At 63.2% G+C, this 43590-nt stretch carries 46 protein-coding genes (1 of these 46 running past the window's edge); 17 read left to right on the forward strand and 29 right to left on the reverse strand.

Annotated elements, in window-relative coordinates; all coding sequences use genetic code 11:
- Nucleotides 1-1147: the 3' portion of a bifunctional alpha,alpha-trehalose-phosphate synthase (UDP-forming)/trehalose-phosphatase gene (locus BRA49_RS04685; RefSeq protein ID WP_292383949.1), read on the forward strand. The gene continues 1112 nt to the left of window position 1, outside the view; the window shows 1147 of its 2259 coding nt (coding positions 1113-2259); its start codon lies beyond the left edge, outside the window; it ends in the stop codon at nt 1145-1147.
- Here the strand turns inward: BRA49_RS04685 and sepS are convergent.
- The 8 genes from sepS to BRA49_RS04725 all read right to left on the reverse strand — a co-directional run bounded on the left by sepS (nt 1125) and on the right by BRA49_RS04725 (nt 8820).
- A complete protein-coding gene (gene sepS / locus BRA49_RS04690; protein ID WP_292383951.1) occupies nt 1125-2717 on the reverse strand; it encodes an O-phosphoserine--tRNA ligase in 1593 nt (530 codons plus the stop codon). The genes BRA49_RS04685 and sepS overlap by 23 nt on opposite strands.
- Nucleotides 2714-3607: a 4-demethylwyosine synthase TYW1 gene (twy1, locus tag BRA49_RS04695; protein ID WP_292383952.1), complete on the reverse strand. Its 894-nt coding sequence runs from the start codon at nt 3605-3607 to the stop codon at nt 2714-2716. The genes sepS and twy1 overlap by 4 nt, the downstream gene beginning before the upstream one ends.
- On the reverse strand, nt 3588-5252 hold the full coding sequence (gene argS, locus BRA49_RS04700) for an arginine--tRNA ligase (RefSeq protein ID WP_292383954.1): 1665 nt from the start codon (nt 5250-5252) through the stop codon (nt 3588-3590). The genes twy1 and argS overlap by 20 nt, the downstream gene beginning before the upstream one ends.
- Nucleotides 5252-6529: a peptide chain release factor aRF-1 gene (prf1, locus tag BRA49_RS04705; RefSeq protein WP_292383955.1), complete on the reverse strand. Its 1278-nt coding sequence runs from the start codon at nt 6527-6529 to the stop codon at nt 5252-5254. Before prf1 ends, argS begins: the two co-directional genes overlap by 1 nt.
- 120 nt (nt 6530-6649) lie before the next feature.
- Nucleotides 6650-7144: an NUDIX hydrolase gene (locus tag BRA49_RS04710; protein ID WP_292383957.1), complete on the reverse strand. Its 495-nt coding sequence runs from the start codon at nt 7142-7144 to the stop codon at nt 6650-6652.
- Between the two features lie 2 nt (nt 7145-7146).
- Nucleotides 7147-7812 carry a 7-cyano-7-deazaguanine synthase QueC gene (queC, locus tag BRA49_RS04715; protein ID WP_292383959.1) on the reverse strand — a complete coding sequence of 222 codons (666 nt, stop codon included), beginning with the start codon at nt 7810-7812 and terminating at the stop codon, nt 7147-7149.
- The gene (locus BRA49_RS04720) at nt 7812-8420 is read right to left on the reverse strand and encodes a 7-carboxy-7-deazaguanine synthase QueE (protein ID WP_292383961.1); all 609 of its coding nucleotides are present in this window, start codon (nt 8418-8420) and stop codon (nt 7812-7814) included. Before BRA49_RS04720 ends, queC begins: the two co-directional genes overlap by 1 nt.
- Complete coding sequence (locus BRA49_RS04725; RefSeq protein WP_292383963.1) at nt 8407-8820, reverse strand: 6-pyruvoyl trahydropterin synthase family protein; 414 nt, start codon at nt 8818-8820, stop codon at nt 8407-8409. Before BRA49_RS04725 ends, BRA49_RS04720 begins: the two co-directional genes overlap by 14 nt.
- A 173-nt stretch (nt 8821-8993) precedes the next feature.
- Between BRA49_RS04725 and BRA49_RS04730 the strand changes: the two genes are divergently transcribed.
- From BRA49_RS04730 to BRA49_RS04740, 3 genes are read left to right on the forward strand one after another with little or no spacing between them, the layout of a single operon-like run.
- Nucleotides 8994-9422, forward strand: a complete 429-nt coding sequence (locus BRA49_RS04730) for a 30S ribosomal protein S12 (protein WP_292383964.1) — start codon at nt 8994-8996, stop codon at nt 9420-9422.
- A 5-nt stretch (nt 9423-9427) separates the two neighbouring features.
- Nucleotides 9428-10036, forward strand: coding sequence for a 30S ribosomal protein S7 (locus BRA49_RS04735; RefSeq protein ID WP_292383966.1), 609 nt, complete (start codon nt 9428-9430; stop codon nt 10034-10036).
- A 29-nt stretch (nt 10037-10065) separates the two neighbouring features.
- On the forward strand, nt 10066-12258 hold the full coding sequence (locus BRA49_RS04740; RefSeq protein ID WP_292383967.1) for an elongation factor EF-2: 2193 nt from the start codon (nt 10066-10068) through the stop codon (nt 12256-12258).
- Between the two features lie 335 nt (nt 12259-12593).
- Here BRA49_RS04740 and BRA49_RS04745 read toward each other — a convergent pair whose 3' ends face one another.
- A complete protein-coding gene (locus BRA49_RS04745) occupies nt 12594-13490 on the reverse strand; it encodes a TolB family protein (RefSeq protein WP_292383968.1) in 897 nt (298 codons plus the stop codon).
- A 349-nt stretch (nt 13491-13839) separates the two neighbouring features.
- Complete coding sequence (locus BRA49_RS04750; RefSeq protein WP_292383970.1) at nt 13840-14331, reverse strand: protease inhibitor I42 family protein; 492 nt, start codon at nt 14329-14331, stop codon at nt 13840-13842.
- A gap of 215 nt (nt 14332-14546) precedes the next feature.
- Here BRA49_RS04750 and BRA49_RS04755 point away from each other — a divergent pair, with 215 nt between their 5' ends.
- Nucleotides 14547-15179, forward strand: a complete 633-nt coding sequence (locus tag BRA49_RS04755; RefSeq protein ID WP_292383972.1) for a hypothetical protein — start codon at nt 14547-14549, stop codon at nt 15177-15179.
- Between the two features lie 25 nt (nt 15180-15204).
- Here BRA49_RS04755 and BRA49_RS04760 read toward each other — a convergent pair whose 3' ends face one another.
- From BRA49_RS04760 to BRA49_RS04780, 5 genes are all read right to left on the reverse strand, one after another.
- Nucleotides 15205-15774, reverse strand: a complete 570-nt coding sequence (locus BRA49_RS04760) for a class I SAM-dependent methyltransferase (protein ID WP_292383974.1) — start codon at nt 15772-15774, stop codon at nt 15205-15207.
- A 124-nt stretch (nt 15775-15898) separates the two neighbouring features.
- Nucleotides 15899-16075 (reverse strand): DUF1059 domain-containing protein, encoded by a 177-nt coding sequence (locus BRA49_RS04765; protein ID WP_292383976.1) that lies wholly within the window; start codon nt 16073-16075, stop codon nt 15899-15901.
- Nucleotides 16076-16281: 206 nt separating this feature from the next.
- Complete coding sequence (locus BRA49_RS04770; RefSeq protein WP_292383977.1) at nt 16282-16968, reverse strand: ABC transporter ATP-binding protein; 687 nt, start codon at nt 16966-16968, stop codon at nt 16282-16284.
- 4 nt (nt 16969-16972) lie between these two features.
- Entirely contained in the window at nt 16973-18181 is a 1209-nt protein-coding gene (locus tag BRA49_RS04775; protein ID WP_292383978.1) for an ABC transporter permease, read from the reverse strand.
- A gap of 1 nt (nt 18182) precedes the next feature.
- Nucleotides 18183-19424, reverse strand: a complete 1242-nt coding sequence (locus tag BRA49_RS04780; protein ID WP_292383980.1) for a COG1361 S-layer family protein — start codon at nt 19422-19424, stop codon at nt 18183-18185.
- A 494-nt stretch (nt 19425-19918) separates the two neighbouring features.
- Here BRA49_RS04780 and BRA49_RS04785 point away from each other — a divergent pair, with 494 nt between their 5' ends.
- Both BRA49_RS04785 and BRA49_RS04790 read left to right on the forward strand, forming a co-directional pair.
- Nucleotides 19919-20119 (forward strand): hypothetical protein, encoded by a 201-nt coding sequence (locus BRA49_RS04785; protein ID WP_292383981.1) that lies wholly within the window; start codon nt 19919-19921, stop codon nt 20117-20119.
- Nucleotides 20120-20213: 94 nt separating this feature from the next.
- Entirely contained in the window at nt 20214-20888 is a 675-nt protein-coding gene (locus tag BRA49_RS04790) for a hypothetical protein (RefSeq protein ID WP_292383983.1), read from the forward strand.
- Here BRA49_RS04790 and BRA49_RS04795 read toward each other — a convergent pair.
- Nucleotides 20885-21274, reverse strand: coding sequence for a hypothetical protein (locus BRA49_RS04795; RefSeq protein ID WP_292383985.1), 390 nt, complete (start codon nt 21272-21274; stop codon nt 20885-20887). The genes BRA49_RS04790 and BRA49_RS04795 overlap by 4 nt on opposite strands.
- Before the next feature lie 138 nt (nt 21275-21412).
- Between BRA49_RS04795 and BRA49_RS04800 the strand changes: the two genes are divergently transcribed.
- Together BRA49_RS04800 and BRA49_RS04805 are read left to right on the forward strand one after the other, a co-directional pair.
- Nucleotides 21413-21901 (forward strand): SRPBCC domain-containing protein, encoded by a 489-nt coding sequence (locus BRA49_RS04800; RefSeq protein WP_292383987.1) that lies wholly within the window; start codon nt 21413-21415, stop codon nt 21899-21901.
- A 74-nt stretch (nt 21902-21975) separates the two neighbouring features.
- Entirely contained in the window at nt 21976-22815 is an 840-nt protein-coding gene (locus BRA49_RS04805; RefSeq protein WP_292383988.1) for an MBL fold metallo-hydrolase, read from the forward strand.
- A gap of 1 nt (nt 22816) precedes the next feature.
- Here the strand turns inward: BRA49_RS04805 and BRA49_RS04810 are convergent, their stop codons facing one another.
- The 3 genes from BRA49_RS04810 to BRA49_RS04820 all read right to left on the reverse strand — a co-directional run bounded on the left by BRA49_RS04810 (nt 22817) and on the right by BRA49_RS04820 (nt 26667).
- Nucleotides 22817-25675, reverse strand: a complete 2859-nt coding sequence (locus BRA49_RS04810) for a M1 family metallopeptidase (RefSeq protein WP_292383990.1) — start codon at nt 25673-25675, stop codon at nt 22817-22819.
- Nucleotides 25672-26202 carry a HEAT repeat domain-containing protein gene (locus tag BRA49_RS04815; protein ID WP_292383991.1) on the reverse strand — a complete coding sequence of 177 codons (531 nt, stop codon included), beginning with the start codon at nt 26200-26202 and terminating at the stop codon, nt 25672-25674. The genes BRA49_RS04810 and BRA49_RS04815 overlap by 4 nt, the downstream gene beginning before the upstream one ends.
- 111 nt (nt 26203-26313) lie before the next feature.
- Nucleotides 26314-26667 carry a hypothetical protein gene (locus BRA49_RS04820; RefSeq protein WP_292383992.1) on the reverse strand — a complete coding sequence of 118 codons (354 nt, stop codon included), beginning with the start codon at nt 26665-26667 and terminating at the stop codon, nt 26314-26316.
- Between the two features lie 314 nt (nt 26668-26981).
- Between BRA49_RS04820 and BRA49_RS04825 the strand changes: the two genes are divergently transcribed.
- Both BRA49_RS04825 and BRA49_RS04830 read left to right on the forward strand, forming a co-directional pair.
- Complete coding sequence (locus tag BRA49_RS04825) at nt 26982-27467, forward strand: GTP-binding protein (protein ID WP_292383994.1); 486 nt, start codon at nt 26982-26984, stop codon at nt 27465-27467.
- A 42-nt stretch (nt 27468-27509) separates the two neighbouring features.
- Nucleotides 27510-28334: a hypothetical protein gene (locus tag BRA49_RS04830; RefSeq protein WP_292383996.1), complete on the forward strand. Its 825-nt coding sequence runs from the start codon at nt 27510-27512 to the stop codon at nt 28332-28334.
- 84 nt (nt 28335-28418) lie between these two features.
- Here the strand turns inward: BRA49_RS04830 and BRA49_RS04835 are convergent, their stop codons facing one another.
- Both BRA49_RS04835 and BRA49_RS04840 read right to left on the reverse strand, forming a co-directional pair.
- Nucleotides 28419-29081 carry an HAD family hydrolase gene (locus BRA49_RS04835; RefSeq protein WP_292383997.1) on the reverse strand — a complete coding sequence of 221 codons (663 nt, stop codon included), beginning with the start codon at nt 29079-29081 and terminating at the stop codon, nt 28419-28421.
- Nucleotides 29057-29992: a phosphotransferase gene (locus BRA49_RS04840; protein ID WP_292383998.1), complete on the reverse strand. Its 936-nt coding sequence runs from the start codon at nt 29990-29992 to the stop codon at nt 29057-29059. The genes BRA49_RS04835 and BRA49_RS04840 overlap by 25 nt, the downstream gene beginning before the upstream one ends.
- A gap of 150 nt (nt 29993-30142) precedes the next feature.
- Between BRA49_RS04840 and BRA49_RS04845 the strand changes: the two genes are divergently transcribed.
- The 3 genes from BRA49_RS04845 (at nt 30143) to BRA49_RS04855 (ending at nt 31696) form a co-directional block, all read left to right on the forward strand.
- Nucleotides 30143-31111 (forward strand): polyprenyl synthetase family protein, encoded by a 969-nt coding sequence (locus tag BRA49_RS04845; RefSeq protein ID WP_292384000.1) that lies wholly within the window; start codon nt 30143-30145, stop codon nt 31109-31111.
- A gap of 8 nt (nt 31112-31119) precedes the next feature.
- Nucleotides 31120-31284 carry a tautomerase family protein gene (locus BRA49_RS04850; protein WP_292384002.1) on the forward strand — a complete coding sequence of 55 codons (165 nt, stop codon included), beginning with the start codon at nt 31120-31122 and terminating at the stop codon, nt 31282-31284.
- A 64-nt stretch (nt 31285-31348) separates the two neighbouring features.
- Nucleotides 31349-31696, forward strand: a complete 348-nt coding sequence (locus tag BRA49_RS04855) for a hypothetical protein (RefSeq protein ID WP_292384003.1) — start codon at nt 31349-31351, stop codon at nt 31694-31696.
- Here BRA49_RS04855 and BRA49_RS04860 read toward each other — a convergent pair.
- The 6 genes from BRA49_RS04860 to BRA49_RS04885 form a co-directional block, all read right to left on the reverse strand.
- Complete coding sequence (locus BRA49_RS04860; RefSeq protein WP_292384005.1) at nt 31669-32289, reverse strand: flavin reductase family protein; 621 nt, start codon at nt 32287-32289, stop codon at nt 31669-31671. The genes BRA49_RS04855 and BRA49_RS04860 overlap by 28 nt on opposite strands.
- A complete protein-coding gene (locus tag BRA49_RS04865; protein ID WP_292384007.1) occupies nt 32286-33059 on the reverse strand; it encodes an ATP-binding protein in 774 nt (257 codons plus the stop codon). Before BRA49_RS04865 ends, BRA49_RS04860 begins: the two co-directional genes overlap by 4 nt.
- A gap of 106 nt (nt 33060-33165) precedes the next feature.
- The gene (locus tag BRA49_RS04870; RefSeq protein WP_292384009.1) at nt 33166-34416 is read right to left on the reverse strand and encodes an ABC transporter substrate-binding protein; all 1251 of its coding nucleotides are present in this window, start codon (nt 34414-34416) and stop codon (nt 33166-33168) included.
- Nucleotides 34407-35252, reverse strand: a complete 846-nt coding sequence (locus tag BRA49_RS04875; protein WP_292384011.1) for a class I SAM-dependent methyltransferase — start codon at nt 35250-35252, stop codon at nt 34407-34409. The genes BRA49_RS04870 and BRA49_RS04875 overlap by 10 nt, the downstream gene beginning before the upstream one ends.
- 14 nt (nt 35253-35266) lie before the next feature.
- Entirely contained in the window at nt 35267-36118 is an 852-nt protein-coding gene (locus BRA49_RS04880; protein WP_292384013.1) for an ABC transporter ATP-binding protein, read from the reverse strand.
- A 5-nt stretch (nt 36119-36123) separates the two neighbouring features.
- A complete protein-coding gene (locus tag BRA49_RS04885; protein ID WP_292384014.1) occupies nt 36124-37203 on the reverse strand; it encodes a FecCD family ABC transporter permease in 1080 nt (359 codons plus the stop codon).
- Nucleotides 37204-37353: 150 nt separating this feature from the next.
- On the opposite strand from BRA49_RS04885, the gene BRA49_RS04890 reads away from it, so the two are divergent.
- Both BRA49_RS04890 and BRA49_RS04895 read left to right on the forward strand, forming a co-directional pair.
- On the forward strand, nt 37354-38586 hold the full coding sequence (locus tag BRA49_RS04890; protein WP_292384015.1) for an ABC transporter substrate-binding protein: 1233 nt from the start codon (nt 37354-37356) through the stop codon (nt 38584-38586).
- A 50-nt stretch (nt 38587-38636) separates the two neighbouring features.
- Complete coding sequence (locus tag BRA49_RS04895; RefSeq protein ID WP_292384016.1) at nt 38637-39119, forward strand: DUF2124 domain-containing protein; 483 nt, start codon at nt 38637-38639, stop codon at nt 39117-39119.
- Here BRA49_RS04895 and BRA49_RS04900 read toward each other — a convergent pair.
- Nucleotides 39103-40542, reverse strand: coding sequence for a sensor histidine kinase (locus tag BRA49_RS04900; RefSeq protein ID WP_292384017.1), 1440 nt, complete (start codon nt 40540-40542; stop codon nt 39103-39105). The genes BRA49_RS04895 and BRA49_RS04900 overlap by 17 nt on opposite strands.
- 435 nt (nt 40543-40977) lie before the next feature.
- On the opposite strand from BRA49_RS04900, the gene BRA49_RS04905 reads away from it, so the two are divergent.
- Nucleotides 40978-43290 carry an ATP-binding protein gene (locus BRA49_RS04905; RefSeq protein ID WP_292384019.1) on the forward strand — a complete coding sequence of 771 codons (2313 nt, stop codon included), beginning with the start codon at nt 40978-40980 and terminating at the stop codon, nt 43288-43290.
- 12 nt (nt 43291-43302) lie between these two features.
- Here BRA49_RS04905 and BRA49_RS04910 read toward each other — a convergent pair.
- Nucleotides 43303-43590: transposase (locus BRA49_RS04910; RefSeq protein WP_292384022.1), on the reverse strand; the 288-nt coding region annotated here is incomplete at its 5' end.

Consider the following 43590-nt stretch of genomic DNA (forward strand, 5'->3'; position numbering starts at 1 on the left):
CCGGGACGGCATGAACCTGATGGCGAAGGAGTACGTCGCGAGCAGGACCGACGGCACCGGGGTGCTCATCCTCTCCGAGATGGCGGGGGCCGCCGAGGAACTCGGCGAAGCGATCATCGTCAACCCCAACGACCAGGACGCGGTGATCGAGGCGATCGAGACGGCGCTCGCCATGCCGGAGAAGGAGCAGATCGAGCGGAACCGGATCATGCAGAGGAGACTGATGCGCTACGACATCGAGCGCTGGGTCGGCGACTTCCTCACCCGTCTCGGCGACGCCCGGACCGTCCAGGTCGAGCGGTCCGAGCAGATTGTCACCCCTGCCATCAGGGAACAGCTGGTCGCCGACTATCGGGCCGGCAAGGGCCGTCTCCTCCTCCTCGACTACGACGGCACCCTGGTGCCTTTTGCCGCAAAACCGCAGAAGGCGGTTCCGGGCGAGGCCACACGGGAGGTCCTCCAGAGTCTGATTCAGACGCCGGAAAACGAGGTGGTGGTGATCAGCGGCAGGGACCGGCATACGCTGGAGAACTGGTTTGGGGAGATGGATATCGGGCTCATCGCCGAGCACGGCGTCTGGGTGAAAGAGCGATCCGGGGAGTGGCGGATGCCCGAGGCACTCTCGGACGAGTGGAAAGCGGAGATCCAGCCGCTTCTTGAACTCTATACGGACCGCACGCCCGGCTCCTTCATCGAGGAGAAGGACTACTCCCTCGTCTGGCACTACCGCCGGACTGAACCGGTGCTCGGTGCGCAGAGGGCGAAGGAGCTCAAGGACGATCTCCTGTACCTGACCTCCAACCTCGACGTCGGTGTGCTGGACGGGAACAAGGTGATCGAGATCAAGAACAATGTCGTCAACAAAGGGCGGGCGGCGCTGAACTGGATCACGGGACGGGCCTGGGACTTCGTCCTTGCCATCGGCGACGACCGGACCGACGAGGACCTCTTTGCGGCGATGTCCCCCGAAGCCTACTCGGTCAAGGTCGGGCTCGCGCCGAGCCGGGCCCGGTTCAACCTGGTCTCGCAGCGGGACGTGCTGCCGCTGCTTCGGAGATGTCTCGAATCGGACAGGGACAAAACCGCCGGAAAAAAAGAGAGGCCGGGGCGGGAGAAAGGCTTTGTTAAGTCTGCTGCTCCGGGATGACGGAGCGGACCGTCAGGAAGACCGGGCCCCGGAGGTCCACCTTTTTGTTGTGGTCGGTGACGTAGCGCATCGCGTACTCTTCGATCCGCAGGTTGACGTCGGAGGGGAGCTTCGACATCTTCACCTGGACAGTGGTCCCCTCCCCGCACCGTGCTGCCTCCTCGATCCGGGCGGCGGCGAGGCTTGCCACGGCGTCGAGGTAGGTGATGCCGGTCGAGACCCCGTCACGCCGGACTTCCGCCCACTTCTCGGTGTCGGGGACGCCGAGCACCGCGCCGTTGTGGACATAGACCTCGTTCGCGCAGGCCGGTCCGCAGAGCTTCGTGTTGGACTCGGGCTCCTCGACGATCACCTCGACCCCTCTCCCGGCAATCTCGCCGGTCCACGCGGTGAAGGCGCAGGGTCCGGGGGCGGCGGCGTGCTCGGCGGCCGTGGTGCGGATCGCATCCGCCATCCGCTTCCCGACCGCCGATGCGGGTTCGACACGCAGGTGGACCGCACCCGCGATCTCGCGGTCGGAGAGGTCCTGCGGGAAGAACTGCGGGTAGGTGAGTTCGCGGACGTCGTTCGAACGGTAGGCGATCATCGCGAGCCGCTCCACGCCGAGGCCGAGGTTCATCACCGGGACGCCGATCCCGTACTCCGCGAGCGCCGAGGGGGAGTAGATCCCGAAGGTCGCGACCTCCACCCAGCCGAGGACCGGGTGGCGGGCGTAGACCTCCGTCTGGGTGTCGGGCATGTAGTACTTCGACCGCTTCTCGTCGGGCTGGAACCGGAATTCCTCAAAGCCGAAGGCCGAGAGGAGGGCCTCGCTGACGGCTTTCCCCTCTTCGAGGGTGACGTCCTCCCCGGCAACGACGCAGGAGGCCGAGTGGTAGGTCATCAGCCGGGTGGGCCCCTCTTCCTGCTCGCGCCGGAAGCACCGGTCGACCGAGAAGAGCCGTATCGGGAGATGGCGCTTCTCCCAGATGGAGGAGAGCGTCATGAACCAGCCGCTCGTCATGTGGCTCCGGAGGGTGTTCCGCGACGACTCGGGGGCGAGCGCCCGGAACTCCGGGAAGACCGCATCCAGGATGTGGACCACGGTCGCGTCGTCGGCCTCGAGCACGGCCGCGAGTTCGTGCGTCAGTTCGTCGCCGTCGATCGTCCCCTTCTTGTAGCCGTGAAGGGTCTCGCGGAGCTTCTCCTCGATCTGGGGCGTCAGCGCACGGCCGAGGATCCCCTCGATCCCCTCAAGCTGCTTCTTCGCGATCCCGACGTTCGGGCGGGGCAGGCCGCCGAGGTAGAAGACCCGGTCGAGGACGGCCATTGCTTCAGGGCCGAACTGCCGGTAGATGTCCGATTCCTCGACGATCAGGGGGTTGATCGCCTCGTCAAACCCCATCGCAAGGTAGGTCTCGCGGAGCCGCTGCACGATCTCGAAGATCGGGTGCGGGGTCGCCCGGGTGTACTTCAGCCGGGGGTACCGGCCTGCAACCCCTGCCGGGGTCAGGACCGACGGCCCTTCGTGCCATGCGTGCTCGAAGTCCTCTCTCGCCTTCTGCTTGAACGTTTCAACATCGAATCTCATATCTTCCGCTCCAGACAGACGACCCGGCTTGCCGGGCTCTCGTCTCTGATAACATAATCGCAATGCTGCGCAATTTTCTCCGCAAACTCCCTGACATCCTCGTGTTCAGGCATCTGGTCCTTCTGCAGCCGGTTCCTACTGTACCCCAGATACATATAACCCTTTACCTCCACGAACCGGGCCCCGGAATCCTGGTAAAGCGCCGCGTAGCCTTCGGGGCAGAAGTCGTTGTAGCCCCGGACCACGGTGGTGCGGATGGCGGACCGCCGATCGGCAAGCCCGGCAAGGCTCTCGCGGATCCGGTCCCAGTAGTCCTCCTGCGGCCGGCAGAGCCGGAGGTAGGTCTCGCGGTCGGGGGCGTCGAGGGATACGTAGACCTGGTAGGGCCGGCAGCGGGAAAGGACTTCGGGCCGGGTGCCGTTCGAGACGAGGAACGTCGTGTAGCCGTCGGCGTTGAGGCCGTCGATCAGGTCAGCAAGCCGCGAGTAGCAGGTGGGCTCCCCGGAGAGGGAGACTGCGACCATCGTGGGGGCGAGGGCTTCGGCGAACCGTTCCGGCGCGACGTAGGGCGAGACCTTGTAGCCCGAGAGTGCCCTCTTCTGGAGGCGGCGAAGGTTTGCGATGATCGCCTCCGGCGGGCACTCCTCCTCTTCCACGACCTCGTGCTCGAACGACCGCCAGCAGAAGAGGCACTGCTGGTTGCATTTGAGGGTCGGGGTCATCTGGACGCAGCGGTGGCTCTCGATGCCGTAGAACTGCGCCTTGTAGCACATCTCCCCGCCCCTGAGCGCCCGCTTGTTCCACATGCAGGGCTTGACGGCCGCCGAGGAGGCGGGGCTGACGAACTGGTAGCCCTGCTTCCGCAGAGCCTTACATGCTTCTGAGCGCATCGATACCAAGGGTCGCGAGGGACTCCTGCAGGGTGTTCCTGACCGCGTCCACAAGCGTGAGCCGGCTGTTTCGGGTCTCGCCCTCGCTCTTCAAGACCGGATCGTAGTGGTAGAAGGCGTTGAAGAGGTCGGCGAGCTCGCGGGCGTAGGCGGCGACGAGATGCGGGCGGAGTTCCTCCACGGTCTGCTCGATGACGGCCGGGAACCGGGCAAGGTGCCGGGCGAGCGCGACCTCGTGCTCGGTCTCAAGCGTGTATGTCCGCGTAAACTCCCCGGCCTTATCGAGGATGCTGCAGGCCCGGGCGTGGGCGTACTGGATGTAGGGGCCGCTCTGTCGCTCGAAGTCGAGAGCCTCCTTCCAGTCAAAGACCGTGCTCTTTTCGGGGGAGACCTTCACGATGTCGTAGCGGATGGCGGCGATGGCGACCGACTTTGCGATGGCGCACCGCTCCTCAAAGGAGAGTTCCGGCCGGCGCGTGGTCACCTCGTCATACGCCTTCGCGGCAACCTCCTCGATGAGTTCGTCTGCCGAGACGAATTTGCCCGCTCGGGTACTCATCGAGCCTTCGGGGAGGGAGACGAACTCGAAGAAGACAATCTCGGGCGGCTGCTCGCCGAGGAGTGTGAGGGTGGCCCGGAGCTGGGCGCCGATCAGTTTGTGGTCCGCGCCGAGCACGTCGATCATCCTGTCGTAGTTGCGTCCCTTCCAGGTGTGGTAGGCGAGGTCACGGGTGCTGTAGACCGACGTGCCGTCGCTCCGCCGGAGGATGTACTTCTTCTCGAAGCCCTGCTCGGTGAGGTTGACCCAGAGGGTCTCGTCCTCGTGGGCCTGCGGCAGGCGCCGGACCCGCTCGATGATCCGGTCGACGTCGCCGATCCGGACGAAGTCGCTCTCCCAGACGAACCGGTCGTGGTGAACGTTTAAGGCCGCGAGGGTCGCCTTGATCCCCTCCGCGCAGAGGGAGACGGCTGTGCGGAACTTTTTCACGGTCTCCGCGTCGCCGCGCTCCACGAGCTGCATGAGGTGGTCGATCTCTTTTGTGATCTCCGGATTCTTCTCGATCTCCCGGTTCGCCGCGATGTAGACCCTGGCGACGTAATGGTCCGGCTTCTCGCCCTCCTTGCGGGGGATATCGAGGTGGTCGAATCCCCAGGAGACGATGGCGATCTGGCGCCCCATATCATTGAGATAATACTGCACCTCGAGCGCGTGTCCGGCCTTCCGGAAGGCCCGGGCGAGGGAGTCGCCGATGACGGTGTTTCTGATGTGCCCGACGTGGAGCGGGCCGTTCGGGTTCGCGCTCGTGTGTTCGAGCACGACCCGGCCCGTTCGGCGCTGGAGGGCCCCGTAGCCTGGATCAAGGGCTTCCCTGACGGCGTCGGCGAGGAGTGTGGGGCCGAACCGGAAGTTGACGTAGGGGCCGGTCGCCTCGACCCTGATATCGCCGAGCGAGGGGTCCGCGGAGAGTTTCTCCGCGATATCGGCGGCGATCTTTGCGGGAGCCCGCTTCTCAACTTTCGCACGTTTGAACGCTATCGTTGAGGCGAGATCGGCGTGATCCCCGCCTGTCGTGAGGAGGGCGTCCTCCTCACCGGTGCATGCGCGGAGCATGCGCTCAATCTGTTGGTACTTCTCCTGGAACATCAGTATCCGGTCCTGTAGCGCAGGATCGCTGCGATCCCGCCGAATGCGTTATAAAGCATCGAGCCTTCTTCGAAGTCATCCGATATGATCCGAACCGTCGCGCTGCTCTGGTCCGCGAGGGTCGTCAGTTCGTCGATGATGTCGGCCTCTTCTGCCACGTAGAGCGGGGAGCCGTCGCTCGGGCAGGTGCCGAAGTCGAGGTCCTTGATGTGCTTGCCCGGCTCGAGGCTGACCGTCCGCTCCTCGGTGTAGTCACTGTTTTGGCAGGCAAGTTTCAGTCGGGCTCGCCTGAGTTTGTCTGAGAGGAGGAGGGTGTCGACGGCACCAAGCTCCAGGTTCTTCCGGACGCTCTCCTCACCGTAGGAAGATGCTCCATCGTCCTTTACCAGCTCCTGGAGGAACCGGTTCATCACGTTCTTCTCCTTGATGATATCAAGGCCCTTCAAGGCATCCGATGCATTCTCGACGAGTTCGGCAAGCCCGCTCTCATTCGTGTAGGAGACGTCGAAGAGCCCGATAATCCTTTTTTGCAGCTCGTGGTGGAGGTAGCCGCCCGCTTCGAACTCCTCCTTCGTCGGGGTCGGGCCGCCGATCAGCACGCCCTTGAACCGCTCGAAGAAGTCCTTCTCGGCAAGGAAGATATCGCTCGCCCGGTCACCGATCTTCTTGTAGAATTCGTTGATGGCGATCAGCCGCAGTCGCTGGAAACGGACGCTCGATTGACCCCCTTTTCGCTGCTTGCCGGGGACCGTCGAGGTGACTCCGTGGACCGGCTCGATACGGTTGCCCCGCAAAAAGCCGATGTAGGCCTCCCGCCGGTCGAGGACGATCAGGCCGTAGATCTCCTTCTCCCCGAGCATCTGCTGCAGCGGTTCGAGTTCGAACGAAGAACTGCACCGGTACATGTAGGTGTTGATCGGTTCGGGCGGCTCGATGATCTCGCAGTCGAGGTCGGTGCGGTCGCCGCCGATGTTGATCGTGCCGCAGAAGACCGCCATGCCGTTCTCCGGCGGGCGCTTGTAGTACTTCAGTCGGGAGAGGATTGAGGATATGGCACTCTGGACGTTCGTCCGGGTCTGTTTGCTCTTGATGTTTGCGCACTGTCCGAACTCATCGCGGAGCTGCGCGGTCACGTCGTATATCTGCTTATCCGGAGGTATATAGAGGGTGATCAGCTCGGTACCGCTCCCTTCCTTCTCCGCAAGCCGTTCAAGCATCTTCTTGAATTCGTAGCGCTTTCGCGGCGTATCCATCTCTTGTGTTTGTGTTTCTTCCATTGGGGATTCACCCGGCTTGCCAAAGGTTGTTCATATATCGAAGCTACTATGTGTTTCTCCGGGGAAGGCATAAATATGCGCACATTCGCCGCGTCCCCTCCGGGCACGCTCCATGCGCCGTCATTGCACGCAGCGGCAGGCGAGGCAGATCGTCTTTGCATCGACGATCCGGCCGTCTGCAATCATCACCGCAAGATCTCTGACCGGAACGCGGACGACCTCGATCACCTCGTCGTCGTCCATTGAGTAGTCGGAGCAGGGGGAGAGGCCTTCTGCGAGGTAGAGCCAGATCCGCTCGTCGGTGTAGCCGGGGGAGGGGTAGATCCAGCCTTTCGGGACGAATGTCTCGGCCTTCATCCCGGTCTCCTCGATCAGTTCGCGATACGCGGTCTCCTGCGGCTCCTCGCCCTCGTCGATGGTCCCGGCCGGCGCCTCGAATATGTAGTCGTCGATAGCAAACCGGTACTGCCGGATCAGGTAGCAGTCGTCCCCGATGACCGGAAGGATGGCGACTGCTCCGCCGGGGTGGACGACCACCCGCTCCGTTCTCTTCCCGTTCGGGAGGGTGATCTCCTTCTTCTCGATGGTAAGCCGCTTTCCGTGGTAAATCTCCATAGTTACCTCTCGTAGGTGATCGGGTCCTCGATGCCGAGTTCCCGGAACGCCTCTCTCCGGTAGTGGCAGGATGAGCAGATCCCGCATGCTTTATCGTTGTTCTGGTAGCAGGACCAGGTCTCCTGGTAGGGGACGCCGAGCGAGAGGCCCTTTTTGATGATATCCACCTTTGACATCCGGACGAAGGGCGTCATCAGGGTGATCCGGGGCTCCGCCGCCGTGCCGAGGTCGACCACCCGCTGGAACGCCTCGATGAATTCCGGCCGGCAGTCGGGGTAGCCCGGGTAGTCCCCGGTCTGGACGCCGATGAAGACCGCTCCCGCCCGCCGGGCCTCGGCGAGGCTCGTCGCGATGGCGAGGAGGTTGCCGTTCCGGAAGGGGACGTAGGTGCTTGGTATCCCCTCCTCCTCGCCGGCATACGCCTCGACCGGGATCGCGGTGTCGGTCAGGCTCGACGCCCCGATCTTCGTGAAATGTTCGAGGCTGATCTCGACGAACTCCTGTGCATCGAGCAGGGTCGCGATTCTTTGAGCACACGCGCGCTCCTTTGCCGCCGTCCGCTGCCCGTAGGTGAAGTGGAGCGCGATGATATCGTAGCCCATATCCTTTGCGACGTAGGCGAGCGTGGTGGAGTCCATGCCGCCCGAGAGAAGACAGACTGCCTTCATCATTTTACCCCCAGGATTTTGTGGAGTTGCACCTGGAACCTCACCGGGAGGTTCTCCTCGACGATATAGTCCGCGATGGCGTGGTAGTCGCATCCTTCCACCGGTGAGATGAAGACCTCGCCCCGGATCTCGCGACCGGCCATCACCGCCCGGGCGTAGAAGAGGTCGTCCTCGTCCGCCACCACGAACTTGACGCAGTCGCGCCGGCTGATGAAGGGGAGGAGCCGGATGTCGCTTCTCTCGCCTGAAGAGGGGCACTTGACGTCCATACAGATGGACGCATAGGTCTGCATCTCGCGGAAGTCCCGGGTGCCGTTCGTCTCGATCTCGACGTTATACCCATGAATGCTGAACTTCTTGAGGAGTTCGAGAACCTCCTCCCGCTGCAGGAGCGGCTCCCCGCCGGTGATGCAGATATGTTTCCCGTTCAGGAGCCAGACCTGGTCGAGGACCTCGGTCACGCTCATCTCCTCGCCTCCTTCCCGGGCGTAGGGGGTATCGCACCAGGCGCACTGGAGGTTGCACCCGGCGAGCCTGATGAAGGTGCAGGGCCGCCCCTGGTTCAATCCCTCCCCCTGGAGACTCCGGAAGATCTCACTGACGATCATAGGTGCGCTCTGCGTAACAGGACGTCGATTCCCAGACCCGGATCTTTGCCACGCGGGCGTCGCGGCCCTGGCGTGCGGCTTCGGCGTCGATCATCTCCGCGATCAGCCCTGCAAGGAGTTCGCTCGTCGGGTCGCCCTCGGTGGTGACGACCGGGTGGAACGTCTCGATGCACGCCGCCATGGGGTCATCCGCGTTCAGGATCACCTGGTGGTCGAACCGCCCGACGACCTCTTTGATGCAGTTATAGTCAAGGACGATCCCGGTGCGCTCATCGGCAGTACCCTCGATCCAGACCTCTACCCGCCACTGGTGACCGTGCAGCCGGAAACACTTCCCCTGATAGTGAATCAGGCGATGGGTTGCCTCGAAAAAAACCTCCTTGTATATCCGGGTTCTCATCCATGAAGGTTGCTCGTCAGGATATAATATTATATCATCTCCCGATCAAATAGTTAAGGCGAAAGATCGGCGCGCAGCCGGGTTCCACAATATATAAATCCGCGACGCGCGTTGTTTTATAGCACACCAGGAGTTGCTCCTATCTACAAATTCAACCGATACGAGGGTATTCGATGGGAAATGGTAAATTTGCAGCCCGAAAACTGAAGCGCGACGCAAAGTTCAACAGATGGCACGACACCGTCTACGTGCGGCGCCAGCTCGGGCTCGATGTGAAATCCGACCCCCTTGAGGGAGCACCGCAGGGCCGCGGGATCGTTCTCGAGAAGGTGGGTGTGGAGGCAAAGCAGCCGAACTCTGCTATCCGCAAGTGCGTCCGCGTGCAGTTGATCAAGAACGGTCGTCAGGTGACCGCATTCGCCGTCGGCGACGGTGCCATCAACTTCATCGACGAGCACGATGAGGTCGAGATCGAGGGGATCGGCGGCAGGCTGGGCCGGTCGATGGGTGATATCCCCGGTGTCCGGTTCGTCGTGACCAAGGTGAACAACGTCAGCCTGAGTGAAATGGTTATCGGGCGCAAGGAGAAGCCGCGGAGGTAAGTGGTATGGTGGAAGCAGAAGCAGGAACCACGCAGCCGGCGGAAGCAGGAACGCCTCAACTCCTCTTTAATCGCTGGGACATGAGCGAGGTCGAGATCCAGGATCCGAGCCTTGCCCGTTACGTAAACCTGCACACGATGATCGTGCCGCACTCCTGCGGCAAGCTCGTCGGCCAGCAGTTCAACAAGAGCAACATGCTGATCGTCGAACGCCTGATCAACAAGTTGATGCAGAGCGAGAAGAACACCGGCAAGAAAGAACTCACCATCCGCATCGTCCGCGAGGCCTTCGAGATCGTCAACAAGAAGACGAAGAAGAACCCGGTCCAGGTGCTGGTGGATGCAGTCGCGAACACCGGGCCCCGTGAGGAGACCGTCCGGCTGAAGTACGGTGGCATCAACGTCCCGAAGTCGGTCGATACCGCACCCCAGCGCCGTGTTGATACTGCGCTCCGGTTCATCACTGCCGGTGTCCTCCAGGCGAGCCACAAGAAGAAGAAGACCGTGAGCGAGGCGCTTGCCGAAGAGCTGATCTCTGCCGCGAACGGTGATACCCGCTCCTATGCAGTCTCGAAGAAAGAAGAGAGAGAACGTATCGCAAAAGCTGCCCGCTAAACCCCCCTATTATTTTTTCGGTGTAATTCATGACCAGACGAAAGAAGATGGTAGAGCGGGTGACGGATCTGATGGACAAACCGGAGCACATCCGGAACATCGGTATCGTCGCCCACATCGATCACGGAAAGACAACACTCTCGGATAACCTGCTTGCAGGAGCAGGGATGATCAGCGAGGAGCTTGCCGGCAGGCAGCTCTTCATGGACTCCGACGAGGAGGAACAGGCACGCGGCATCACCATCGATGCGAGCAACGTCTCGATGGTTCACGAGTACGGCGGCGAGGAGTACCTGATCAACATGATCGATACCCCCGGCCACGTGGACTTCGGCGGCGACGTGACCCGCGCCATGCGTGCGGTGGACGGCGCCGTTGTCGTGGTCGACGCCGTCGAGGGGACCATGCCACAGACGGAGACGGTGCTGCGGCAGGCCTTAAAGGAGGGTGTCCGCCCGGTTCTCTTCATCAACAAGGTCGACCGGCTGATCAACGAGCTGAAGGTGGACGAGCAGGAGATGCAGATCCGCCTCGCGAAGGTGATCGACAAGGTCAACAAGTTGATCAAGGGCATGAACGAGAAGATGTACAACGACGGCTGGAAGCTGGATGCCGCCAAGGGCACCGTCGCCTTCGGTTCCGCGCTCTACAACTGGGCCGTCTCGGTCCCCTTCATGAAGAGCAGCGGGGTCTCGTTCAAGGACGTCTATGAGAAGTGCAACACCGGCGACATGAAGTGGCTGGCGAAGAACAGTCCGCTGCACGCCGTCCTCCTCGACATGGTGGTCAAGCACCTCCCCAACCCCCTCCAGGCCCAGGATCGGCGTATCCACATCATCTGGCACGGTGATTACAATACTTCCGAGGGGAAGGCCATGGTCGCGTGCGACCCGAACGGACCCGTCTGTATGATGGTCACCGATATCTCGTTTGACCCGCATGCAGGCGAGGTCGCCACCGGCCGTCTCTTCTCGGGAACGCTCCGCCGGGGCACCGAGTGCTACATCATAGGTGCGGCAAAGCGCGCGAACCGCCTCGCTCAGGTCGGCATCTTCATGGGTGCCGAGCGGATTGAGGTGGATGCGCTCCCGGCCGGGAACATCGCTGCCGTCACGGGCTTGAAGGACGCCATCGTCGGTTCGACCGTCACGTCGCTCATCGAGATGACTCCGTTCGAGTCGCTGAAGCACTACTCCGAGCCGGTCATGACCGTCGCCGTCGAGGCGAAGAGCATGAAGGACCTCCCGAAACTCGTCGAGGTTCTCCGCCAGGTGGCCAAGGAAGACCCGACGGTCCAGGTCTCGATCAACGAGGAGACCGGCGAGCACCTGATCAGCGGCATGGGCGAACTCCACCTTGAGATCATCACCGGCCGTATCAAGCGCGACAAGGGCGTCGATATCCTCACCTCCCCCCCGATCGTCGTCTACCGTGAGACGATCACGGGCAGGGCCGGCCCGGTCGAAGGAAAGTCGCCGAACCGTCACAACCGGTTCTACCTTGAACTCGAACCGATGGACCCGGCGATCGTGAAGATGATCCTGGACGGCGAGGTCTCGATGAACCAGCAGGCGATCGAGCGGCGTGATATTCTCGCTGCTGCCGGTATGGACAAGGACGAGGCCAAGAACATCAAGGCGATCGAGGGCACCAACATGTTCATCGACATGACGAAGGGTATCCAGTACCTGAACGAGACGATGGAACTGGTCCTCGACGGCTGGCGTGAAGCCCTCCGCGGCGGCCCGCTCGCCGATGAACTGGTCCAGAACCTGAAGATCCGGCTGGTGGACGTGAAGCTCCACGAGGATGCCATCCACCGCGGTCCCGCTCAGGTCATCCCGGCGGTCAGAAGCGCCGTCAAGGCAGGCCTGCTGCTGGGCGGCGATTCGCTCCTTGAGCCTATCCAGAAGATCCAGATCACGGTTCCGAGCGAGCAGATGGGCGCGGCGACCTCACAGATCCAGGGTCGGCGCGGCCAGGTCTTCGATATGCTGAGCGAAGGCGATACCATGACGATCGTCGGCCGGGCACCGGTCGCCGAGCTCTTCGGGTTTGCCGGTGATGTCCGGTCGGCCACCGAAGGACGCGCGATGTGGAGCACCGAGTTCGCCGGGTTCGAACTGGTCCCCGCCGGTATCGTGAACGACGTGGTCAAGAGCATACGCAAGCGCAAGGGCTTAAAAGAACAGATCCCACGCCCGGATGACTACCTGGCGTAACGAGTGTCGATATACCCTCTCGTCTCCTTTTTTTCCGGCGGACAGATGCGTTTTCCGGTCTCCGTGTGCCGCATCGCGATCCATACGCCGTTCACATGATGTTTGTGCGGTTGCTGACGACCCGTCTCGCGTCTGCACAGTCCCACCGACCGACCCGAACAGTCCCGGCCCCCGGACCCCTGTGCGCGTGATACGCCGAATGCCAACCCTCGATCTCCCGGAATGAGGGGTATCGAGGTGACCCGGCTCATTCAGGGGCCTTCGGGAGAGTCACGCGGTATGAGCCGCGAATCCGGTGGTTATACCGGGTGTCTCAACGCCGGTCCCGGATCCGGTCATAGGATGACCGGTGGCTGGGTCGGTACCACGGTTACGAATGTCAACGGTGGCAGGGTTGTCGGCGGCACGGTCACAAACGTCAACGGTGGCAGTGTTTGCAGGGTTGTCGGCGGCACGGTTGTCGGCGTTGTGGTCGGCGGGAGTGTCTCTTCCGGTGTCGTTGCGTTTGGCGAGGGTGACACGGTCGGCGGAGTGGTTGCACCGGGTGTCACGGGTGTTCCGGGCAGGGTGGGCGTTCGATCCGGCCCCGGGGCAGTCGGAGCAGGTGTCCCGGCCGGTCCCGGTGCGGACGGCGCGGCTTCATCGGGGAGCCAGATGTAGATGTCCCAGTTTCCGTTCCGGACATCGTTCCAGACGACCATGCTCTCGGTGACGGCGGGGGTCATCTGCACGCTCTCGTTCTCGGTGATCCGGGTCTCCTCCCCCGTGGCGATGTTGTAGAGGTAAATATCCCAGTTCCCGTTCCGGTTATCCTGCCAGACAATCCAGTCTCCGGCAATAGCGGGGCTGATCTCATGGCCGGTCCCGTTTGTTATCCGTGTCTCCTGCCCGGTAGAGATCTCGTAAAGGTAGATATCTCGGTTCCCGCTCCGGTTGTCCTCCCAGACGATCCGGTCTCCGTTCATCGCCATCCCGGCCGGGAGCGCCGTGGCGAATTGATCCCCTTCCGGCGGGGTGACTGCTTCTTCACTATCGGTGGTCGCGTTGTAGAGGTACACATCATAATCTCCGGTTCTATTGTCGGACCAGAGGATGCGGTCGTCGACGACCGTCGAATAAACCTGATCCACCGAAGCGTTGGTAACCTGGTGCTCGGCGGCCGATACGATACCGGTGAGGAGCGCGATGGCAATCAGCGCCAGCACCGGAGCATAGAAGTTGCGTTCGTTCATCCTTTGAGCCTCCTGGAAGCTTCCCCGGTCCCCTCCCCTCCGGAGTGCCGGCCCGGAAAACCCCCTGTGTTCGAGGAGAAGGGTTCCCGACGGCTCTTCAGAACCCTGAGGCCACAGGCTCTCTATGGTGTGGACGCCAAGCGGTTATCGCAGATTGCAGGGAGCATAGAGGAGCAGGCCGCACGGGTGATCCTTCCTCGGCAGGGGAATATGCGTGAGTGTATATAATAGCAGCCCGCCTGAGCCGGGATCCGGGAATGGCCTGCAACAGCCTGATGGGGCGTGCCGGATGCGTAAAAAAGAAGATGGGTGCCTACCCCGCGAGCCTGGCGGGGGGCACACTCGAGGATCACTCGATGGTGAACGCCATCGAGAATGCGGTCTCGTTCCCGGTCACGTTCTCCCAGGGCCGCATGTAGACTGCAGAGAACTCGCCGGCGCCTTCCTCGGCAGCGATGTACTCCCAGACATGCACCCCGCCGGCGCCCACAAGTTCGGTCTGGGGCGCGTCGTGCGTCTCGTTCACGAGCTGGAGCCCCTCATATGAGGTGACGTTCCACTCGTAGCCGGTCGTCGGGTTCTCGGCGAGGCGGATCGTGATCTCGCTCCCGACCGGGAGGGTGACCGTCTCGTTGTAGTTCGTCTCGTTGAAGACGTACTCCTCCGCCGGGGCGGGGGTGGCTGTCGCGTTCGTCTCCGGAGCGGCCGTGGTCGCCTCCGGGGTGGGGGTCGCGGTCACGTTTTGCTGTTCCGCCGGCTGCGACGTGCAACCGGCTCCGAGCAGGCACAGTGCGAGGAGTCCTGCAACCAGGGCACCATAGATACTCTTTCTCTGAACCATGCGGTAAGGTTGCTCAGATATGGTAAATACTTTTCTTAAACCCTTTATAATGGTTCCCCCCGATCCATCTTGTTTCAGCCGTTTTCCGTTCAGCCGTCGCGAATGAGGTTGGTGAACGCTTCAAAACGCACCCGGTTCGAGCATACCGCGCCGTATCGCTAAATGACAATTTATAAATATTATTCTATCAATCTGGTCTCACTGAGGGCATCATTATGAGAACACTCTCTTCAAACACGATCTTCCCGGCGCTTCTTGTCATGCTCGGGATCTGCCTGCTTGCCGCAGGCTGTACATCGGCGCCGTCGGACACCACCACACCGCAGACAACCACCTACGGGACCTCCGTAACCGGCACCGCCGTGGCCACGACCACTCCCGCCGCCGGCACCACCGTCTCCGGTGCCGCAGCGGGGAGCGTATCCGCGGTTCCGTTTGCGACCCTGATCCCGTTCCTGCCCGGTGCGCCTGCCGGCTGGACTGCGGAAGAACCATCCGGGGCCTCCCTGGTGGTCGAGGACGGCCAGTGGACCTTTGCGTCCCGTGAGTACACAAAGGGTGACGCCGTGGCGGCGGTCCTGATCCAGGACTCGGCCTACTACGACGTGGGCTACTGGGAGTCGTGGGACTCGTTCGTCTCGTTCGAGACGACCGAGGGCTACTACAGGTCGGGCACGGTCGGCGGCCACCCCTCCTGGGAGTTCTTCTCCAAACCCGCCACCTACGGCACCTGGATCGGCGTGAACGAGCGGTTCATGGTCTACGTCAGCGTCGAGGACGGTTCCAAGCAGGATCTCGATGCATTCGTGAACGCCGTCGATTACGGCCGTCTCGCGAACCTGAAGTGACCCCGAAACCCTTCTATTTTTGTCATCAGGACAACGCCGTGATGATGTAGTGGTACGGCCCCGCCTCCGCGACCCCTGTCACCCGGAGCCCCGCCTCCGCCATCAGGGACGCCGCATGCTCCGTACTGAACTTCTTTGCGGTCGGCGGGCCGAGGGGGAGAGGTTCTTTCTTCCAGTCCACGTCGACGATCCTGCCTTCCGGGGCTGCCATCACCTTCGCGTTGACAAGCACCCTGACCGGGTCGGCAAAGTCGTGGAGGGCGATCCCGATGAAGACCACGTCCGCGCATCGGTCGCAGAGAACGATCTCCTCCGCTGCCCCGTGGTGGAGGACGACGTTGTCGAGCCTCTCGCGGAACGCCTTCTCCTGCAGGAGATCGAGAGCCTCTGCGTCGACGTCGATCCCGCAGACGCGGCCGTGCGGCCCGACCCGCCGCGCCGCCGGGAGCGCGAAGAACCCGTCCCCGCACCCGACATCGATGAACGTATCGCCCGTGGTAAGCCCGATCCCCTCCAGGGTGAACTCGGGGTGCTGCCAGCGCCTGCGGGCTGCCTCGTCTTCCGGTGTGTGCCGAAAGCCTGTATGGTGTGCCATGCCCGTCCCGGTAGTCCTCATCAGAAAAGAACCTGCTGCTCCCTTCGTTGAGGCCCCATACCGGGGGAGCCCTCCAGCTATCGTGCGAACGACCGTCAGAAAAAAAAGTTCGGGGGCGTTCCCCTCACTTCATCGCCTTGCGGATCTTCTCCTGCGTCTCCGGGTGCTCCGGGTTCATCTGGTGGGCGGTCTGGACGTGCCCCTCGACCCGCTTCATCAGCTCCTTCTCGTTCTCCGCCTTCTCCTCAAACTCGCACGCAAGGCCGAGATCCTTGCACCTGAACGTCTTCTGTTCCTGCATGCCTCTCACCGGCCGGGGTTGTATATAGAGTGTGATATAAAATTGTATTGCCGCTCATTTTCTGTGTGTCCTCATGGTCGGGCGCAACCGGTCCCGGGGCCCCGCCGCCGTTCGCCCCCACACGGCGCGAGGCCGCAAAGGAGACCAGCCCTTTGGGCCGGTGCTTGATCACCGGTAGGTTGCAGAGGGTGAGGAGCACATCCCCATCACGCTTTCCTGCACTCCGTCACATCCTCGATCAGACCGTCCCGCAGGGTGACGACCCGGCAGAAGTACTCTTTGTGCCAGTCCTCGTGCGAGACCATCAGGATCGTCTGGCCCAGATCCTCGTTTAACCGTGCAAAAAGGTCGAGGATGCTCTTTGACGTCTGGCTATCAAGGTTCGCGCAGGGCTCGTCGGCAAGCAGGATGCTCGGACTGTTCACGAGCGCCCGGGCGATCGCCACGCGCTGCTGCTCTCCGCCCGAGAGTTCGCTCTGCCGGTGGTCCATCCGATCGCCGAGGCCGACCCGGGAGAGGATCTCGGCGCTCTTTTTGAGATAACCCTCCTTTGGATCTCCGCGAACGAGCGACGTCAGGTAGACGTTCTCGAGTGCCGTGAGTTCCCCGATGAGCGCATAGTCCTGGAAGACGTAGCCGAGCCGGTTCAGCCGGAAGAGGGTCCGCCGGTGGTCGGAGAGGGCGAGGACGTCGGTCCCGTCGATCGTGACCCTGCCGGAGTCGGGGCGGTCGAGGAGCCCGAGGATATGGAGGAGCGTCGATTTCCCGCTGCCGCTCGCCCCCATGATCCCGACGAACTCTCCCCTGGCAACGGAGAGGGAGACGCCCTCGAGGGCCCGGACCTCCACCCTGCCCATTGTGTAGACCCGGGTGAGGTTCTCTGCGACGATCATTCGTTCACCCCCTGATTGCGGAGAGGATATCCTCGCGGGCGATCCGCCACGCCGGGATGTAGCCCGCCACCACCGAGACCGCAAAGAGGCTGGCGATGCTCCGGAGGATCGCCGACGCCTCCACGAGCGGGTAGACCGGGCCGCCGGGGAAGACGAGCGGGTAGGCAGTCAGGTAGGTCGTCACGCCGGCATTCAACGCTATCCCGGCCAGTGCCCCGACGGCGGTGATGAAGAGCACCTGGAGGACGTAGGAGTTGATGATGATACGCTGGTCAATCCCGATCGCCTTCAAGATCCCGATCTGCCTCCGCCGGTTCACGGTGTTGATGAAGATCACGATGAAGACCACCACGACGGCGATGATGAGGCTGACCATGGTCGAGATCGCGTTGATGATGTTGAAACTCTGTATCGCCTGGTCGACGAACCCTCCCGCCTTCTCCTGGTATGTCCGGACCTCCTCCTGGATGCCGTAGGAGAGCAATTCTCTCTGGTACTCCTCCTCCCTGCCGTTCACCTCGGTCTTCACCAGGATCACGGACGCCTGGTCCTGGAGGCCGAGTACCCCGCTCATCTCGCGATTGGTGATGAAAGCCGACGTATCGACACCGAAGGACTGGGTCTCGTAGATCCCCTTCACCCGGTAGGTCCTTGTTGCGCCGTTCGGATAGGCCACCTCTACCGGGTCGCCGACCATGACCCCCTCGAGTGTGGGGAGGCCGCCCCCCTCCTCCCCCTCCCTCCCCGCGAGGGTCGCACCCATGATGATCGCATCGGTATCACCGTTTGAGAGGAACTCCCCTTCGGTCAGGTAGTCGGCGATCTTCGTCACCGATCGCTCGTCCTCCGGGGTTATGCCGTAGAGGGTGCTTGCGGCGTTTCTGCCCTTGTAGAAGTAGGTCACCCCGGCGGCCGTCCTCGGTGACGTGCCGGTGATTCCCGGCACCCGTTGGACCTTCTTCTGGAGACCGGTCGCGTCATCGATGTACTGGCTGCCCTCCCGTGGCTCAATGACCAGGTTTCCGAAGTCGAAGTCGATCGACTGGGTATTAAAGGTCTCGACGACCCCGGAGATGATGGAGGGGAGGAAGACTAAGTTCACAAAAATGAGGGCGATGATCATGATGGTGAGGGCGAGCGTCCCCTTGCTCCCGCGCTGGATGGCCTTCCATGCCAGAAATGCGGAGACCCTGAGGCCGGCAAATACAGGCACGTCACTCCTCCTTTCGTCTCCGGTACCAGAAGACCGCGGCTACGACAGCGACGATGAGGATGGCGGCCACGGCGGCAAAGAACGGGAGCGCGTCCGACTCGGCAACGGTCATGCTCAAGGCCTGCTCTGTTGTGTGCGCCCCGTAATCGTCGGTATACTGTATGGTGAGGGTGTAGGGGAACTCTCCCTCCCGGTCGGCCTGCAGGGCGAAGACGGCCGGACCGTCGTTGCCGGGTTCTATCGTCCCGAGAAACGCTTCTTTCGAACCCGGGAGCGAGAGGTCTTCGATGGTTGCCCGGACCGACCCTGCGTCCGCCGTCCCGGTGTTCTCTATCCGAACCGTCAGGTCCACCTGGTCCCCGGCGGTGATCCGGGAGGGCTCGGTCCTGATGGAGGCGATGCCCATCTCGGCGCGGCCGATAATGGGGATACCGACCGTCGCCACCTGCTGGAAGGCTGTCCGGTCGGCATTCCGGTAGTCGACGGTGACGAGGACCGGTGTAAGTCCGAGCGGCGCGTTGGTGTCGGTCTCGAAGGTCAGGTTCAGCACCGACTCCCCTCCCGGTCGGAGCTCGGCGATGTAGTAGTTCTCCGAGTTCTTCGGGGTGATCCCGCCGGAGGTCGCGTTGACGCTGACGAAGACGTCGCTTGCGCTCGCCTGGCCCTCGTTGTAGATGGTGAGCGTGACGTTGAAGGGATCGCCCGGATCGACGGATGCCGGGACGGTCCTCTCCACCCGGAGCGCGGGTTTCTTGATCAAGGCGTATGCCGAGTTGACGTTCACCGGTATCGGGTACCGCACGTCTGCTCCATCGCGCACCCGGACCCAGACCTCCGGGAAGTAGAGCCCCTCCTCTCCGGGGGCGCGTATCTGGAAGGTGAGCGGGAAGGACTGGCCGGGGCCGATCTCACCGATCTCCTGGAAACTCCCGGTCAGGACCTTGACTCCTTCGCCGTTTAAGAGCACATTCTCGATGTAAGCGTTCTCCGGGGTCTCTGCCGAAGTGTTCGTCCCTCCGGTGCCGCCATCCAGCCGGATCTCGAGCGGGGACCCCGTGGCCGGGGAAGCAGTGCTCGCGAGCACCACCGTGATCGTCCCTTCGTCCCCGGGCATCAGGACGGCGGGGGTTACGGTGTAGTTGGAGACGATTACCGTCGGGGCCTGTGCGGTTGCTGTTGCCGGCATGAGCACCAGAAGTACGATGAGCACGCCCGGTACCCAGCCGATTGTGCGCCTCTCCATGCCCCTCCCGGGGGCAGTCGCGGACTCCGGGACCATCTCTAGTATCTCCGGGTATGGTTCTTTGAGCTCCCGGATCGCTGATGTTCATATATATCCGTTGTGCATGACTCCTGCCGGCTCAGGACTCTGCGTGATAGGTCTATGTACTCGAAAATACTTTTATAATCATAATGGTATATTACGATCGGGATACGGAGAGGAGAGTGCAGGACGGGTCGACCCGGTGGGTAACCGAAAACGACGTGTGCTTCCAATCACGTTCTATACCTCCTATGCGTCATCATAACCCCGGTATGCCCATGCCCCCGCGCTGTCTCTCCGTTCTCATGCACCGATCCTCCCTCACCACGCTTGCCCGGTCCTATCTGCCGCTTGCAGGGGAACCGGCACGGGAGAATGACGTTGCCCGGGGGGCCGGCGAAGAGTTCTCCCGACCGTGAGCTGCTTTTATCTCCCTCCGGCGGTATACACCGCCAACATCTGGAGGGGAAGAGATGGAGACGATCCAGTGGCTGGTGACGCTGACGTTCCGGGTGACGGTGAACGGCGTCAAATCGAAGGATGATTCGGTGGCTGCAGGCCTGGAACAACTCAAGATGGGGCTCTGCAGCGGAGAGAATTTTCCCGTCGAGGCGAGTGTCCGGAGGATCACCAACATTGTCGAGGAGGAGCCGGTCTTCGGCGTGAGGTGGTGAGCGGCGCCCGGTACGGGCTGGAAGCGTTGTGGTCGGGAACCGTGATCCTCCATTGGGGAAAACCCTTTTCTCTCCTCACCACCTGATCGGCCCCATGCACGAACTTCCCGATACGGTTGCCGTCGATATCGTCCTCCTGCCGCCCGGGCCGATCATGGATATGGCGATCAGCGCGAACCGGACACTGCTTGCCGGCAACCCGGACGGAGGGATACGCCTCGACAGGGAGAACTGCCTCCCGCACATCTCTGTTGCGATGCTCCCGGTGCGGCGTGAGGATGTTCCGGAGATCGTCACGAAGGTGGGCCGGATTGCCGGACAGTGCTCCCCCATGGCGATGACCGTCGATGCCATCGCGAAACGCCGGGGAGGCACGGGAGAGACCGTCTCCGTCCTGCATATCCTCCGGCCGGAGATCCTCCAGCTCTTTCACAAGACCGTGATGAACGCGGTAGCGCCCTACTCGGCACCCCCGGCCGTGCCAGAGAACTTTCTCGGAGAGGTGAGTGGACCGTCCGCCGACTGCCTCCGCAGGTTCCAGAAGATCTCCGCGTATGAGCGCTACTCACCGCATATCACGCTCGGGTTCGGCGACCTCCCGGAACTGATCCCCGGGCTCGACTTCCCGCTCCGGTTCGAGGTGACGGGGGGCGCCGTCTGCCACCTGGGGGCTCATTGCACCTGCCGGCGAGTCCTCGCCGGATTCGAGCTCGGGACCCGGGCCCCAACCGCCCGCGGCAGGCCGACCCGCCGCCAGGGCGGCGGTTAGAGCAGGAGCGCCTTCACGTACTGCGCTGTGCAACAGACGCACCCGACGTAGCGGTCGATCGTCCCGGTCTCCAGGACCTCGGCGAGCGGGGGCTCTTCCCGCATCCGGCGGGTGAGTTCGGGGTCCCGCTCCGCCATCACCTGCAGGAAGACCACGAGCGGCATGAACGGCCGGGCATGCACGGGGACGATCCGGAAATCCGTAACGTCCGCAGTAAGTGTCGAGTTCCGGGCAAGGTCTTCATCGAAGTAGAGGATGACCTCTAACCCGTGATCTTCCTGCAGGTCCTTCAGGCGGCCGATCGGGAGGCGCGCGCCCACCGCGAGGCCGAGCGGTTCCAGTTCCTCCGGTTCCCCGGGGGAGAAGACTGCATCCGATGCTTCCATACTGCATCACTCCAAAGAAGTGGTTTCGCGTGGTACGACTTCTTTCCTCCGGCCGCCGCGAAGAGGCGACGCCGGGTATTCCCGGAAAAGAAAGCCTTTTCTCCCTTACGGTCCATCCGGTGCGATCGTGATGAGCGTATGACCGCACCCTTGCCGGAACCCCACAGGGTCCTGGTCCGGGAAGTCCGGGCCGAGACTGTCATCGACGCCTCGCCCGAGATCATCTGGGGGGTGCTGACCGACTTTACCTCCTACCCCGAATGGAACCCGTTCATCCGGTCTATCGAGGGAAAGCTCTGGGTGGGAACCCGCCTTCTGGTCGAGATCCGGCCCCCCGGGCGACGGAGCATGTGGTTTCGGCCGAGGGTGCTGCGGGTCGCAAAAGACCGCGAGTTCCGGTGGATCGGCCGGGTCCTGATCGCAGGGCTCTTCGACGGCGAACACCGGTTTACCATCATCCCCGAGGGTGACGGCTCCCGGTTCGTCCAGGCTGAGATCTTCACCGGTCTACTGGTGCCCGTCGTCGACCTCACCGACACCCTCCGGGCAACCCACCTCGGGTTCCTGCTCATGAACCGGGCGCTCAAAGAACGGGCGCAGTGGATCGCCCCCGGGAAACCTTCTTAACTGCAACGTTCCCAGTATCTGCATGGATTCGTTCACGGCCGGAAAGCGTTCGAGGGGCCCCGGGAGCGCTGCATATGAGACTGACAGTCCTCGTTGATAACGCCACCCTCACCGACCGCTACTTCCTCGCGGAGCCCGGGCTCTCGATCTACATCGAAGACGGCGGAACCCGCGTCCTCTTTGATACCGGCTACTCGGGCATTCTCGTGGAGAACGCCCGGAAGATGGGGATCGACCTCCTCCGGATCGAAGAGGTCGTCCTCTCCCACGGTCATCTCGACCACACCTGGGGTCTCGACGCGCTGCTCCGGCTCCATACCGAGGGGATCATCGAGGGCCACGAACGGGTCGAGCCCACATTCATCGCCCACCCCGAAGCCTTCCTCACCCGGAGCCTTGATGGTGCGGGAGAGATCGGATCCCACCTCTCGGTCGAGGAACTCTTCCGGCACGGGAGGGTTCTCCTTACCGCGGCCCCCCTCTGGCTGACCGAAAATCTGGTTTTCCTTGGCGAGATCGAGCGGCGGTTCGAGTTCGAGCGGACGCCTCCTCACGGCTATATCTACACCCCCGACGGTATCCGGGACGACACCATCGCTGACGACACCGCGCTCGCCTGCAAGACCCCCGATGGGCTTGTTGTCGTGACGGGGTGTTCCCACTCGGGCGTCTGTTCGATAATCGAGCAGGCGCGCGAGGTCTGCGGCGAAGACCGGGTCGCCGACGTCATCGGCGGGTTCCACCTCCTCGACGCACCGCCGGAGCGGATCCAGGGGGTCGTCGACTACTTCTCGGAGGTGCAGCCGGCAGCCCTCCACCCCTGCCACTGCACCGACCTTGCGGCGAAGGTTGCACTCGCAAAGGTCGCGAACGTCCGTGAGACGGGCGTCGGGCTGATCCTCGAGTACGGGTGAATCAGATTTTGAGACCGCGGAGCGCCGGGATCTTCCCGTGCTCCGCCTCGTAGGCCCGGGCTGCCGCCGGGGCGCCGAGGAGGAAACGGCGGGCGTTGTTATAGACGGCCGGGTAAGCGTCCGGGTCGAGGGAGGCGAGGAGGTCCGCGAGCACGCCTGCCGCCGGCACCCGGTGGCGGGGCTCCATCGCATCGATGAACGCGAACGCGTCCAGCGCCCGGACGGTGCTGTACTCGTTGACCGGGGCAAGCCGCCGGAGGATCTCCCCGAGGTATGCCCGCCCCTCATCGGTCTCAAGCGACCGCTTCCTGTTCAGCGCGAACCGCCCATAGAGCGCCCGTTGCTGGTCGGCCTGCTCGATCGAGAAGGCGGGCGAGGACTCTATCCCGCGGAGGATCGTGACGAGGTCGTCGCAGTCGCTCGCGGCGACCGTGGAAAGGAAAGATTCCCACGCGACAGGGCTTTTCGCCGACCCGGCGGCGAACGCCGCAAGGATCTCCAGCCGCTCCGGGGCACTGCTCTCGAGGAGGAGCCGAAACGTGGCGAGGCGATCGGTTGCGGCCGTCGCCTCCCGGAACCGGGACAGGAGCAGTTCGTGGACCTCGGGGGTATCGAGGGTCGCGAGAAACGCGAGGCTGGCGTTCTTCCTCTGCCGCCGCCGGATCGCTCCGGCCTCTTCTTCCAGGCAACCCGACCCCCCCGGGGCGCCCGTCGCCGCCTGCCGGGAGACTGCAAGGAGGGTATCGCGGCCACGGGCGGCGACGGCAGAAAAGATCTTCTTTCTGGCGTCGTGGAGCGCCCGGTAGTGATGGCTGAACCGCTCGTCTTCGACCGACGGGAAGACGGTCAGGAACTGTCCGCCCGCCTCCTCCATGAGACGGTCGTCGGCGAGGAGCGCGATGCAGAGGTCGACGAAGCGTGCCGGGATGGCCGCGCCCGGGTCCTCGAGGAGCCGTACCATCTCCCGGTCAGCGAGCGCACGAAACGCGGTGAACCGACCGACGATATCGGTGTCTTTGCGCACCTGTAGGTAGAGTTCGTCCTCCGGCGGCCGGTATGCCACCTTCCCGTAGAAGGAGTAACCGCGATTGAGCGAGAGGAACGCCGGGAGGTCGACGTCGTCGAGGCTGATCTTCCCGTCCTCGGCCGCAACCCGGATGGTCCGGTCCGCGAGGTCCCGGCCTTCGGCATCCACGAGCGCGAACCGGAACGGGAACTCCCAGGTCCGGCCGCCAGGCGTTCGGCTCTGGCGCCAGGCGAGGGTGAACCTCCGGGCCGCCGGGTCGTAGGCGGGGGTCACGGTGAGGACCGGGTATTCCGTCTCCTTCAGCCAGACCGCCGCCATTCCCGAAAAGCCCATTCCTGCGACCTCTTCCATGCAGTGTATCCAGTCGTCGCGCGAGGCGTTCCCGTGCCGGAACCGGTCGTGGTAGAGGGCGAGCCCTTCTGCAAACCTCTCCTTTCCCATCAGCGTCTCGATCATCCTGACGAACTCGGGGGCCTTGACGTAGGTGACGCCGGTGATGAGGTCGTTTGGATCGTTGAAGCCGTCCGGTTCGATCGGCATCGAGCCCGCGCCCCGGTCGAGGACGAGCGTCCCGGCCCCGGGCTCGAGGAGGTCGAGCACGGTCTGGAGGCGGGAGTAGGCTTCGCCGAAGAAGAAGGCGTGGTGCTGGTTCTCGATGTGGACCGTCACGGCTTCGTTGAGCCAGATCTCGAACGGGCTCCTCCCCGTCACCTCAGAGCCGTTCTCGTTGTGGTAATACTCATGGACCTTCACCCTGACCATGTACTCGAAGGCCGGGTCGGTCACGTCCGTGCCGGGTATAAGCCGGTTTGCGGCGATCGTCGTGTTCCCGACGTTCTCCATCCCGCCGAAGTCGGAGTTCTGCATGGCGATCTCCCGGTAGACCGCTCCGGTGTAGGCGTACCCCATGGTGATGGTCACAACGAGCCCGGCAAGTTCTTTCCTCACCGCTTCAAGGGCACCGGTCTCCCCGGAGCGCTTTGCCGCGTCCCGCGCCCGTGTGAGCCGCCAGATCTCCTCCCTGACTTCCCGGTCGCGGTACCGGGCGGGGCCGGTGAAGAGGTGGACCCACATCACCCCATCTGCGAGGATATCGAGCGCATGCTCTGCCGCACCGGGATCGGAACCAGGTTTTGTGAGGAGTTCGAGGGAGAACGTCCGCCCGTCGGGATACTCGAACTCCCGTCGGTAGGTGTCGTAACATCCCACCCCGAGGAAGAAGAGGTAGGGAGCCATCGGTGTCGTGGTGTTCTCGTACCTCTGGACGGATCGGCCGGGGCCGCAGGGGAGCCGCGGTCCTGCCGGGTCGCCGTTGGATATGGTATGCGTATACCCGTCATCGGCGACGATCGTCGTCGTGTAGGTGCACTTGGCGGTCATGTCGTCGAGGCAGGGGACCAGCCGCTGGAACCCCCACTGCTGGCACTGGGTGATCTGGACGGGCTGCCCGGCGGGGCAGGACCCGTCATAGTAGAGGCCCTCGAGGACATGGCTGCTCGGCCGGCAGATCGTCTCGGTATCGAGGGTGAATCGGGTCCGGGGTGGGACGGGGGGGTCGAAGGTGACGGTGAGGAGCGCGGCGTCCCGATCGTAGGTGTAGGCAACGGTGTAGCCGTCACACGCGACATGGAGGATATCCAGGTCCCGGGCGTTCAGGGCGAGGGATGCGAGCGGCGTCTCACGGGTCCGGGCGGTGAGGGCGGAGACGACCCGGGTGTGGCCGTCGTAGACGTCGAAGACGAGATCCATGTGGGCGACCTGCACGGGGAGCGCACCGAAGTCCTCCGGGTAGTACCGAAAGAGCCTCGTTTGCCCTTCGTTCCATCCGGTCAAAGACTCGCCTCGCCGGTGATCTCGCGGAGGGCGCGACGGAGAGCCGTCCTGACCTCCGGCTCCTCCTCGCCCTCGAGCGCGGCGGAGAGGACGGGGACAGCCCGCTGGTCGCGCAGTTTGCCGAGTGCATCGGCGGCGGCAACCCTGACGTCCTTCTTCCTGTCGGTAAGAAGGGGCAGGAGCGGTTCGACCGCACGGAGGTCGCCTATCTCACCGAGCGACCAGGCAGCGCCGCGCCGCGCCCAGCGGTCGGGGTCGATGAGGAGGGGCAGGAGCGGTTCGACCGCCCGCGCATCGCGAAGTTTCCCGAGCGCCTGCGCCGCGACCCAGCGAACCTCGTTCTCGCTGTCGTGCAAGGTGGCGATCAGCGGCTCGACCGCCCGGGCATCGGCGCATCCCCCCAGCGCCTCGGCCGCCCGTAACCGGTAGGAGATGTTCTCATGCAGAAGCTGCTCGATATATTTGCCGAGATTCTCCTCACCCCGTCTCTCCCTGTCTTCCATGAGGCGTTTTACAGAACGTTCCATCTTCATGCCACCAACTCTTATAGTGCAGATCAGATCTCGTTTACGGTATATAGTGCTTGGCGCGCCCCTCTCTCTGGACGGCAGGTGAAGGGTGCGCGTCGCCCGTTCGGTTCACGCGGTCTCTTCCTCGTCCTCGCCGACAACGTCGAACGCGACGACCCTGTAGTTGTAATACCGCCCGTCCGGGGCGTTGAAGGAGAGGAAGACCATCAACCCGTGTTCGTCCGAGATCCAGAGCTCGGCATCGTCGTCGATGGTGTAGTATTCGAAACCAAACCCGGCGAGGAGCTCCTCGATGGCGCCGCCGGTCTTCATCTCCTGGACCATCTCAAACGTCGCGGCCAGGGGGTACTGCCGCCCCTCAAGAGCGGAGACCTGGAGTCTTGCCTGCTTCTCCGCAAGGAAGAGGGTGTCCAGGGCGGTCATGATCTCCTGCGCGACGGCATCCGTCTCCTCCGAACCCATACCGGTACCTTGGAGTTGGCGGTATATCTCTTTTCAGCAGCGAAGGCCGTTTGCACCCCCGGGGCGAACGGCGACTGGCCGCAGGGTGCGACGTTCCGGAGCGCGATTGCCGGGACGTGGGACGGTTCGCAGAACCGGAGCATGAGCCCCGGAGTTGGGGACCGGAGGTTCCGTCCTCTCCCGGTGTCAATTCCTTCCTCTTCTGGACCCCGGGTGGAAAGGAATATCCTCTCCCTGGCCCGGGAACGGTTCTATCCTCGCCACGGCGCCGCTATAGCGAAACCATAAAACGTTCCGATGCCAATACAGGGCTGATGGCAGAAGGCAGGCTCAAGATTGTCGTATTCGGTTCTTTCAACGCAGGCAAGTCCAGTTTCATACAGGCACTCGATCCCCGGAGCCGCCACATCGAAGCAACCTCGAACGAAGGTTCCACGACTGTTGCATTCGATTTCGGCAGATTGCAGGTGAGAGACCGCGCGGTCTACCTCTTCGGGACGCCGGGGCAGGATCGGTTCGAGTTCGTCCGGCAGGTCCTCTCGCGGGGAATGGACGGCGCGATCATCGTCGTTGATGCAACCACAGGGGTGGACGCGACGACACAGCACCTCTACGACAGCCTGAAGTCCCTCAATGTGCCGCTCGCATTCATGGCAAACAAGTGTGACTCTCCGGGCGCGGTCCCCGAGGCTATCCGCCGGGTTCTCCCCGGGGAAGCGGTGCATTTCATCTCCGCGCGGAACGGCGAGAACGTTCACGCGGCACTCGACGCCTTCGTCGCAACCCTGACCGCCCGGTAGGGATCATTTTTACTGTCTGCGGGTCGTTGATCTCTGCGGACAATGACCCGCAAAGAGACCTATATCAGGGAGGTCGCCAGGCTGCTCGTGAGCTTCCTCGCGAGCGGGAACGCCGAGGATCTCCTCACCTACCTGGTCGCGGGAAGCAACCTGCCGGGGCCCCGGGAAAACCTGGAGCTCGCAGGGGCGTTCAGCGAGACCGTGAGGGAGTTTGCAATTGCCGATGCCGACGATCGCCAGGTCCTGTGGACCCTCTGTGTCGAGCTTGCCTGTATCTCCCCTGAGGACGCACCGACAGGTGACCCGCATGAGTTCCTCTCGTTCTGCGGTGTTCGGGGCATCGGGGCGATTGGGTCTGTATCGCCGGCATGTGCCGGGGCGGCGCTCACGCATCTCGCGGAGACGTCGGTCGATCCACGGTGGCAGGTCAGGGAGGCGGTGGCACTGGCGATCCAGGATCTCCTCTCCAGGCAGCGAGACATGACGGTCCCTGAGCTGGAGGGCTGGGTGGAAGGAGGGTCCTGGCTCGCCATGCGGGCCGCGGTCACAGGCGTTGCCGAACCGGATCTGCTCGTTGAGCCGGAGCTCGCGGAGGCAGCACTCCGGTTCCACCGCAAGACCCTGATCCGTGTCTATATGGCAAAGGAGCGGCAGTCGGAATCGTTCCGCGCGCTTCGAAAGTCGCTCGGCTCCACGCTCAGCCTGGTCATCATCGCCCTTCCCGGGATCGGCTTTGAGTACCTGCGGCAGCTCGCGACCCTCGACGACCAGGATATCAGGTGGATCGTGAGGGAGAACCTCGAAACCAACCGGCTTCGGAGGCAGTACCCCGAGACGGTGCAGCACATCAGGGCGCAGTTACCGTAAGAGCGGCATGCGGATCCCCGGGCAGGGATGCTCTTGAGTTGCCTGCCGGTCTTTCAACTCCTTCCTGCCCGCCGCGTTGCCGCCTTATGTCCCGTAGCGTCTCCATGCCTCCTCCACGTGCAGCGCCTGCATCCCGAGCCTCCGGGGTGCTGTAATATCGTTCTCGGGGTTGTCCCCGATGAAGAGGACATCCGGGGCGGCAAGCCCCATCCGTCCGAGAGTCGCCGTATATATCCGCGGGTCCGGCTTCTGATGCCTGGTGTCGGAGGAGAAAACGACGAGATCGAAACGGTCGTAGAGGTTAAGCACCCGCATCTCCGGCTCCGAGAAGACCCGCTGCCCGTTCGAGACGACCCCCTTCTTCTCCGTGTCAAAGTAGTCGAGCAGCCTCCGGCTCTTCTCGATGACGTCGAGCCGCCGGAGCGACGCGGCCCGGAACGCCCGGGCGGTCTCGACGCCGAGCCGCTCGGTATCGACCTTCCATACGCTGTAATCAGCGCAGATGCCGGCGAAGACCTCCTCGACCCGCACCTCGGGATAGCGTTTTCCGGTCTGCTCGGCCGCCTCCCGCACCCGGCCGGCGTAGCATGCCCGCAGGCGTTCGGGGGCTATCCAGACACCCTGGTAGAGGAGCCACCGGGAGAGGCACCGGTAGGTCGTGATATCGCGCTCATCGGTCAGGACATCGATGAGCGTCCCATAGCAGTCGAAGAGAACCCCCGCTACCCGGGGCTTGCGGCAAGGCACGCCTCCGCCTCCGCTAGAAGCCAGTCACGCTCTCCCGTCCGCCAGGGCAGCCGGGCTATCCTGAGGTAGCCGAGCGCCATGAAGAAGGGGAGGACGGCGGTATGGTGCCGGAACTCCTCCTCATCGCGGCTGTAATGCCAGAGCAGGTGGCCGATGTAGTCTTCGGCAGTCGTAGTGCTCCCACCCGATGCCCTGAGTTCCGCGGCGAGAATCCCGAGGTCGCGGACCGGGTGCGCGTGGTCCCGGGACCCCTCGAAGTCGATCGCACAGACACTGCCGTCGAAGAGGTAATTGCCGGGCGTGGCGTCGCCGTGGACCATGCAGCCGGCGTCGGGGCCGATCCGCGGGCTGCGCCACCACGTCCCGAGCAGGCGGTTGAACCGCTCCCGCAGAGGTTCCGCGAGGCCGGTCTGGTCGAGCACCGCGTGGAAGTAGGCGAAATCGCGCGCCCGGTTGCAGGAGGTCCGCGTACTGTCGTGGAGCCGCCGGAGCAGATGCGCGACGCCGGTCAGGGGTTCATAGAGGGAGACCCCCGCCGCGTGGAGATCCCGTATCGGCAGACCCGGGACGTGCTCGGTGACGAGGACCGAGTGAAACCGGCTGTTTGTTGCGAGCGCGCGAGGGACACAGATCCATCCGGCTGCGCGCCGGAGCCGGTCGAACTCGTGCTTCATCGCCGCGTCCGCGTCGTAGCGTGTCTTCGCACCCGTCGGCGCGCCGAAGAACTTGCCGACCACGCTGAATGCGGTGCCGGCGAACTCGTACCGGCAGACAATATGCGATGCGGGCTCTATCCGGTAGACCCGGACGCCGCCGCACCACTCCTGCATCCGGTCGCCGAGGACGCCTGCGAGCCAGTCCCCGAACGGATCGCCGACCTCAAGGCGTCCTATCGCTCTCTCGATGCTCATTCACCCCCCTCAACTTCACCGGCATGACGTCACCGGAAGGGTCAGGGGTCTTCTCGCCAATGAAGCTACCCGTGACGTGAGATCGACCACACCTTTTTTACCGCCGGGGCATCTTAACGGGGAGCAGATGGGTCCCGGGAGTGATGAGCCATGATACCGTTTCGCGAGTTCCTTGAGGGGATCAGGCCTGCCGTCAACCGGCGGATCGAGGAGGTGGCGAACGGCACGGGCGAGGTCGATCCGGGCGTCCTCCCGCTCCTCATCAAGGGGAAGCGGATGCGCGCCGGGCTCCTCCTCCGCATCCACGCCGATCTCACCTGGGCGACGGCACCCAACCACCAGGCGCTCGACCTCGCCTGTGCCGTCGAACTCGCCCACGCCGCAAGCCTCATCCTCGATGATATGCTGGACGGTGACATCGTCAGACGGGGCGTTCCCTCCCTCCACCTCACCCGGGGGGAGGGTCGTGCGGTCCTCGACGCCGTCGGTATCCTGGCCCTCCCGTACGCGCTCGTCGCCCCCTACGGTGCCGGATACGTGGCGATGCTCGCATCGGTCCAGCAGAAGATGGCCCGGGGCGTGGCCCGGGAGATCTTCGGGTGGCCGCACCTCCCGGCGATCCCGGCGACTGACCTTTACGATGCGATCATCAGCCAGAAGACCGGGTGCCTCTTCTCGCTCGCCGCTGCCTGGGGGGCCATGGCGGCGGGAGCGGAGGGGCCGGTCGTTGCCGAGTTCGCGAAGTACGGTCTCTCTGTCGGGAGGGCGATGCAGATCGCCGACGATATCGCGGACCTGCATGTGCTCGCGGCGGGAGCGCGGGACGGCCGGCCCGGGTCCGAGACGCTCCTCCTCCAGTGCGTCCCGGCCGGGAACGACCCCCGGCAGGCACTCGGCGAGGTACTCGATCGGGAGATCCATGGTGCGGCTGCCGTGATCACGGGTGCGAACCGGCAGCGGGAGACCTTCGGGCAGATGGTCCGGGAGATCATAGAACTCACGATCGCCGGAGGCATGCCGGACGACGGGACCCCGCCCCTGGTTGCCTGCCCGGCACCTTCCCGCAGTGATAAATACTGCTCCGTCTCACACTTTTCTGAGAAACCATGCCGGTTGTGACCATCCGTATGGCTGAGGGGCGAACGCTTGAGCAGAAACGGATACTCGCAGACGAGATCACCGCCGCGATAACGCGGACGCTCGGCGTCGACCCGGAGAAGGTTACGCTCTTCTTTGAGGAACCCAGGACGGAGAACATCGCGCGGGCGGGAACACTCCTCTCGGAGTCGTAGTCCCGTAGCGAGCGAAGATTTTTAGGCCGGATGGAGTATCAGAGCCCCTGGAGCAGACGAAACCATGGCACGTGAACTTGACGAGAAAGACTTTGCTATTCTGCGGAAACTGGCGCCTGAATACGAGGGCATCCTCTGCCCGGAGTCGGGGCACGAGTTCCACTCGATCCTCCCGCCGGTCTCAAATCACATCTCTGCGGACGAGGAAGACTTTGCAGAACGGGTCGGCCGCCTCTCGGACGAGGACTGGGGCTACCTCGCCGACCAGATCCTCTCAGGGCGGGAAGACCTCGGGTGCATGCCCGAAGAGGATGTCGAGACCATCCTCGTCCGCATCCGGGAGGTGGTCTCGAACGAGACCGCCGAACAGGTCCGCAGGCTCTATCATCTCTCCGAGTGCGGGGTATTCTGATCCGGGTGCACCGGAGTCCGGCCGGCTGTCATCTCCACATAATGGACGAACCGTCCCGACCGGATGGGCCGGGTGAACCACATCCCCTCCCGCCCGAGCATGACCGAGAGGGGCTGTGCCCGTTCGAAGTCCATCTCGCCGGAATCGTTGAAGTAGCGGTCGTCGGCTTCGAGGTGGATCACTTCCCCGATGACGAGCGAGAAGTTCTTCCTGGCGATCTCCTCTTTGAGCACGCACTCCATCCAGGCCAGGCACCCCTTGACGCCGGGCGGGCGGACCTTCACCGACGGCCGGGGCGCAAGGCCGGCCTCCTCGAACTCATCTACGTCCGGCGGATAGTTCCGCGCACAGATCATGACCTCATCGACCATCGATGCCGTGGGTATGCTCACGACGAACTCTCCCGTGGCGCGGATGTTGTCGAGGGTGTCCCGCTTGATCCAGGAAGCCAGCACGATCTCGTCCAGGGGCCGGAGGATCGGGGTCAGGTTCGACCAGGGAGCGACGTTTCTCACGCCGCCTTCCGAGACGGTCGAGATGAGCGCAACCGGCAGCGGGAGCACCTGTTCCCGCTGACTGGGCCGGAGGATCACGACCTCACCCCCAGTATGCCGTCCAGCACGTCCGCGAGCGCGGCGATCTCGGGGTGGCGCATATCCAGCGCCCGGCCGTCGAGACCCGCGGCAAGGATTGCAGGGTCCTGCGGGATCTCGCAAACGATTCGCGAGGAGTCGGGCAACCCCTTACGCAGCCGAGCGGCCGAGAAGAGGTCGATCCTGTTTAGGATGTAGTAGAGCGGGACGCCGATCCGTGCCGCCATATCCCTGACCTTTTCCGCGAGCCGGAGCGACTCAAACGACGGGTCCACGATCATCAGGATCGCGTCGGCCCCCTGGTCGACGCCCCGGCCGAAGTGCTCGATCCCGGCCTCCGTATCGGCGATGACGACACCGTCGCCGCCGGTGTCCAGATGTTCGAGGAATTGGCGGGCGAGCATCCCCATCGGGCAGGCGCACCCCTCGTCGGCGTCGTGGATCTTCCCGATGGCGACGAGCCGGACCCCGTCTCTCTGGGCAACGTGGCCGGGGGGGAGATCGTCGATGGTCCACGTCTCCCCCACCAGGTCCAGGGACGATAGGGCGGGCATCGCCGCCATGATCTTCTCCGTCATCGCCCGTTTGCCCCCGAAGTAGCCCATAAGGTCCAAAGGCGCATCCACCCCGAGGAGACGGTGCAGCCCGAGATTCGATTCGTCGGTGTCGACGACCAGCACCGCACGGCTCCTCCGTGCATACTCGCGGGCAAGCAGCGCGGCAATGGTGCTCTTTCCACTGCCTCCCTTGCCGCAGATAGCGATCTTCATACTGTTTTTCACTTCCTTATTCTCTTCTACAACCGTTCAACATCCTAACATCCTGTACCAGGATAGACCTGGGTTATCCGGTCTTTGTTCCATCCACCCGTTATGGTCACCCGCACGTAGGGCACCTCTCCACGCACCAGTCCATCCACTGTGCCGACCGGAGGCCCTCTGCCGTCACCCGATCCACGTTGTAGACGTTCTCGTAGAATTCAAGGAGCCACTCCTCAAGAACGACGTCGGCGAACCGCTCCGGGTAGGCTGCCTTCGCGATCACCATCACATCGATCGGGTACTCGAGGCGTTTGGCACAGTTGCAGGGCTCCCACGGGAACGATGAGACCCGGCGGTTCTTGATGGCCGAGAGTTCGTCGACGTTCTGGTAGTAGGGCGCCGAGTAGAGTTCCACGGGCGGGTGGTAGCCGTTCGCCGTGCCGAGTACGATGATGTCGGGGTCGAGGGCGAGGAGTTGTTCGGCCGAGATGGTGGGGCTCCCTGTATTCCGGTAGGCGTTCTTCGCGTGGACGATCTCCTCGATGAAGTAGGACTCAACCGTGTTGGTCCCCTTCACGTTGCCGGCCCCCCCAGCCTTCCGGGAGGTCGGCGATGCCCCGAATATGAGGACGGTCGGTCTCCCGGCATCCGGGATATCCTTCGTCCTCTCGACGACCATCCGGGTCGTGGACTCCAGGTAGTCTGCGAGTCCGCCGGCCTTCTCTTCCTTCCCGAAGACGGAGCCGATGATCCGGATCTCGTCGGAGATCGTCGAGAGGTCCGGCTCGTCGAAGCACGGGTGGGCTTTGAGGACGACGACCGGGATCCCGAGGGCCTCGATCGTCCGGATGGCCTTCTGCACACCTTCGTCGTCCATCGACCGGAGCGTGCAGGAGCCGACCCGGAGGATCACCACGTCCGGGTCGAGCCCGGCAAGCGTCTCGTAGTTGATGGCCGCGCCCGACTCTCCTACCCTCGTGAGGTCGCGGATCCCGGGACTCAGGTAGGTTACCGGGTTCATGCCGTCCCGGTACTCGTAAGATTCCCCGCCCACGGTCGGGTAGGTATAGTTGAAGACCCTCTGGAGACAGGACGACCCGACCCCGACGATCTTCTCCTCTTCGCCGAGGACGAGCATCGTGCTCTCGACGAGACCGTCGGAGACGGTGACGACCCGCTCGACCTTCGCGGGCACCTGGACTTCGACGCACCGGGAGTCGACGACCGTCCGGTACCCGGCGTCATCTGGTCCCGGCCCCGTTCCTCCCCCGGACTGCTCCGCTCCGGTGCATCCCGCGGAGAGGACCAGCAGGACCGCCAGGAGGAGGGCGGCACCGATCCTGCGGCACCCTTCTCTCACCGGCACCCGTCGACCTCCCACCAGAGTTTCATCCGGGTCATCATTCCCGAGTGCATGAGGCCGTCCCCGTTCGTCGAGAGGATCGCGGAGAGGTACTCCCGGAGAATTTTCTCCTGTGCCGGGGAAGTTGCCCGGTACTGCTCCCGGAACTCGTCGACGGCGGCATCGAGATCCGGGAACCTGCGGACGTGCTCCCTTCGTATCGTCTCCACGTGCGGGTAGATCTCCATCGAGTAGAGGACGTTGAAGAGGACGTCGGCTTTTGGGCCGAACCGGAACTCCTTTCCATGCAGTTTCGGCCAGAGGTCGACCATCGCCTGCTCCCAGGCGGTCGCCCCGGCAAACCAGAAGAGGTACACCCATCGTGAGGAGGCTTCGCACATCTTCTCGATCGCGGCCCGGATATCCGGCATTCCGAGGGAATAGGACGCGATGACGAGGTCATAGGGGCCGTCGAGATCGGTCGCCGGGTCGATCTCCTCCCAGCGTTTTCGCACGATATCAAGGTTCGATACGCCCTCTTCTCCGGCATACTCCGTCATCACGTCGGCCATCCCCGCCGCCGGTTCGACGGCGGTCACGCGGGCGACACGGCGCGAGAGGGGAACGGCCAGCGTTCCGGGCCCGGCGCCGACGTCCAGCACCGTCGACCCGGCCTCAAGCGGGAGGCTGTCAAGCACGTAGCCGATCCTTTCGGGGCTTTGTCGCGACTGTGCGAGGAACGTACGGGCCTTCTCCCGTGACGCCCAGAGCGAGGCGCACTCCCCGGTTCCCCGGCATTCTGTATTCTTCTCGTAGAGGACTTTCCAGACGCTGTTCCAGTCGATATTTGTGTACGTCATTGTCATGCTCCGTTTCATGTTCCGGCGTCCGCCTCACCGAACACCCCGGTAAAGGATCTGCCGCGGAGGGGAAGTTCGCTCCCCTGTTTCTCGTGCCGCTCCGCCACGCAGCGCGGCATCACCATCCGGACGCCGTCGAGCATCCGGACGGTGCACGCGTCCTGGTAGATCATCGCGAGCACGTCCTCCGAGATCACGTCCTCCGGCCTTCCCTCGGCCACGACGGACCCCGAGCCCACAACCACGACCCGGTCGCAGAACCACGCGACATGATTTGGGTCGTGGCTGCAGGCGAGGATTGTCTTTCCCTCCCCGGCGATATCGCGCATGATCTGCCAGATCCGCATCTGGTTCTGAAAGTCGAGCGCGCTCGTGGGTTCGTCGAGGAAGAGGACCGGTGTATCCTGCGCGATCGCACGGGCCATGAGCACCATCTGCCGCTGGCCTCCGGAGAGGTGGTTGTAGGGCCGATCCGCGAGATCCCCGATCTCGAGGGTAGCGAGCGCGTCCATCGCGATCTCCTTGTCGCGCCTCTTCACCCCGAAGAACCCGCCGAGATGCGGCGTCCTGCCCATGAGGACGACCTCCCGCACGAGGTAGGGGAACGGCGGCCTGTGCTCCTGCGGCACGTAGGCGACGAGCCGTGCGAGGTGCTCGACGGTGCACTGCTCGACGTCTTCGCCGTTCATCAGCACGCTACCCCGTTCTGCGTTGAGGAACCGCAGGCAGCACTTGAATAACGTTGTTTTTCCCGACCCGTTGGGGCCGAAAAGACCGCAGAGTTCTCCTTTCCCGACGGAGAAGGAGACTCCCGAGAGCACGGGGGTGCCCCCGTACCCGAAACGAATGTCCTGGACGTGAAGCATGGCAGTCACCCGAAGATCACCCTGCCCTTGTTGCGGAGCAGGTAGCAGAGATACGGCGCCCCGAGGATGGAGGTCAGGATTCCGACCGGGATCTCGGCGCTCGTCAGTGTCCGTGCGAGGGTGTCGCAGACGATCAGGTAACACCCCCCCATCATCAGGGATGCCGGGATGACGAAGCGGTTGTCCGGTCCGAGGAGCATCCGCGCCGCGTGGGGCATCATGAGCCCGACCCATGCGATGATCCCGACGAGCGAGACGGCGAATGCCGTGACGGCGGTCGCGAGCGCGATGACGACGAACTTGTACTTCTCGGGGTTGACCCCGAGCCCCCGGGCCTCGTCGTCGCCCATCGAAAGGATGTTGAGTTTCCACGAGAGCGCCCAGAGGACGATGAAGCAGATGAAGACCACGGGGGCGAGGAGGATGACATCGTCCCAGGTCGCGTAGTAGAACCCGCCCATCAACCAGAAGACGATCTCGCGGAGCGCCGTGTCATCTGCCAGGTACTTGAGGAGCGAGACGAACGCGGAGAAGATCGAGCCGATGATGACGCCGGCGAGGATGAGGGTGACGATGGGCGTCTCGCCCCTGCTTCGGGCGAGAAGATAGGCGAGGGTTACGGCGAGTGCGCCGAAGGCGAACGCGGGCATCTGAATCGAGATAAAGATCGCCGGGAAGACGATCCCGAGTGCTGCGCCGAATGCGGCCCCGGACGAGACGCCGAGGATGTAGGGTTCGACGAGGGGGTTTCGGAAGACCCCCTGGAAGACGGCGCCTGCGATGGCGAGCGCCCCGCCGACCGAGACGGCGAGGATGATCCGGGGCACGCGGATGTCCCAGATAATGGTGTTGTGCAGTTTTGGGAGCCCCTCAACGTCGCCGAGCGTGAGATGGACGAGAATGGTCTTGTATACGTCCGCGACGGTGATGTCGTAGGCGCCGAGGACGACCGCGACCGAGGCTGTTGCGAGGAGAACGGCGGCAAGCCCGAGAAGTACGGCGATCTTTCTCCCCTCGTCGAACCCCCCGGCTGTGTCGTAACCGAACTTCTTAAGGAGGCTGTTGAAGTCTCTGGGCTCTGTCATGTGATCTCCTCCCGTGCGGGCGGTGCAGTATCTCATCTCTCTGTATTACTAATTATATAAATGGTAACAATTGATGCCATGCACGTCTGTTATTCACGCCATTGGTGTAAAATGAATACATCTTTGTGCTACTTGCTCCAACCGTTTAGCATGACTCGTAACCAAATTCCTGCAGGGCCTTTCCTGCTCACCGTCTGCCTTGCTGCTCTTGCCTTCCTCTGCGGGTGCACGGGGACGTCTGTGGATACTGCACCGGCGGAGCCGGACGGGAGCCGGATCGTGACGGATATGCGCGGCAGGGCGGTGGAACTGCCGGCAACCATCGAGCGCGTCGTCGTCATCGACGACGGATTCGTCGAGGGGCTTCTCTACCGATTCGACATGCAGGACAGGATCGCCGGCCTCGGCGGCGATTGCTGCCAGAAGACCTACAACTACTCCTTCGAGAGGACGGATGGGACGATCGACGACTACTCCGGCGGCATGAACCCGGTCGGCTACCTGGTCCCGGAACTTGCCGGTCTCCCACAGGTCGTCGCGAGCGGCACCGGGATCAATTATGAGACGCTTGCTTCGCTCGACCCCGACATCGTCATCCTCCGCGAAGGTGCCTCGTCGTTCAGGGCAGGGTCGGACGAGAGCCTTGAGAAGACGGTTGCAACGATTGGGTCCCTCGGTATCCCTCTTGTCATCCTCGTCGGCCCCCCCTTCCAGGAGAGCCCGAACGTTGACTGTATCGGCGAGGAGATCCGGCTCGTCGGTGAGGTCTTCTCGCGTGAGGCGGATGCCGATGCGCTTGCGACCTACCTGGATGATCAGATGGAGGAGATCCGGAAGCGGACGGCGAACGTTTCAGAGCATGAAAAACCCCGCGTGATGCAGCTCGGCCTCTCGCCGCGCGCCCGGCAGGGCGGCGGTGCCGGGATGGCCTGGGGCAGGGATACGATCGAATCGTACTTCATCGAGGATATCGCGAACGCAAAGAACGCCTACGAAGGGACCGGGGCGTTTGTCGTCGTATCGATCGAACAGATCCTCGCGCTCGACCCCGACGTGATCGTCCTCCCGACCGCCCAGGGCTACCATCCGGCAAGCGAACTCTATACCGCTCCCTACTACCAAAATCTGCAGGAACTCTCCGCCGTGAAGAACCAACGGGTCTACGCCCTCCCCTGGACACCCTACAACTGGGCGAAGCGGCTCGAGTACCCGATCGAGGCGATAGTGATCGCGAAGGCCGCCTACCCGGATCGGTTCGCGGATATCCGGGTGCACGAATGGGTGCTGGACTTCTACCGGAATGTCTACGGGGTCGATGAAGCGACGGCGAAGGAACTCCGGTCGGCCCAGTGGCTGGACTGGACGGTTGAAGCGGGATTCTGATTCCGCCCCATCCAGAACCGGTATATACCCCCGGCGACAACCAGACCTTCATGGAATTAAAAGAGCGACTCTCCGGCGTCCCCGGCATGCTCCGGCCGTTCAAAGCGTATCTCAAGGAGGCAGGGCTCAACGAGGGCGACCAGGTCGTCTACTACGGCTGCCCCGGCACCTGCACCCCGTTCATCGAACTTCTGGGGTTCGCCGTCCGGGATCTCCCGATCGAGCAGGTCTACGTGCCGTACGTGGATGAGACAGCAGCAAAGGTCCTCCGGCCTGTCGGAAACGTCGGGATGCAGGTCTCGGAAGCCGCCGGGCGCTTCGACCCGAAGGTGATCGTCCTGATGGGCGGGCTTGCGATGCCGGGTGTCCCGGTCACGAAAGAATCGGTGCGTGCGGTCGTCGGCACCCACCCGGAAGCGAAGGTCGTGGGCGTCTGCTTCATGCAGATGTTTGCAAAGGCGGGCTGGCTCGATACCTTCGACTTCTCCCTGATCGTCGACGCCGCCATCGACCCGGTCAGGATCTGGCGGTGATCGCCCGGCCGGCCGCTGCCGATGCAGCGGCCAGGGACGGCTCCCACGGTCGGCCACACCGGAGGAGGGTGAACCGGAACGCCGCGCCGCATTCCGGGTGACCCGGCACCCGGTTGTCGACCCGGATCCGGCCGCCGTAGCGCGTAACAAGCATCTTCGTGATGTAGAGGCCGAGCCCTTTCCCGCTTCTGGCGCTCGTGCCGCGCACGAACCGGGAGAAGAGGAGGGGTTTGACCTCGTCGGGCACCCCCGGCCCGGTATCCTCGACCGAGACCTCGACCGCCCCATCGCTCTCTTCGACCCGGACAACGACCTCGACCCCGGACCCCCCGAATTTGATGCTGTTGCCGATCAAGTTTGCAAAGACCTCCGGGAGGAGGTCGTCGGCCATGACCCAGGCGGGCTTTCCCTCGTAGACGATCTCGGTATCGGGATGGTGGGCAATCTCCCTCCTGATGACAGCGTCGAGATCGACGGGTCTCGTTGCCGTCTCGTGAGAGTGCAGCCGCCGGATCGTTGTGACGTTCTGGATGATCTCGATGCTCCGGCTGATGCCGCCCCTGAGTTTCCGGATCATCTGTTGCTCTCTCCCCTCCAGCCCCTCGACGAGCAGGTCGGTATAGCCGAGAGCGACGGCGTTCGCGTTGTTGATGTCGTGGGTCATGATGTCAAGGTAGAGGTTTGCCTCGTCGTGGGCCGACCGCAGCGCCTCCTCCACCTTGATTCTATCGGTGATATCGGCCCCCGAGCCGATGATCCCGGTCGACCTGCCGTCGTCTCCGGCAAGCACCGTGTCCTGCCACGCAAGGACAAGTTCCTCCCCGCTCCGCGTGACGACCGGGTTCTCCCGCTGGCCGGAAAAAGATGTTCCGCCGGCGATCGCGGTATCGAAGACCTGTTGCCGAGCCTCCCGGGATGCTTCAGGGACGACGGTTGTAAACCAGTCCTTTCCGAGCAGTTCCGCCTCCCGGTAGCCGAGCAACTCGCAACCGTGACGGTTGATGAGCCGGATGGTATGGTCGGCGTTGATGACGACGAAGAGGATGCCCGCCACGTCCAGGTAGCGTTGCATGAGGTCTCTCTGTTTCTTCACCTCCCGCTCCCGCCCTTTGAGCTGCTCTGAGAGGGAGGCGACAACGAAGGCGATGACGACGAACATCAGGGCGCGTCCGTAATCGTTCAGGGTCAGGAGGTCCGGCCTGTAGAGGAGGCTGCTGACGACGACGAGTCCACCAAGGAAGACGGCGACCAGTATGCTCCGCTTCTCCCACCAGAGCGCGGTCAGGATGATTGGGATGTAGAAGAAGTGCGAAAAGACCGTTCCGAGCATCAGGACTGCGTGGAAGTAGTAGGTCAGGAAGACTGATACGGCAAGGAGAGCCATCAGGATAGTCACTCGCTGTTCTTCGGTAAGGGTAGTCACGGGGCACCTTCCTCGACTACCAATATATATAATTTTAATAATATAAAAATGTCAGTATGCGTACGGTAGGGAGATTCAAAAGGATTTTCCATCGATTCGCGTGGAGATACGTGATTTTGCGGGAGATAAGACACCCGGGATCGCGGGCACGGAATCGGTCTTCTCTCGCGCAGGGCTGGAGGAGGGACTCCCTGCCGTCTCCTCCGGTACGCGAGTATTCCGCCGAGATGTGGCTGATTTTGTAAATAGCCTATATTTAATAGGCTACAGAGCAAAACTATTTCAACCGCCTGCTTCACAGAAGCGGCTGCCCCGAGACCCGCATCGTGTGAAGCGGTACCGTAGAGCGCACCATGACAGCATCGACCCCGATCTGCTCTCAACTGGGGGCCCGGGGCACTCCGGCGCCACGAGAACGCATCCTCTGGTGAACCCGTGTCAACAGACCTTACCAAAGCACTGAAAGCGATGGGCTACGTGGATACCGAGATCCCGGCTCTGGTTGAGTCGTTCCCTCCCGCCGTCGTCCAATACCTGCGAGACTTCCGGACGCTGGAGGTTCGCGACATCGTAGAGACGCTCCTTTACATTCACATCGCCCTGAACAGTTCGTCGTCCCGGGGAGAGGGGGAGGGCGTGGTCGAGCAGAGTTGTTACGCCTATACGTCGGGGCCGCTCTTTGCGCTCGCGCATGTCGGCCTCATCGAGTCCGTCTCCTGGCACGGCACGACGGTGATCAAGGCGACCCCTGCGGGGGAAGCGATCGCCCGGCCGTTGATGGAGGCCCGGATTCGAGCGCTGAATATCCGGGATCTTGCCTGCGAGATCCACGGGGTCGTTCCGGCTCTCCTCGCGGGGACCGTGAAGGGGTCGTATCTCAACAAGACCTTCCCATCCACGCTCCCCCGCACCGAAGAAACGTTCGTCGGTTTTCTCCTCAACAATTGTCCCGGCCTCTACGAGGAGTGCGAGCGGTTCGCCGCCCGGCTCAAGGCCGCCGGGTGCGCCGTCCTCGCCTACGCCTACGACCTCGACGAGCCCAGGGCTGAAGGCGTTGTCTACACCTTCCCGCCGGAGTTCGCGTACATCCTCAAGGGAGTGCTCGAGACGATCGACCCCGAGGTCCGGGAATACTACGACATGCTCCTTGAGTCGTTCCACTCGACGTTCACCGTTCTACGCTACCTCTCCTGCGGCGAAGACTACGACCGTATCCGGGCGGCGCCGGCCCACCGCCGCGAGCTGGCACGGGTGCTCTCCGGGCTCGCCGATGCAATCTACGTCCTTGAAGTGGTGCGCGAGGACGACGGGGTCGATCTCTCCCGGTTCATCATCAAGGACCGGACCCTCTATGATGCACGCCTCCGCGACCTCGGGCGGGCGCTGATGGCCGACGTTGCCGCGAAGATCGTCACCGAGCGCCCGGCCCCGGCGGCGGAGCCGCTTCTTCCCGAAGAAGAGGTTCACCCCGTCTCTGAAGAGGTCCCGGCTGCGACGCCCGTGCCTCCGGTCGAGGAGGGGGCGGAGGACGAGTGGGACGATGCAATCTTCACCGACGACGAGGAAGAAGAGGCGGTGGAGGAGGTGGTGCTTCCACCCGTGCCGCCGCCCGCACCCCGCCGCCGGGTTGCCGCACCTGCCCCGACGCCGGCCCCGGCGCCGGAATCCTTGCGCTCCGGCGGCCTCGACGTCTTCCTCGGCCACGCACAGGACGGGCGGCGGGTCAACTGGTCGCCGGGACTGCTCAACAACGGCCACATGATCATCCTCGGCGGCTCGGGGGCCGGCAAGACCGAGACGATCCGGTGCGTCGCCTCCGAACTTGCCACAAAGGCGATGCCGGTCGTCTTGATCGACTTTCACGGGGACATGGCCGCGAGCAGCGGAGATATTCGGTCCTACAAGATCCGCGAGGGCGGGCAGTACTACTTCAACCCGCTTGAACTCGACCCTGATATCGACGAGATCACACCGCTCCGGGCCACCTCCGACTTCGTCGACGCCATATCGATCAACTTCCCGACGCTCGGCATCCAGCAGAGGAGGAAGATCAAGAACATTATCAAGGACTGCTACCGGGCCTCCGGGATTACGGGGAAGACCGAGACCTGGACGCGGGTGCTGGACTTCGACGACATCGAGGATGAGATCATGAACTGCGAAGACGAGGCGATCCCGGCCTATCTCGAGGACATCTTCGACTACAAACTCTTCTCGGGCGAGGAGAAGATCTCGATCCCCACGATCCTATCCGGCGGGATCACGCATATCAACTTAAACGCCCTCCCGGAGAACCTGCGCTATCTCTTTGCAGACCTCTTCCTCCGCCGGATCTACTATACCCTCCAGGCGACCGGCGAGATCCCGCGCGGGACCGAGGACGAGCGGGAGAAGTTCCGGCTCTTTGTGATCGTCGACGAGGCGAAACTCCTGGTGAGCCAGAAGAGCGGCTCGAAGACGTCGATCAAGGCGGTGCTGAACAAGTATGCCACGGAGATGCGGAAGTTCGGGGTCTCGCTGATCCTCGCGTCCCAGCTCATCGCCCACTTCAACGAGGAGATCCTCGCAAACATCGCCGTGAAGTTCTGCATGCGGGCCGAGAACAAGAAGCAGGCCCAGGAGAACGCCAAGTTCTTCGAGGTGAGCGAGAAAGACCTTCTCAACTTCCAGCCGGGGGAGGGCATCCTGATCATCGGCTCGGAGAAGATGAACGTCCGGATCGTCCCCGCGTCGGGGCGGGACCTTTGACACTCTCCACGGCTAGAGCCGGGAGATTCTTGTTTCGTCGACCGGGACTTGCACCGCTGGAATTGGCGGTGTAGCGGTCCCGATCTCCACAAGCGTCGATTCGGGTGTGCCCCACCCTACGGATGCTCGTTTCAGGATATTTTGTGCGGCGTTCAGGTCCCGGGGGACTGTGTAGCCGCAGACCGGGCAGGCATGGGTCCGCTGCCAGAGGTCTTTCTTCTCCCGGTGCCCGCAGAGGAAACAGTCCTGGGTCGTGTAGGCCGGATCAATAATGTGGACATACTTACCAGCATTCGCAGC

The sequence above is a fragment of the Methanoculleus sp. UBA430 genome (genome assembly GCF_002506585.1).
GTDB lineage: Archaea > Halobacteriota > Methanomicrobia > Methanomicrobiales > Methanoculleaceae > Methanoculleus.

Excerpts from the sequence above, each read along its gene's own strand:
- sepS (WP_292383951.1), bottom strand. The coding sequence starts at position 2,717 with ATGAGATTCGATGTTGAAACGTTCAAGCAGAAGGCGAGAGAGGACTTC.
- twy1 (WP_292383952.1), bottom strand. The coding sequence starts at position 3,607 with ATGCGCTCAGAAGCATGTAAGGCTCTGCGGAAGCAGGGCTACCAGTTC.
- argS (WP_292383954.1), bottom strand. The coding sequence starts at position 5,252 with ATGTTCCAGGAGAAGTACCAACAGATTGAGCGCATGCTCCGCGCATGC.
- prf1 (WP_292383955.1), bottom strand. The coding sequence starts at position 6,529 with ATGGAAGAAACACAAACACAAGAGATGGATACGCCGCGAAAGCGCTAC.
- BRA49_RS04710 (WP_292383957.1), bottom strand. The coding sequence starts at position 7,144 with ATGGAGATTTACCACGGAAAGCGGCTTACCATCGAGAAGAAGGAGATC.
- queC (WP_292383959.1), bottom strand. The coding sequence starts at position 7,812 with ATGAAGGCAGTCTGTCTTCTCTCGGGCGGCATGGACTCCACCACGCTC.
- BRA49_RS04720 (WP_292383961.1), bottom strand. The coding sequence starts at position 8,420 with ATGATCGTCAGTGAGATCTTCCGGAGTCTCCAGGGGGAGGGATTGAAC.
- BRA49_RS04725 (WP_292383963.1), bottom strand. The coding sequence starts at position 8,820 with ATGAGAACCCGGATATACAAGGAGGTTTTTTTCGAGGCAACCCATCGC.
- BRA49_RS04730 (WP_292383964.1), top strand. The coding sequence starts at position 8,994 with ATGGGAAATGGTAAATTTGCAGCCCGAAAACTGAAGCGCGACGCAAAG.
- BRA49_RS04735 (WP_292383966.1), top strand. The coding sequence starts at position 9,428 with ATGGTGGAAGCAGAAGCAGGAACCACGCAGCCGGCGGAAGCAGGAACG.
- BRA49_RS04740 (WP_292383967.1), top strand. The coding sequence starts at position 10,066 with ATGACCAGACGAAAGAAGATGGTAGAGCGGGTGACGGATCTGATGGAC.
- BRA49_RS04745 (WP_292383968.1), bottom strand. The coding sequence starts at position 13,490 with ATGAACGAACGCAACTTCTATGCTCCGGTGCTGGCGCTGATTGCCATC.
- BRA49_RS04750 (WP_292383970.1), bottom strand. The coding sequence starts at position 14,331 with ATGGTTCAGAGAAAGAGTATCTATGGTGCCCTGGTTGCAGGACTCCTC.
- BRA49_RS04755 (WP_292383972.1), top strand. The coding sequence starts at position 14,547 with ATGAGAACACTCTCTTCAAACACGATCTTCCCGGCGCTTCTTGTCATG.
- BRA49_RS04760 (WP_292383974.1), bottom strand. The coding sequence starts at position 15,774 with ATGGCACACCATACAGGCTTTCGGCACACACCGGAAGACGAGGCAGCC.
- BRA49_RS04765 (WP_292383976.1), bottom strand. The coding sequence starts at position 16,075 with ATGCAGGAACAGAAGACGTTCAGGTGCAAGGATCTCGGCCTTGCGTGC.
- BRA49_RS04770 (WP_292383977.1), bottom strand. The coding sequence starts at position 16,968 with ATGATCGTCGCAGAGAACCTCACCCGGGTCTACACAATGGGCAGGGTG.
- BRA49_RS04780 (WP_292383980.1), bottom strand. The coding sequence starts at position 19,424 with ATGGAGAGGCGCACAATCGGCTGGGTACCGGGCGTGCTCATCGTACTT.
- BRA49_RS04785 (WP_292383981.1), top strand. The coding sequence starts at position 19,919 with ATGGAGACGATCCAGTGGCTGGTGACGCTGACGTTCCGGGTGACGGTG.
- BRA49_RS04790 (WP_292383983.1), top strand. The coding sequence starts at position 20,214 with ATGCACGAACTTCCCGATACGGTTGCCGTCGATATCGTCCTCCTGCCG.
- BRA49_RS04795 (WP_292383985.1), bottom strand. The coding sequence starts at position 21,274 with ATGGAAGCATCGGATGCAGTCTTCTCCCCCGGGGAACCGGAGGAACTG.
- BRA49_RS04800 (WP_292383987.1), top strand. The coding sequence starts at position 21,413 with ATGACCGCACCCTTGCCGGAACCCCACAGGGTCCTGGTCCGGGAAGTC.
- BRA49_RS04805 (WP_292383988.1), top strand. The coding sequence starts at position 21,976 with ATGAGACTGACAGTCCTCGTTGATAACGCCACCCTCACCGACCGCTAC.
- BRA49_RS04815 (WP_292383991.1), bottom strand. The coding sequence starts at position 26,202 with ATGGAACGTTCTGTAAAACGCCTCATGGAAGACAGGGAGAGACGGGGT.
- BRA49_RS04820 (WP_292383992.1), bottom strand. The coding sequence starts at position 26,667 with ATGGGTTCGGAGGAGACGGATGCCGTCGCGCAGGAGATCATGACCGCC.
- BRA49_RS04825 (WP_292383994.1), top strand. The coding sequence starts at position 26,982 with ATGGCAGAAGGCAGGCTCAAGATTGTCGTATTCGGTTCTTTCAACGCA.
- BRA49_RS04830 (WP_292383996.1), top strand. The coding sequence starts at position 27,510 with ATGACCCGCAAAGAGACCTATATCAGGGAGGTCGCCAGGCTGCTCGTG.
- BRA49_RS04840 (WP_292383998.1), bottom strand. The coding sequence starts at position 29,992 with ATGAGCATCGAGAGAGCGATAGGACGCCTTGAGGTCGGCGATCCGTTC.
- BRA49_RS04845 (WP_292384000.1), top strand. The coding sequence starts at position 30,143 with ATGATACCGTTTCGCGAGTTCCTTGAGGGGATCAGGCCTGCCGTCAAC.
- BRA49_RS04850 (WP_292384002.1), top strand. The coding sequence starts at position 31,120 with ATGGCTGAGGGGCGAACGCTTGAGCAGAAACGGATACTCGCAGACGAG.
- BRA49_RS04855 (WP_292384003.1), top strand. The coding sequence starts at position 31,349 with ATGGCACGTGAACTTGACGAGAAAGACTTTGCTATTCTGCGGAAACTG.
- BRA49_RS04865 (WP_292384007.1), bottom strand. The coding sequence starts at position 33,059 with ATGAAGATCGCTATCTGCGGCAAGGGAGGCAGTGGAAAGAGCACCATT.
- BRA49_RS04875 (WP_292384011.1), bottom strand. The coding sequence starts at position 35,252 with ATGACGTACACAAATATCGACTGGAACAGCGTCTGGAAAGTCCTCTAC.
- BRA49_RS04880 (WP_292384013.1), bottom strand. The coding sequence starts at position 36,118 with ATGCTTCACGTCCAGGACATTCGTTTCGGGTACGGGGGCACCCCCGTG.
- BRA49_RS04885 (WP_292384014.1), bottom strand. The coding sequence starts at position 37,203 with ATGACAGAGCCCAGAGACTTCAACAGCCTCCTTAAGAAGTTCGGTTAC.
- BRA49_RS04890 (WP_292384015.1), top strand. The coding sequence starts at position 37,354 with ATGACTCGTAACCAAATTCCTGCAGGGCCTTTCCTGCTCACCGTCTGC.
- BRA49_RS04895 (WP_292384016.1), top strand. The coding sequence starts at position 38,637 with ATGGAATTAAAAGAGCGACTCTCCGGCGTCCCCGGCATGCTCCGGCCG.